At 45.1% G+C, this 57,671-nt stretch carries 44 protein-coding genes and 1 pseudogene; 24 read left to right on the top strand and 21 right to left on the bottom strand.

Features of this window, described 5'->3' with window-relative positions:
• Positions 1-265 precede the first annotated feature (265 nt).
• The 4 genes from nifJ (at position 266) to J7529_RS16615 (ending at position 9,449) form a co-directional block, all read left to right on the top strand.
• Positions 266-3,826, top strand: a complete 3,561-nt coding sequence (gene nifJ, locus J7529_RS16630; protein ID WP_318729915.1) for a pyruvate:ferredoxin (flavodoxin) oxidoreductase — start codon at positions 266-268, stop codon at positions 3,824-3,826.
• 94 nt (positions 3,827-3,920) lie between these two features.
• Positions 3,921-4,931, top strand: coding sequence for a dihydroorotate dehydrogenase-like protein (locus J7529_RS16625; RefSeq protein ID WP_318729914.1), 1,011 nt, complete (start codon positions 3,921-3,923; stop codon positions 4,929-4,931).
• Positions 4,932-5,104: 173 nt separating this feature from the next.
• Positions 5,105-6,409 carry a P-loop NTPase fold protein gene (locus J7529_RS16620; protein ID WP_318729913.1) on the top strand — a complete coding sequence of 435 codons (1,305 nt, stop codon included), beginning with the start codon at positions 5,105-5,107 and terminating at the stop codon, positions 6,407-6,409.
• Positions 6,396-9,449 carry a tetratricopeptide repeat protein gene (locus J7529_RS16615; protein ID WP_318729912.1) on the top strand — a complete coding sequence of 1,018 codons (3,054 nt, stop codon included), beginning with the start codon at positions 6,396-6,398 and terminating at the stop codon, positions 9,447-9,449. Before J7529_RS16620 ends, J7529_RS16615 begins: the two co-directional genes overlap by 14 nt.
• 10 nt (positions 9,450-9,459) lie before the next feature.
• On the opposite strand, the gene J7529_RS16610 is transcribed toward J7529_RS16615, so the two are convergent.
• From J7529_RS16610 to J7529_RS16590, 5 genes are all read right to left on the bottom strand, one after another.
• Positions 9,460-10,113: a DUF4033 domain-containing protein gene (locus tag J7529_RS16610; protein ID WP_318729911.1), complete on the bottom strand. Its 654-nt coding sequence runs from the start codon at positions 10,111-10,113 to the stop codon at positions 9,460-9,462.
• A 7-nt stretch (positions 10,114-10,120) separates the two neighbouring features.
• The gene (locus tag J7529_RS16605; protein WP_318729910.1) at positions 10,121-11,491 is read right to left on the bottom strand and encodes an aldehyde dehydrogenase; all 1,371 of its coding nucleotides are present in this window, start codon (positions 11,489-11,491) and stop codon (positions 10,121-10,123) included.
• Positions 11,492-11,525: 34 nt separating this feature from the next.
• Entirely contained in the window at positions 11,526-13,268 is a 1,743-nt protein-coding gene (locus J7529_RS16600) for a mechanosensitive ion channel family protein (RefSeq protein WP_318729909.1), read from the bottom strand.
• A gap of 656 nt (positions 13,269-13,924) precedes the next feature.
• Entirely contained in the window at positions 13,925-16,402 is a 2,478-nt protein-coding gene (locus J7529_RS16595; RefSeq protein WP_318729908.1) for an AAA-like domain-containing protein, read from the bottom strand.
• A 35-nt stretch (positions 16,403-16,437) separates the two neighbouring features.
• Entirely contained in the window at positions 16,438-18,267 is a 1,830-nt protein-coding gene (locus J7529_RS16590; RefSeq protein ID WP_318729907.1) for an AAA-like domain-containing protein, read from the bottom strand.
• A 607-nt stretch (positions 18,268-18,874) separates the two neighbouring features.
• Here J7529_RS16590 and J7529_RS16585 point away from each other — a divergent pair.
• Entirely contained in the window at positions 18,875-19,318 is a 444-nt protein-coding gene (locus tag J7529_RS16585; RefSeq protein WP_318729906.1) for a rhodanese-like domain-containing protein, read from the top strand.
• Positions 19,319-19,498: 180 nt separating this feature from the next.
• Here J7529_RS16585 and J7529_RS16580 read toward each other — a convergent pair whose 3' ends face one another.
• Together J7529_RS16580 and J7529_RS16575 are read right to left on the bottom strand one after the other, a co-directional pair.
• Positions 19,499-20,137 carry a PEP-CTERM sorting domain-containing protein gene (locus J7529_RS16580; RefSeq protein ID WP_318729905.1) on the bottom strand — a complete coding sequence of 213 codons (639 nt, stop codon included), beginning with the start codon at positions 20,135-20,137 and terminating at the stop codon, positions 19,499-19,501.
• 581 nt (positions 20,138-20,718) lie between these two features.
• Positions 20,719-21,234, bottom strand: a complete 516-nt coding sequence (locus J7529_RS16575) for a hypothetical protein (RefSeq protein ID WP_318729904.1) — start codon at positions 21,232-21,234, stop codon at positions 20,719-20,721.
• A 187-nt stretch (positions 21,235-21,421) separates the two neighbouring features.
• Here J7529_RS16575 and uvrB point away from each other — a divergent pair, with 187 nt between their 5' ends.
• Entirely contained in the window at positions 21,422-23,410 is a 1,989-nt protein-coding gene (uvrB, locus tag J7529_RS16570) for an excinuclease ABC subunit UvrB (protein ID WP_318729903.1), read from the top strand.
• 167 nt (positions 23,411-23,577) lie between these two features.
• On the opposite strand, the gene katG is transcribed toward uvrB, so the two are convergent.
• A complete protein-coding gene (gene katG, locus J7529_RS16565; protein WP_413038904.1) occupies positions 23,578-25,740 on the bottom strand; it encodes a catalase/peroxidase HPI in 2,163 nt (720 codons plus the stop codon).
• A gap of 126 nt (positions 25,741-25,866) precedes the next feature.
• On the opposite strand from katG, the gene J7529_RS16560 reads away from it, so the two are divergent.
• Positions 25,867-26,301 (top strand): PIN domain-containing protein, encoded by a 435-nt coding sequence (locus tag J7529_RS16560; protein ID WP_318729901.1) that lies wholly within the window; start codon positions 25,867-25,869, stop codon positions 26,299-26,301.
• 2 nt (positions 26,302-26,303) lie between these two features.
• Positions 26,304-26,654, top strand: coding sequence for a toxin-antitoxin system HicB family antitoxin (locus tag J7529_RS16555; RefSeq protein ID WP_318729900.1), 351 nt, complete (start codon positions 26,304-26,306; stop codon positions 26,652-26,654).
• A 52-nt stretch (positions 26,655-26,706) separates the two neighbouring features.
• Here J7529_RS16555 and J7529_RS16550 read toward each other — a convergent pair whose 3' ends face one another.
• The 4 genes from J7529_RS16550 to J7529_RS16535 form a co-directional block, all read right to left on the bottom strand.
• On the bottom strand, positions 26,707-27,048 hold the full coding sequence (locus J7529_RS16550; RefSeq protein WP_318729899.1) for a DUF2283 domain-containing protein: 342 nt from the start codon (positions 27,046-27,048) through the stop codon (positions 26,707-26,709).
• A gap of 94 nt (positions 27,049-27,142) precedes the next feature.
• Positions 27,143-27,472: a low molecular weight protein tyrosine phosphatase family protein gene (locus J7529_RS16545; RefSeq protein ID WP_390889993.1), complete on the bottom strand. Its 330-nt coding sequence runs from the start codon at positions 27,470-27,472 to the stop codon at positions 27,143-27,145.
• 216 nt (positions 27,473-27,688) lie between these two features.
• Entirely contained in the window at positions 27,689-28,717 is a 1,029-nt protein-coding gene (pyrC, locus tag J7529_RS16540) for a dihydroorotase (protein ID WP_318729897.1), read from the bottom strand.
• Between the two features lie 7 nt (positions 28,718-28,724).
• On the bottom strand, positions 28,725-29,357 hold the full coding sequence (locus J7529_RS16535) for a class I SAM-dependent methyltransferase (RefSeq protein WP_318729896.1): 633 nt from the start codon (positions 29,355-29,357) through the stop codon (positions 28,725-28,727).
• Positions 29,358-29,378: 21 nt separating this feature from the next.
• On the opposite strand from J7529_RS16535, the gene J7529_RS16530 reads away from it, so the two are divergent.
• Positions 29,379-29,645 carry a hypothetical protein gene (locus tag J7529_RS16530; protein ID WP_318729895.1) on the top strand — a complete coding sequence of 89 codons (267 nt, stop codon included), beginning with the start codon at positions 29,379-29,381 and terminating at the stop codon, positions 29,643-29,645.
• A gap of 205 nt (positions 29,646-29,850) precedes the next feature.
• Here the strand turns inward: J7529_RS16530 and J7529_RS16525 are convergent, their stop codons facing one another.
• From J7529_RS16525 to J7529_RS16505, 5 genes and pseudogenes are all read right to left on the bottom strand, one after another.
• Positions 29,851-31,173, bottom strand: a complete 1,323-nt coding sequence (locus tag J7529_RS16525; protein WP_318729894.1) for a hypothetical protein — start codon at positions 31,171-31,173, stop codon at positions 29,851-29,853.
• 39 nt (positions 31,174-31,212) lie between these two features.
• Entirely contained in the window at positions 31,213-31,965 is a 753-nt protein-coding gene (locus tag J7529_RS16520; RefSeq protein ID WP_318729893.1) for a DUF4336 domain-containing protein, read from the bottom strand.
• Between the two features lie 155 nt (positions 31,966-32,120).
• A complete protein-coding gene (locus J7529_RS16515) occupies positions 32,121-32,450 on the bottom strand; it encodes a low molecular weight protein tyrosine phosphatase family protein (RefSeq protein ID WP_413038903.1) in 330 nt (109 codons plus the stop codon).
• Positions 32,451-32,538: 88 nt separating this feature from the next.
• A pseudogene (locus J7529_RS16510) lies at positions 32,539-32,712 on the bottom strand (dihydroorotase); the annotation flags it as partial.
• 47 nt (positions 32,713-32,759) lie between these two features.
• Entirely contained in the window at positions 32,760-33,425 is a 666-nt protein-coding gene (locus J7529_RS16505; RefSeq protein ID WP_318729890.1) for a pyridoxamine 5'-phosphate oxidase family protein, read from the bottom strand.
• A 122-nt stretch (positions 33,426-33,547) separates the two neighbouring features.
• Between J7529_RS16505 and J7529_RS16500 the strand changes: the two genes are divergently transcribed.
• Positions 33,548-35,002, top strand: a complete 1,455-nt coding sequence (locus J7529_RS16500) for a PLP-dependent aminotransferase family protein (RefSeq protein WP_318729889.1) — start codon at positions 33,548-33,550, stop codon at positions 35,000-35,002.
• 141 nt (positions 35,003-35,143) lie between these two features.
• Here the strand turns inward: J7529_RS16500 and J7529_RS16495 are convergent, their stop codons facing one another.
• The gene (locus tag J7529_RS16495) at positions 35,144-36,328 is read right to left on the bottom strand and encodes a GNAT family N-acetyltransferase (protein ID WP_271939785.1); all 1,185 of its coding nucleotides are present in this window, start codon (positions 36,326-36,328) and stop codon (positions 35,144-35,146) included.
• Between the two features lie 98 nt (positions 36,329-36,426).
• Positions 36,427-37,122, bottom strand: coding sequence for a RibD family protein (locus tag J7529_RS16490; RefSeq protein ID WP_318729888.1), 696 nt, complete (start codon positions 37,120-37,122; stop codon positions 36,427-36,429).
• Positions 37,123-37,489: 367 nt separating this feature from the next.
• Between J7529_RS16490 and J7529_RS16485 the strand changes: the two genes are divergently transcribed.
• From J7529_RS16485 to J7529_RS16475, 3 genes are all read left to right on the top strand, one after another.
• Entirely contained in the window at positions 37,490-38,263 is a 774-nt protein-coding gene (locus J7529_RS16485; RefSeq protein ID WP_271939787.1) for an RNA polymerase sigma factor SigF, read from the top strand.
• Between the two features lie 214 nt (positions 38,264-38,477).
• Positions 38,478-39,350, top strand: a complete 873-nt coding sequence (locus tag J7529_RS16480; RefSeq protein ID WP_318729887.1) for a hypothetical protein — start codon at positions 38,478-38,480, stop codon at positions 39,348-39,350.
• A gap of 87 nt (positions 39,351-39,437) precedes the next feature.
• Positions 39,438-40,190, top strand: a complete 753-nt coding sequence (locus J7529_RS16475) for a hypothetical protein (RefSeq protein ID WP_318729886.1) — start codon at positions 39,438-39,440, stop codon at positions 40,188-40,190.
• A gap of 474 nt (positions 40,191-40,664) precedes the next feature.
• On the opposite strand, the gene J7529_RS16470 is transcribed toward J7529_RS16475, so the two are convergent.
• Positions 40,665-41,843 carry a homospermidine biosynthesis protein gene (locus tag J7529_RS16470; RefSeq protein WP_318729885.1) on the bottom strand — a complete coding sequence of 393 codons (1,179 nt, stop codon included), beginning with the start codon at positions 41,841-41,843 and terminating at the stop codon, positions 40,665-40,667.
• 850 nt (positions 41,844-42,693) lie between these two features.
• Positions 42,694-43,053, bottom strand: a complete 360-nt coding sequence (locus J7529_RS16465; protein WP_271939791.1) for a Dethiobiotin synthetase — start codon at positions 43,051-43,053, stop codon at positions 42,694-42,696.
• A gap of 122 nt (positions 43,054-43,175) precedes the next feature.
• On the opposite strand from J7529_RS16465, the gene J7529_RS16460 reads away from it, so the two are divergent.
• From J7529_RS16460 to J7529_RS16410, 11 genes are all read left to right on the top strand, one after another.
• Positions 43,176-44,321, top strand: coding sequence for a DegT/DnrJ/EryC1/StrS family aminotransferase (locus J7529_RS16460; protein ID WP_318729884.1), 1,146 nt, complete (start codon positions 43,176-43,178; stop codon positions 44,319-44,321).
• A gap of 43 nt (positions 44,322-44,364) precedes the next feature.
• The gene (gene crtB, locus J7529_RS16455) at positions 44,365-45,282 is read left to right on the top strand and encodes a cyanoexosortase B (RefSeq protein WP_318729883.1); all 918 of its coding nucleotides are present in this window, start codon (positions 44,365-44,367) and stop codon (positions 45,280-45,282) included.
• Positions 45,275-46,003 (top strand): cyanoexosortase B system-associated protein, encoded by a 729-nt coding sequence (locus tag J7529_RS16450; protein WP_318729882.1) that lies wholly within the window; start codon positions 45,275-45,277, stop codon positions 46,001-46,003. Before crtB ends, J7529_RS16450 begins: the two co-directional genes overlap by 8 nt.
• A gap of 7 nt (positions 46,004-46,010) precedes the next feature.
• A complete protein-coding gene (locus tag J7529_RS16445; RefSeq protein ID WP_318729881.1) occupies positions 46,011-47,324 on the top strand; it encodes a polysaccharide biosynthesis/export family protein in 1,314 nt (437 codons plus the stop codon).
• A gap of 75 nt (positions 47,325-47,399) precedes the next feature.
• A complete protein-coding gene (locus J7529_RS16440; protein WP_318729880.1) occupies positions 47,400-49,682 on the top strand; it encodes a polysaccharide biosynthesis tyrosine autokinase in 2,283 nt (760 codons plus the stop codon).
• 153 nt (positions 49,683-49,835) lie between these two features.
• Positions 49,836-50,864, top strand: coding sequence for a permease (locus J7529_RS16435; RefSeq protein WP_318729879.1), 1,029 nt, complete (start codon positions 49,836-49,838; stop codon positions 50,862-50,864).
• A gap of 9 nt (positions 50,865-50,873) precedes the next feature.
• Positions 50,874-51,656, top strand: coding sequence for a TIGR03943 family putative permease subunit (locus J7529_RS16430; RefSeq protein ID WP_318729878.1), 783 nt, complete (start codon positions 50,874-50,876; stop codon positions 51,654-51,656).
• Positions 51,657-51,675: 19 nt separating this feature from the next.
• Entirely contained in the window at positions 51,676-53,181 is a 1,506-nt protein-coding gene (locus tag J7529_RS16425) for a hypothetical protein (RefSeq protein ID WP_318729877.1), read from the top strand.
• Between the two features lie 135 nt (positions 53,182-53,316).
• The gene (locus J7529_RS16420; protein ID WP_318729876.1) at positions 53,317-55,068 is read left to right on the top strand and encodes a pentapeptide repeat-containing protein; all 1,752 of its coding nucleotides are present in this window, start codon (positions 53,317-53,319) and stop codon (positions 55,066-55,068) included.
• A gap of 151 nt (positions 55,069-55,219) precedes the next feature.
• Complete coding sequence (locus J7529_RS16415) at positions 55,220-55,678, top strand: hypothetical protein (RefSeq protein WP_271939801.1); 459 nt, start codon at positions 55,220-55,222, stop codon at positions 55,676-55,678.
• Positions 55,679-55,786: 108 nt separating this feature from the next.
• Positions 55,787-57,671, top strand: a 1,885-nt coding sequence (locus J7529_RS16410) for a hypothetical protein (protein WP_318729875.1), incomplete at its 3' end; no start/stop codon positions are given.

Here is a 57,671-nt window from a genome sequence, read left to right as displayed (position 1 = left end):
CTACATGATCGGATCGGAAAAGAATTGACTGGATTAGGAACCAAACAAATTACCCGAAAATAATCTCTGCACAATCCTAGGGTTTGCACCATTGAACTTCTCAGGAGAGTGCAAGTTTTCACCCCGATAAAATTCCGATCGAGAAAAACAATGAAATGGTTGTTTTGACTCTCGAAATTAGACCCCCAACCTAGGGAAAAAGGTCAACAGCCCCTGAGCTGTATCCATTCATCTTCAGTCGTAGACCGAAAGGACTTTCTTACCTATGAACACCAAAAACTATGCAACACTAGACGGCAACGAGGCAGTGGCCCGTGTTGCGTACAAACTCAACGAAGTCATTGCCATTTATCCCATTACTCCTTCCTCTCCGATGGGAGAATGGGCAGATGCCTGGATGTCGGAGGGGCGGCCGAACCTATGGGGAACCATACCCTCAGTGGTAGAAATGCAAAGTGAAGGAGGAGCCGCAGGAGCAGTCCATGGATCGCTACAGGGGGGGTCTTTAACAACGACCTTTACCGCATCTCAAGGATTGCTGCTCATGATTCCCAACCTCTACAAAATTGCTGGGGAACTGACGGCAGCCGTATTGCATGTGGCAGCTCGTTCGATCGCCGCTCAAGCTCTTTCAATTTTCGGGGATCATTCTGACGTAATGGCGACGCGTGCTACCGGTTGCGCTTTGCTGGCTTCGGCATCGATACAAGAAGCTCATGACTTAGCGCTGGTGGCTCAAGCGGCTTCCCTTAAGTCCCGTGTGCCCTTCATCCACTTCTTCGACGGTTTTCGGACTTCCCACGAAGTGCAAAAGATCGAACTGCTTGAAGAGAGCGTCCTGCGGGCAATTATTGACGATCGCACCGTCTACGACCATCGATCGCGCGGCCTAACCCCCGATCGCCCCGCTCTGCGCGGAACGGCTCAAAATCCCGATGTTTACTTCCAAGCTAGAGAAAGCGTCAACCCCTTCTATGATGTCTGCGCCGAAGAAGTGCAGAAAGCCATGGATCAGTTCGCTGAACTAACGGGACGCAGATATCAACCCTACGAATACCACGGCGCACCCGATGCCGAGCGCGTTATCATTCTCATGGGTTCCGGTTGTGAAACCGCTCATGAAACCATTGATTATCTGGTGGCTCAAGGGGAAAAAGTGGGCGTGCTGAAAGTTCGCATGTATCGTCCCTGGGATGCGAGTAAATTCATTAGCGCTCTTCCCGAAACCGTAAAGGCGATCGCCGTTTTAGACCGCACCAAAGAACCTGGCGCATCCGGCGAACCCCTCTACTTAGATGTGGTGACTGCCTTCTACGAAGCCACTTCGACTCCGCTCAGTGAACGGAGTGTGCCTAAAATTGTGGCTGGACGCTATGGCTTATCTTCCAAAGAATTTAACCCCGCCATGGTCAAGAGCGTCTTGGATAACCTCAGCCAAGAATCACCGAAAAACCACTTTACTGTCGGCATCAACGATGACTTGACCAACACCTCTCTAGAGTACGATCCGAGCTTCTCTATCGAACCCGATAGTGTTGTGCGGGCGATGTTCTACGGTTTGGGTTCCGATGGTACAGTTGGAGCCAATAAGAACTCAATTAAAATTATCGGCAACGATACCGATAACTATGCCCAAGGCTATTTTGTTTACGACTCCAAGAAATCTGGCGCGGTAACCGTCTCTCACCTGCGATTTGGCCCCGATCGCATTCGCAGCACCTATCTGATTACCCAAGCGAACTTTATTGGCTGTCACCAATGGACATTCTTAGAAAAACTTCAAGTGTTGGGATCGGCAGCACCCGGCGCAGTCTTCCTACTTAACAGTCCCTACGGTCCAGAAGAGGTCTGGGATAAACTCCCCTTGGAAATCCAAGAAGTGATCGTGCGCCAAGGTCTGAAGTTCTATGTGATTAACGCCAACCAGGTAGCACGGGAAACCGGGATGGGAAATCGGATCAATACGATTATGCAGACCTGTTTCTTTGCTTTGGCGGGAATTTTACCCAGGGATGAGGCGATCGCTCAAATTAAGAAGGCGATCGAAAAAACCTATGGTAAGAAAGGGGCAGAAATTGTCCAGTTGAATATCAAAGCCGTCGATCAAACCTTGGATAACCTCTATGAGGTCAACGTCGGCCAAGCCAATAGCAATCTGCATATTTTACCTGCCATTGGAGAGACTGCTCCCGAATTCGTGCGCGAAGTGGAAGGGGTAATGCTGGCACGGCAAGGAGATAGCCTACCCGTCAGTAAGCTCCCCTGTGATGGAACCTATCCCACCGGAACCTCGAAATGGGAAAAACGGAATGTGGCTCAAGAAATTCCGGTTTGGGACCCGGATGTTTGCGTGCAATGTGGCAAGTGTATTGCTGTTTGTCCCCACGCCACGATTCGCGGTAAAGCCTATGATGCCAGTGCTTTAGCCAATGCACCGGAAAGCTTCAAGTCCATTGATGTCAAAGATAAAGCCTTTGCCGGACAAAAATTCACTATTCAAGTCGCTCCCGAAGACTGTACTGGATGTGGCGTTTGTGTCGATATCTGCCCGGCGAAGAACAAATCCATGCCCTCGAAACGGGCGATTAACATGGAGTCTCAGTTACCTTTGCGGGAACAAGAGAGCCAAAATTGGGACTTCTTCCTCGGTTTGCCCAATCCCGATCGCGCGGCCTTAAACTTAGAACGGATTCGCCAACAGCAATGGCAAGAACCCCTGTTTGAGTTCTCTGGAGCCTGCGCCGGTTGTGGGGAAACGCCTTATATTAAACTAGCAACCCAGTTATTCGGCGATCGCATGGTCATTGCTAACGCCACCGGTTGTTCCTCTATCTATGGCGGTAACTTACCCACCACACCTTACAGTGTGAACAGCGAAGGACGGGGGCCCAGTTGGTCGAATAGCCTGTTTGAAGATAACGCCGAGTTTGGTTTAGGCTTCCAGTTGGCCATTTCCAAACATCAAGAATTTGCCTGCGAACTGGTGCAAAAATTAGCCGGTACCCTAGGGGATAACTTAGTTAGTCAAATCCTCAATAATGGCCAAAAAACCGAAGCGGATATCTACGAGCAACGGCAATATGTAGCTCAGGTGAAGGAAATCCTCGCCGGTAATACCGACCCAGACGCGCAGCAATTGCTCAGTTTAGCCGATTATTTGGTGAAAAAATCCATCTGGATCGTTGGCGGTGATGGTTGGGCTTACGACATTGGCTATGGTGGTTTAGACCATGTGCTGGCATCCGGCCGAAATGTGAATGTTCTGGTGATGGATACGGAAGTATACTCCAATACAGGTGGTCAATCGTCCAAAGCCACCCCCAGGGGAGCCGTCGCTAAATTCGCTGCTGGTGGTAAACCTGCACCCAAGAAAGATTTAGGTCTGATTGCCATGACCTACGGTAATATCTATGTGGGTTCCGTGGCTCTAGGGGCGCGAGATGAACATACCCTCAAGGTCTTCCTAGAAGCCGAAGCCTATGACGGCCCCTCCTTGATTATTGCGTACTCCCACTGTATTGCCCATGGTATTAATATGACCACTGGCATGAGCCATCAAAAGGCAATTGTGGAAAGTGGTCGCTGGTTGCTCTACCGCTACGATCCTAGACGCACGGAGGCAGGTGAAAATCCCCTACAGTTGGATTCGCGATCGCCCAAGAAAGGCGTTAAAGACTCCATGTACGCCGAAAACCGGTTCAAGATGTTGACCAAAACCAAACCAGAAGACGCAAGACGCTTGTTGAAAGAAGCGCAACAGGATGTCAATACCCGGTGGGACATGTATAAATATCTCGCCGAACGGAGTCTGAAGTCGGAAGAATAGCTTCCTTAGAGTAGGGGATGGGGAGATAGGGGAAGATTGCCCATTCCCTATTCCCTATTCCCCACCCGTTACCCATTACCCATTACCCGTTACCATGGATTTAACCACAACCTATTTAGGTCTCAATCTGCGATCGCCGATCGTTCCCAGTGCTGCCCTACCCCTCTCGGAAGATATCGACACCATTAAACGCCTCGAAGATGCCGGTGCTGCTGCCGTTGTCCTCCATTCCCTCTTTGAAGAACAACTCCTGCGAGAAAAATTTGAACTGCACCATCACCTCGAATATGGCACAGAAAGCTTTGCTGAAGCCCTATCCTATTTCCCAGAACCTGACGAGTTTCACGTCGGGCCAGAATTGTACTTAAAGCACATTCGCCAAGCCAAAGCAGCCGTCAATATTCCCATTATTGCCAGTCTCAATGGCTTTTCTTCTGGTGGATGGGTGGAATACGCCAAACTCATGCAAGACGAGGGTGCAGACGCGATCGAGTTAAACGTCTATTATGTCCCCACTGACTTTGACATGAGTGGCGCACAGGTGGAACAAAATTATATCGACACCTTAAGCGAAGTCAAAAAAGAAGTCACCATTCCCATTGCTCTCAAACTTAGCCCCTTTTTCAGCAACATGGCCAATATGGCCAAACGCTTTAGTGAAATCGGAGCAGATGGTTTAGTGCTATTTAACCGCTTCCTCCAACCAGACATTAACGCCGAAGATTTAGAGGTAGAAGTCGGTTCTGTCCTCAGCAGTACCCATGACTTGCGCTTACCCATGCGTTGGATTGCCATACTTTATGGTCGCATTGATTGCGACCTAGCTGCCACCAGTGGCGTACAACGGGGTCATGATGTGATTAAACTCTTGATGGCTGGCGCATCAGTCACCCAGGTTTGCTCTACCCTGCTCCGTCATGGAATTCACCAGATCCAAGTGATGGAAGAAGAAATTAACCATTGGATGGAAGAGCATGGCTATGAGTCCGTGAAGCAAATGCAGGGTTCTATGTCCCAACTCCATTGTGAAGATGAATCTGCCTATGAACGGGCCCAGTATATGCGGGCGATTACGTCTTATACTCCAACCCATAGCTTAGTCTAGTTCACAACTGAAGATAGACCGCAGGTAGGGGCGAAATAATTCTGTCTCTACCTGTATTAATAAATATACAAACAAGGATCTTCCATACTACTAAATCAAGAAATCCCACTTCCTACTCTCTACTCTACAGCTAGAATAATAGAGAAGCTTGTCACAGTGAGGAAAATTCCAGTATGTCTGATGATTCTCTATTAAAGATATTTCAAAAATCTTACCAAAATACAGATTTAACTCCTTTACGTGAATCTTCGGAATTAGAGGAGTTTTGGGTTGAGTATGGGAGCAATTCATTAGAAGAGTTAGTGCAATTAGTAGAGGACAATGGATCGCGGGATGCCAAGATTGTCTTCTCCGGGCATCGGGGTTGTGGTAAATCAACACTGTTAGCAGAATTTGGACGAAGAATTAGCGATCGCTACTTTGTGACATTTTTTTCAATTGCTGAGACAATTGAGATGTCTGACATTAATCATATCAATATCTTATTTGCGATCGCTGTCAATTTAATGCTGACCGCAGAGAAAGAGAGAGTTAATATCCCAAAATCTGTAAAGGACGAATTTTATAAGTGGTTTGCAGAGCGGACGGAAACTAGAGTTGAAACTCCTATAAATGCACAAATTTCCGTAGGATTTGCTTTACTGAATCTAATTACCGGAAGATTAAAAACCGAAGCATACATACGAAATGAACTAAAGCGGACATTTGAACGTAATATTACCGAATTAATTCAAAAGTTAAATGGAATTGCAGCCAGTATTCAAAAATCCAGCCAAAAAGAAATTATAGTAATCATTGATGACTTAGACAAACTAGATCTGGGAGTTGTTAGAGATGCTTTTCAAGAGCATATAAAAGCTTTATTTTTACCAGGATTTAATATTATTTATACCATCCCGATCTCTTCTTTACGGGATATTTCATTATCGGCAACTTTGCGTACAGAGGCTGACGATCAAATTGTTGTGATGCCAGTCTCAAAGCTTATCGCCAAAGAAGAGCGTCGTAAAGACACTCCAACTTATCAAGAACCGGCTATTGCCAATTTGTGTGAAATGTTGCACAAACGTATTCCAGAAGAAATTTTAGAGCCAGATATCGCCAAGGAAATGGTGATTTATAGTGGAGGAGTTGTGCGAGAATTGATGCGTCTGTGCAACCAATGCTGCCGAATTTGTTTGCGACAAATTCGACGTAATCCTGAACAAGAAGAATTGAGAGTTGATTCAGTTGTATTGGATGAAGCAATTAAAAAATTACGACAAGATTTTGAAATTACTTTAGGTAAACAAGAGTATGAAATCCTCAAAAAAACTTACGATAATTTTCTACCCGACGATCCTAAAGAAGAAGCATTCCTAGATTTACTTCATGGACTGGATATATTAGAATACAGAAATGACGAAGTTTGGTACGATGTCCATCCAATTGTGACCGATTTGTTGCAAATTAAAGGACAGATCGATGCCCATAGCTAACTCCTTTTATTGGACTGAGAAAAATGAGGAAGTATATGACGATCTGATAGTGGCAGTAGAAGCCAGCGATCAGGTATTAAGCTTACTGCTTGCAGTCTGTGATGACCCGCATTTTCGAGATGAGATTATTGAACGATATGAGGCAGAACTTCAGCCTAGAATTCACCCTTATCGAGTTCAACTGTCGAGAAAAGAACCGAGTTTACGAGAGGCAATTGCTCAGGCGCTGAATGAAGATGAGCTGTACTTACAGTCAGAGGGTAGAGCGGTAATTACGGTTACGGGAACTGATGCGCTGTTAGCGGATAGATTAGGAGCGGAACGTTCGGAGAAGGACATCTTTTTTGGTTACTTGCAGTGGACGCGGGAAGCCTTACGAGAGTATCCTTACCCGATTATCTTGTGGTTAACCAATCCATTACTTAAAGAACTGAGCCTTAGAGCGCCTGATTTTTGGAGTTGGCGTAAGGATGTATTGAGATTTCAGTCGGCGATCATCTTGGAGGCAACGATTCGTACTAGCTATCGAATTATTGCTAGTCTGGTGTTGGTTCCGCACAATCTGCCTCGGATGGGAGCTGGGCAGTTTGTGGGACGCGATCGGGAAATGGAGTGGTTACACGAGCAGTTCCAGAGTGGAGAACTGATGGGAATTACTGTTTTGACGGGGATGGGGGGAATTGGGAAGACAGAGCTGGCCTTGCAATATGCTCATGGCTTTTACCTTAAGGGAGCTTATCCAGGAGGTGTGTGCTGGTTGAACGCACGTGGTGTAGATGTTGGGATGCAGTTTCTGGGTTTTGCCAGCTCGAAACTAGGCTTGAATCCTCCAGAGTATTGGCATTTGGAAGAGCGGATTCGTTACTGTTGGCGGCACTGGAAACCTGAAGGTGAGGTGTTGGTAATCTTTGACGATGTACAAGACTATGAGACCATTCGGCCGGTTCTTCCTCCAGCAAAAGAGCAGTTTAAGGTGTTGATTACCACTCGCAACCAATCCTTAGGACAGTTATTTCGACAATTGGAGTTGGCAGGGTTGGAGGAAGAAGCAGCATTACAGTTATTGGGATCGCTTGTAGGACGGGAACGGATTTACCAGGAGTTGGAGGCAGCAAAGGCGTTGTGTGTGGAGGTAGGTTATTTACCCTTGGCGTTAGAGTTGTTGGCTCGTCATTTGGCGCACAAACAGGATTTATCTTTAGCGAACATGCAGCAACAGTTACAAAAAGAGGGGCTAGAAGTGCAAGCTTTAAAACGGGCTGAAGTTGGCATGACTGCCGAGCGATGGGTAAAAGCAGCGTTTGAGTTGAGTTGGCGGGAGTTAGGAGAGGAAGAGAAAGAGTTGGGGCGGTTGCTGAGTTTGTTTGCTCTAGCACCGATAACTTGGTCATGGGTGGAAACCATTTATTCAGAAGTAGATGAGAAAAAGTTAGAGGACTCGAGAGAAAGTCTGGAGAGGTTGAGCTTGCTACAACCCGTAGAAGAAGGGAGCTATCAACTACATCCATTGATTCGCGAGTTCTTTCGAGGGAAGTTGGTGGAGTCTAGCCAGGTAGAGGAGATGAAGCGAGAGATTTGTAGGGTGATGGTGGAGGTAGCGAGAACGATTCCCGAAACACTGACTCACCAGCAGATTATGGAAGTTGAGCCTGCCATACCTCATCTAGTGGAGATAGCAGAGCAGTTAACTGATGATTTAACTGATGATGAGTTGCCTTGGGTATTCGTCGGTTTAGCGAGATTTTATCTGGGACAGGAGCAGTATGGCCAAGCAGGGTATTGGTTTGAGCAATGTTTAGATATTATCGAATATCGTCTTGGTTCGGCCGATCCAAATGTGGCTACAAGCCTGAATAACCTAGCAGAACTATACCGTTCCCAAGGGAAATATTCAGAAGCCGAACCTCTCTATTTAAAAGCTTTGCAAATGAGAAAGGAGTTGCTCGGTTCAGTTCATCCGTCTGTTGCTATGAGTCTAAATAACCTGGCAGCACTGTATGAGTTTCAGGGAAGATATTCAGAAGCCGAACCTCTTCTAATGGATGCTTTACAGATATGGCAGGAAACATTTGGCTCAGATCATTCTAATGTGGCTGCAACCAAGAGTAATCTGGCCAATTTGTACCGTTATCAAGGGAAATATGAACAAGCCGAGCCTCTGTATTTAGACGCTTTACAGATGCATAAGAATTTGTTTGGCTCGGCTCATCCCTATATCGCTATTAGTCTGAATAATTTGGGAAACTTGTATTTAGACCAAAAGAGATTATCAAAAGCTGAAGCTCTCTATTTAGAAGCGTTGCAGATGTACAATGAGATGCTTGGCTCGAATCATCTCTATAGTGCTATGAGTAAGAGTAACTTGGCCAATTTGTACTTAAACCAAGGAAGAAACTCGGAGGCTGAATCTCTGTATTTAGAGGCTTTGCAAATATCTAGAGAAAAACTTGGTTCAGCTCATCCATTTGTGGCCGTGATTCTGAATAATCTGGCCAATTTGTACTATTCCCAAGGTAAGTATGCAGATGCTCAACTAATGTATATGGAAGCATTGGAGATTTTCATGGCCAAGCTGGGAGAAGACCATCCCAATACTCGGAAGCTTAAGCAAAACTATAATGAACGTTATCAAGGAGGTATTACTATGAGTGGAGAGCGCACTATTGGTATTGGTCGTGATGACTGGGAAACTAATATTAACACGCCTGAAATCACTGTTGTTGGGGATGCCGCAAAACAGGGGGAGCAGATAAATATAAATTATGGCCAAGATAAGGAGCTGGTGGAGGCTACCAGAGAGATTCAGGATTTGCTCAAACAATTGTCAGCATCGCATCCGGTTTCGACAACAATGGAACAGATGACAGTGGTAACAGAGGTCATTAAAGTAATTGAGAGTAATCCAACATTGAAGCAACGGACTATCAATGCCTTCAAGGTGGGATTGATGGAGACACTAAAGCAGTTTCCTGGAGGTGCAATTCTGGTTGGGGCGATTGAAGGTTGGATACAGCAGAATGAGCTAGATAATGTTGGATAGAGTTATCCTGTTAGTCGCGCACGCGAGGACAGGGTTCAGGCTTCACGGAGGCGATCGCACAATGATCTTTTAAGCAAGATTGCTCAAAGGCGGCTTCTTGTTCTAAAGGTTGGGGATATTGTCCAAATACCATTTCACAACTGAAATCTTCAAAGTTGGGAGTCATGGTTAAGGGAATGCCAAATTGCTGGGTAAAAAAGTCTTGAGTCGGGAGTTTGCACATATTAATGCACATTCCCACACATCCGCTTTGTTCTAAATAGCGGCACTTTTTAATCTGAACTGCGCTTTTTTGTTGCCGAACCGTTTGATTTTCATTCTTTATTTCTACCGTCTTCGTTTCACACGGACCAACTAACCATTCAAATAGGAGCGTTGCAAACCAGGCATTGGCTTCACACACCCATTGGGTAGGGGAGGTCAATGTCCGGATAAGGGTTAAAATGGGAGCAGGAATCAGGGAATTTAAGACCTTTTTCACCAATTGTTGTTGTTCTAAGGAATTGCGTCCCTGCATGATTTTCTGGGATACATCAACAAAGCCTTCATAGCCTGTTTTTGAGCTACCTTTACCCACCACAGCAGCCATTTTGCGGGTAAACAGGGCAATAAACAGGCGATCGCACAGATTATCGTGGTAAGAGGTAGGTTCAGGCACAGTCATGATGCGGTTAATATCTCAGGAGTCTTTTCAACAGTTGGAGCTTGTTGCCATAGGGGGGATATCGCAAGTTGAGATCCAGCCAAAACCAGCGTCTTAAGACACTTTTGTAATGGCTAAAGGTTTGAAAGCTGGCCAATCCATGATAGCGGCCCATGCCACTTTGTCCAACTCCTCCGAAGGGCAGTTGGGGAATGTTGAACTGTAAAACTGTATCGTTGAGAGCGACAGTTCCCGATGAAACCTGTTGTAGCACTTGGCGCTGAACTCGGGAGCGTTTGGAGAAGAGATAGAGGGCGAGGGGTTTGGGACGTTGATTGATTTCGGCGATCGCCTCCTCAATCTCACCATAGTCTAAAATCGGTAAAATGGGCCCAAAAATCTCCTCTTGCATTACCAAGGAATCCCAGGTTATTCCATCAATTAAAGTGGGGGCAATATAGCGAGTTTTGGGATTCGTTTTCCCCCCACACAGAATATTCCCTTCTTGCAGTAATCCCTGGAGATAGTTAAACTGTTTGTCATTCACAATGCGGGCATAATCTGGACTTTCTTCCGGGTTTTCACCATAGAAAGCTTTAACTTCAGCCAGCATCGCTTGAATGAGATCGGCTTTCACCTTTCGATTCACCAGCACATAATCTGGAGCAATACAAATTTGCCCTGCATTGAAAAATTTACCCCAAATAATTCGCCTGGCAGTACAAGTTAAATCACAATCTCGATCGACAATACAGGGGTTTTTTCCTCCCAACTCTAACGTCACGGGCGTTAAGTATTTCGCCGCTGCTTCCATGACTACTTTCCCCACTCTGGCACTACCCGTAAATAAAATATAATCAAAGTTCTGGGCTAAGAGTTCTTGACTGACTTCGGCGTTGCCTTCGAGTACAGCAATATAGTTGGGATCGAAATTTTCAGTAATGATTTCTGCTAAAATATGGGAAGTATTGGGAGCAATCTCCGAGGGCTTAATTACAGCACAATTTCCCGCTGCTATTGCTCCCACAAGGGGCGTTATCGCTAAATTAAACGGATAATTCCAAGCAGAGATAATCAGCACTACGCCCAAGGGTTCCGGATAAATTTCTCCAACAGAAGGCCACATCACGAAGGGAGTGAAGGTGCGTTTCGGTTTTACCCATTGGTTTAAGTGCTTTAAGGCATAATCAATTTCGGCGATCGGGCTAAATTCATAATAACCCTCTAATTTAGGTTTATTTAAATCCTCCTTCAATCCAGCCAAGATTTTGGATTTATTTTCCTCAATGACCGACCTTAGCTTTTTAAGCTGAGATTTTCTAAATTTTAACTCTCTGGTTTGTCCAGACCGGAAAAATTCTCTCTGTTGAGCAATCAATTGTTCGCCGTTCATTTTCATAAGCTATGATTAAAATCTTGATATTTTTCTTATATTATCCTCCTTCACATTCTAGATCATTTTGCGATTTCCATAAAATAGAAGAATCCATAGCATCCTTGCTCTCTAATTCTCGGCGATAGGTCATTCCTTGTTGCAGCATCCCCAATTCTAAACCCTGCCGATCAAAGGCTTTTTTGACTCGACGAAGATATTCTCGAATTACATAGCGATAGACTCCCGGTTTGGTTTCAAAGCGCACTCCTATTCGAGTTCCTCCGGCATCGATGGAATCCACACCGCGCACTTCCGCTTCAATAATTTGCTCGTTCCAATCTGGATCGTGCCAAAGTTCTTGAGCTAAATCCTCCAGCAGTTTTAAGGCATAATCAACATCGGTTTGATAACCCACATAAATCAATATTTTTTTTCTCGCCCAATCTTTAGATGAATTTTGTACCACTCGAATTTCACTATTGGGAATGGTGATTAAACGACCTTCTTTCGTCCGCAGGCTAGTAATCCGTAAATTCAGAGTTTCAACTCGACCAAAAAATTCATTAATCGAAATGAAGTCACCGATTGCATACTGGTCTTCAAATAAAATCAGGCATCCATTGATGGTATCTTTTATCAAGGCTTGAGAACCAAAGGAAATGGCAAACCCAATAATTCCTGCACCTCCTAAGATAGGGGCTAAGGGAACTCCCAAGGTGTCTAGGATTAATAAGCTACCTAAACCTAAGAGGAACAAAGCGATCGCGCCTTTGACAATGGGGGCAAAACTATTCACCCTTGCAGACATACGATAAGAGTCTTCCTCTGAAGTAGATTGACTTTCAATTAGGATTTTAGAGAGATGATTTAAGCCAAGAAAAGAGCTTTCAATAGCCATATGGGTAGCGAGAACAAAAAAGATCAATAAGACCGGTAAATCAAAGAGCCAATTTCCCAAGGGACGCGTCAAGGGGAAGCGCCATAAAACCAGCGATAAAGACCCTAGCCAAATCAGTAATTGTAGCCAATGTAAAACTTGAGTTTGTAACCGAAAGATTTCTTTTTGTTCTTTTTGGTTAAGATCTCGATCTAGAGTGGATAATCGAGGGTCTAGATTAGGATCTTCTAGGGGCAGTTCTCGAGCGGCTGCTCTTTGCTGATTTTGAGTATTTTTTTTGAATCTAAACTTGATTAATCTTTCTACATACAGTAAAACCACACTGACCCAAATTGTAGCGCCTACAATGACTATAGAAATCTTGATTTGGCGGTGTATATAGGTCGGCTTTAGTTCTTCATAGCCTTTAATTAGGATTTGTTTTAATCTTTCAACAGCATTAGGAGTTAAGCGAGAAATCGGTTGTCCATACAATTGGCTATCTGTCTCTGTGATCTCCATAATGAGTATCGGTTGAAGCTGAGGAGGATCGGAAGCAATTAAAACGGTATATCCTTCGTATTCTTTGGCTCTAATGCTTAAAGTTTCGGGGTTAAATCCGGTGGTAATAGCTTGCTTGAGTCTACTTTCAATCTGAATAATGCGCTGCTGTAAAGGTGTTTGGTGTTGGCGAGTTGTTTGGGCTAGAGAAGGACGAGCAGAAACATCAAAAAGCTTACGTCCATTGAGGGTGATTGTACCATAGACTAATTGGGAGCTGTCAGCAGTGGTTTGAGATTCTTGAGCGCCGCCAAAAACAGGAGGAAGTTGTGCTGATACAGCAGTCGAAAGGTTAGGGAAAAATATCGTTAGCATAGCGATCGCCATACCAACCCAGATGAATCGACTATATCGTTTTAGCATATCTCACCACAAAGATAGCGATCGCCTGTCAGTTTACCATTCAAGCGATCGCTGTTCTGTTATCCTTCATCGCTAAGAGTCCTTTCAAGCCTGGGGATGTCCCTCCTGATGACTCCTGTCCCAGCATCGCTCCAGAAGGATTAATTGATAGCGATACCAAAATTGCTGGGGACTCCAGATCGTGGGAGACTCTGGGTTAAACAAGGGTTGCTGAAGATAAGCCCATAATGGGAGCCAAAAGGTGTAATAGTTAAACTTCATGGTTATCTAAACGGTTAAGATGGTGAGATTTACAATGACAGTCCACCTAGATGGCAGGTGAGTCAGGATTGAGCCGTTATATCCCTTCCTTTCTCTACTGTGCCAAACTCATCGGCAGACTTGCTGAAATGTTGCATTCTTTGACAAAACTTGACATTTAACTTAAAACTCCACCGATCAAGTTCAGAAGAGGCGAACCGGTTCCCCAAACAGAAATGGGGTTAAATCCAATTCTCCTGGAGTCACCACCTACAAAAGGATATAGTCGGACACTGGCTCAGAAAAGTTCCCATAACGCTCCATCCGATAGATGCAGAGGCAGCTATCTTGCGAATTTCCCCCACTCTATATGCCTAGCCTGCACAGCTCACTTTTTTAGCAAATCTTAAATCAAGCTATTTGAGATAGTTTTGAATAGAGGGGACATCGAGGGTTTCATTATTAATCACCAACGCGATATTGATATTTTCCAGGAAATTAACAAACCATTGAATTTGATCCAGAGGCTTAGACTCATAATAATTGAACCACTGAAACAATTGTCGTCCCAAATCAGATTGGCTTTGTCCAGAAATTAAAACAATTTTCAGCAACAAAGCACTAGTCTTGAGTTCCCCTAAGCTCGCAATTAAATTAATAAAAATATAGTGATTTGGATCGTTGGGACTCTCAATCAAAAACTTCAAGAGTCTCTCGCAAGTTTGATTGAGCAAGAGTGAATTAAAGCCTTCATTGTCTTGTTCAGGTAACAAGCTTTTGAGTTGTCTTCTTAACTTAAAATCAAACTGCTGAGACCGAAAATCAGCATCAATTGCGGCAATAATATACTGATAAAAATCATCCTTAAATTCTTGATAAGATTCAACTTGTTCTGTGTGTTCTAGGAATGCTTTAGCTAAATCTTTATAGCTAGAATTCCCTTCCACTTTTCCTGTAAACTGTTTAATCGCTAAATATAAATCATGGTCACTGAGTAAAGTGGGATTAGCAAAAGGTTTTTGACTGGCTACACCTGATGTCTTTTTGATTAAGTATTTGGCATATTGGGATAGACTAAGTTCAAATTCCCATTGCCGTTCTGCTTGAATTTCTTGCAATAGTTGTTGGTGTTCTCTTGAGCTACTAGAAGACACGAAGGAATAGCGGTAGAGATAAGGGTATCGATGAATTTGGGTTTTGAGTGGAGAAGTTAAAATGGGCGATATTTTTGATTTGGAATCCGATTTATTTTGAATTAAAATACGCAGAAATTGATAATCTTCAGTTTCCTCAAACTCTTTAACGGTTGCATGAATGATCGGCTCAACAAAAAGCTTGTTGATCATTTTGTATTCATGACTTTTGCAAAACTGATCGACCATCTTTTTGAGTTGGTCAACATATCTAGGCAAAGGAGAAGAATAAGAATATTGAGTTTCTCTTTGCTTATTAAACAGGGCAATTAATCCAACAATGGCAATTTTTGATGCAGCGCGCATTTGCCAGTGATTGATTAAAATATAAAAACAGCGATTCAAGATTTTGTTAAACTGATGTTGTTCAGGAACTTGAATAACTAGCCGTCGAATAACCGCACTGATTTCAATATCTGGATATCCAATAACTTCAATCAACAATTTATGAACTCTTTGAATCATCACAGCCGGAGGTTCTTCCTGTACCCAATACAGAAGGTGATCGTAAAGAGTTTGTTCATCTGACAAACATTTCTTGGTCAATGATTTAACCGATTTATCCGGACTATAGCCTAGACAACTCTCCAGCCATCTAAAGTTAAAAGTATCGGCATAAATTTGGTTATAAACTCTGAGGATAGGACGGGCATAGTGATGACCAAATGGTAATTTTATCGCTAAACCACTCAACCGTAGTTCAGTTTGCTGTGGACTCTCTTCTGATGGAATTTCACCTTGTTTTAAAATTTGCCAATATAGCTCTAATAAAGACTTTCGATTAGGACTTTCAAGGAGACGATCGCGAATAGATCTGAGGTGCTCTGGTTCATCTTGAGCTTCCCAATTGTGAAGAATTTTTCTATACACCAACTGATGCACTGTTTTCCGTTCTTGATTGAGAGAAATAAAGTCATCCCCATTAGCGACTAAATGGCATAATTTTTGAGTTAAAAATGGCTTCCCTCCTGTCCAATCTAAAATGGATTTGAGAACCGTTTTCGGGTCTCTTGCTTTCATAACCAACCCTTCTGCCAACCCTAAACAATCTTGAAATTGAAATCCAGTGAGCTGAATTTCTAGACCCATATCAAAAGGGCTGATTTCAGGTTGAGAAGTGAGTTCTGATGGACTGGCAACACCCAACAAAACCCAAGTGAGGCGGTGATAGTCTGGATTTTGTTTTCGATTTTGATAGCAAGATCGAATTAAGCCAAAGAATTCATCAATTGGGAATTTTAAGCCCAAAACACTATCAATTTCATCGACAAAAATGACGATATTATGGGGAATATGATATAAAATGACTTCAGTTAACAATAGACGCAGCCGCTCGACGGGAGGAAAAGAGAGGCGATCGCGCCACCATCTGGGTAAATTTACTTTATCGACTAAATTAAAGCTACTTAACACCGAATAGGCAAAGGCAGCATACCATTCTTCTGTGGTGATATTGCAGCTAAAAATAGCAGTTAAATCGACTACCCCACAAACAATTCCCCGGTTTCTGAGTAGCTCAATGGTGCGGACTCGTAAAGAGGATTTTCCCATTTGCCGGGAGTTGAGAACATAGCAAAATTCTCCGGCTAGAACCCCGCGAAATAAATCAGCATCGGCTTGACGAACCACATAAGTTGGAGAATTCAGGGGTAAGCTACCACCAAATTGATATTCATACATTTTTGTAAATGTGTTATTCATGACTCCCCTAGATAAACGCACCACACTGAAAAAAATCAAGAGAGCTGGACTCGAAAATATTGACGATATAAATTACATCTAGGGATGACATTGTGACCTTGTAAATGGATTAACCCCATGCTGTGTAACTTAAATGCTTGGATGGATTCGAGTTGCATTTCTTGGGGACTAGTTACTACTTTTTTGAGGGCTTCTTTTAGAACAGAATGGTGATGTAAATTCCATAAGTGTCGCCTTAAATGATCGCTATATAAGCCTGCATCAGTAGCCGCTGTTTCTAAAACTGTTTTTAAGGTTATTTCGTGGCGAGCAATATGGTAGAGTGCTAACCGGACTAAATAGGGGTGTCCTCCTACCATAGACATGAGTTGATTGACTTCTGAAATTGTCCAATCTAAGCCATGACGATGAGCGAGTTCGAGAATTTTCTCAGGAGGAAATTCGGGGAGTTCAATAGGTAAGCCGACATTAAAGGGGGATTGGTTAATACTCATGGGAACATAGACTTCTGTAGAATGGACAACGACTAAGCGTAGTTGTTTCCAAATCTCTCGGTTTTTCCCTTCTTCATGCCAGGCTCGCAGGAGGCTAAAAAAGTCTGAGGCAATGTCAGGAAAAGAGAAAACTACATCGACTTCATCTAATCCTAAAACTAGGGGAGATTCGCAGTAGGGGAGAATATAGTTCTCAAAGTAGGATTTGCAGGCCACTTTGGCTCCAAAAATGCTGTTCCAATGCTCTTCAAAGTTAACCGGGAGGTTGATTTGCAGGCTAATATTGGCACAAAACCATTTGAGGAACAGTTCAAGATCGGTGAAGACTTTGCTGTCGGCAAGTTGAAAACTGAGGGGAACGGTGGCATAGTCAACGGTGCAGGCATGGTGTAAGATTCGAGCCATAAGGGACGTTTTGCCCATTTGTCGAGGTGCTTTGATGCGAATTAAGGCTCCGGGTTTTTCGATCGCCTCATAACATCGCGTTTCAATTCTGGGCCGTTCGATATAAAATGCGGAGGCCAGCTCTACTTGTCCCCTGGGTATTTCGGGTTCGGCAATGGGTTGGGGGGGAGATTTGGGTAAGATAGCATAGGATTGATTGGTGGGTTGCTCTGGGGGAGAGAGTTCGTTCATCTGCTGACGATCGCCCTCAGCCAACAGTTGCAATAGGGTTTTAATTAACTTGGGGGTATCATCTGGCGATCGCCATCTTAACCTCGGTAAGTCCTGTAAATATCCCCGCAAGTCGTGGTTGAGCAAGCTAAATGAATTCTTGATTTCTAACGGAATAATATGAGGAAGTCCTTGTTGACGAGACTCCTGTAAAGACTTGACAATTCGCACCTCTTCGGTAATCATTTCACTCACCGCAGAAAGAGGCGAAAGCAATAGTAAAACCTCTTCACAGGTATTCAATTCTCGGTAAATTTGTTGCAAGCCATTTTTGGCCATCCGCAGGCAATTATCGGCTAAAGTCACCGTATAACCGGAGTTTCTCAGGGTTTCGTAGAGTTGGGAAATCAGGCTTAAAGGCGGATCGGTGGGACTTTGATAGTAACTGAGCAGGATATGATGTTTTTGGGGTTGGGGTTCCCGGTTGGTTTTCAGCGCTTCCCCAATTAACTCTGGACGATATTTGGCGATCAGGGCAACTAATTCCCCACGACGGGAATATCCCGCTTCTTGCGGATCGACATCTCCCAAAAACGCATCACAGATATGTTGGATATGTTTGCGTACCGTCACCGGTTGAATATAAAGCTGTTCGGCGATCGCCGTATCTTCTTCACCGGCTAACACTTTCAGCAGCACTTCTTGTCGCCTAGGGGTAAGATTAGCAAAGGATTGGATAAACTGAATCTGGTTCATCAGATTACACAAAGAAACAACACATCGGGGATGAGACGGTGGCACCAAGAAAACCCGAATCTTCTTCTATTGTTTATTAATATCGTCAGAACTGCCACTGAGGATAATTGTGTATGGAAACACCACATCACAGAGCAATGGGTGAAAATTATCGCTTCTGTGAATCTTGCTTACACAAAACCCCCTCATCTCCCTAACGTCAGTCATAGTAGAAACATCAGAGTAATCATTGTCCTGTTTGGTCTGACCTTCGGGTTTGCCTATCCTTGAGACGAATCTTTATGAGTTGCTTGAACCTAGGGTGAGTTGAGTTTTTATATAGCGCTCGACTCCTCAGAGATAGTAAGGCTTTGAGGATCTCTGCTCCTTTGATGCTAAGTCGTGTTCCAAACTGATGTGCAGGCTACTTGATTGCAGTCTGCACTATTTTTTTTAAAGGACGCTACACGCTGGTAATGGGTAATAGGTGCTAGGTTTCTGCAATTGACAGCGTTATAGTGGAGATCGAGCTGATCGATGACAGCGCTTTGTGATGTTATAGAAGATCGAAACAATCATATACCACAACCCTATTCCCTATTCCCTAGCGCGAAGCGCTATATCTCTTATGCAAACGAAACGCTGGATTGTAGTTCTATCGAGTTTATATTTAAGTGCTGCGATCGCCGGTTGCGCTCTTCCGGGTAATAGCCAAGAAGCGATCGCCGAAATTAGTGTGACTCAAGTCAGACAACTCGCGGCTGACAAGCCCGGAACTTTAGCCGAACAAGCTCTATTTATTGATGTGCGCACCCCTCAAGAATATGCCCGAGATCGCATTGCAGAGAGTCCTTTAATTCCCCTAGCAGAAATTGAATCAGGAGAAGCGATTGAAAAAATTCGTCAATTAGCCGGCGATCGTCTAGTTATCCTCTATTGCTTCTCTGGAGTTCGCTCCGGTATCGCCCAACAGATCCTAGAACAAGCCGGTATTGAAACCGTAAGTCTAGAAGGAGGCATTCAAGCCTGGCGGAAAACCATTCCTGCAACCACAGAAGCCAACCTCTTTTAATCGGCAGTAGGCAGTCGGCAGTCGGCAGTAGAAAAACCTCTCCCATTCCCCATTCCCAAGGGCTAAAAAATAGGGGGTGAGATTCACCCCCTCATCCGATCTACAAATTTTACTGAAAGCACTCAACGCATCTATTGTTAATCAGGAGAAATTTTTTAAGAACTCAACTACCCCAGAATGTTATTTACTGGCTCTTCTCTTCATACCGAACAGTCCAGCAGCTAGCAAACCTAAAGCAGCAGCAGCACTAGGTTCAGGAACATCAGCCGGAGGATTGTATGATTCTTCCCCATTGCCGAATGCCCATAAGGTGGAATGGGAGAGCGCTTGTGCATTGCCTCGTCCATTCGTGGATACACCATTAGTTGTAAATGTTCCAGAGAGGAAACCATCTGCATCCAAAAGGCTTTGGCTAATATTCTCAAACAGGAAAACACTGTATTTGTTAGAAGCTTTGAGGCTCAAGGCAAAGGTTGTGGTTCCATCCGCTCCGAAGTCTAGTAAGTCACCATCAACACTCCAAGCACCACTCGTCGAACCGTTAGCTGCTGTGACAGCATCGTTACCATCATCAGACTTACCAGCCTCTGACCAGTTAGTGGTTAAATCGGAGAATAAGCCACCATTGAGATCTCCAATTAGAGTTGACCTAGCTCCGGTATCATTACCTGAACCTTCTTCGCAAGCACTGAAGGAGATTCCTGCCACAGTAACGGTTGAGTCATTACAGTCGATCGCGTGAGCATCAACAGCAGAGAAGCCAACGAACGTAGTAGCCAGTAGTGTAGAACCAATTAAGGTAGAGATAGCAGATTTCATTATTACATAACTCCTAGAACTTAACAGTTGGCATCAGCAGATCATTGTGCTGTCCTTGCCTCCTGATATTCCTATGATAGGCAAGCAATAGAGGAGTGTCCACAGAAAAAACCACATTTTACTGACTCTTCATGTTAGAGCATTTTTTTATGATTTTGAGGTTGATTTTCCGTAGTTTACGGATACCTTGAAAGGCTGAAATTCTGGTTTTCTGGGGACTATGGGCAAAGAATTGCTGATTTTTACGGAATTTATCGTCAGCATCTCCAGTTTAGGAAAAGATCCACTATTTTGGACTCCGTATCTATTTCTGCGTTTCTGCGGATAATCGAAATCAAACATCCGTATTTCTGCATGGAGATCGGGCCAGAGTCTTACTTACTGGCTCTTCTGTTGCTCGTGAACAATTTGATTAAGGTTATGATAGAGCTATATGAAGTTTTGATGAAGATCGAGGTGCTTACGATCCCTTATCATTACCCATAACCAGTGCAAAGCGCTATACACAAAAAAACCTGGGCAGTATAACTGACTCAGGTTTGTGCTTTTAGACTAACAGATGGCTGGTTATGCGGAAATGTTTAGTCAAGATATCCCATTAAATCGGGCCCATCGATATTATTATCTGCAACCGGGCGATTTCCCATGACCGTGATGGTTTGGCTAATTTTTAAATCCGTGGTAGATACGGGACGATTCCCAGATGTGGCGAAGGTTTCCTTAATCTTCAGTCCACTGGAGATGACGGGACGAGTACCAGCAGAGGATAGGGTACTGTTCACTTGCAGATGACTCGCTTCAATGGGTCGATTCCCCGGAAGGGGCCCCACTTGGAGAGCATTACTAATTTTCAGATCGGTTGTCCCCACCGGACGGTTTCCGGGTAAAGGTGACAAACGAGTCGCTTGCTCGCTAATGGTAGCTGTTGCTTCTGGCTTAGAGCCAAGTTTCAGGGGTTGAGTCATCGGAGTTTTTTCCTTATCTTGAGATGTCACAGGTTTGGGAGTCTCAGCGGCACTGGATGAAGCCGGTTTGGGGGATTGGTCTGGAGTTGCACTGCTGCTGGTCGTTGTACCGTTATTGGTTTTATCGCTCATAACCCATTGCCTTTTTACCGCTCACAGAGGTTTGTCTATATAGGGGCAAATGATAGACGTAAGAAACTTTAAAAAAAGTTTAAACTCTTTCTAGTTTACGAAAGACTGTGCAAAAACACAAAAATCTGTAAATAAATGTAATCATAGATTAAGCTGGTTGTTTTGGTTTCTTAATCGGTATCATTAAATGGACGGATTTAAGCTAGATGCACCTTTTGAGCCAACGGGAGATCAACCCCAGGCGATCGCCCAATTAACCCAAACCCTAAACGGCCGACATCGCTATCAAACCCTTTTGGGAGCTACGGGAACGGGAAAAACCTATACCATTGCCCAGGCGATCGCTAAAGTCGGCAAACCGACGTTGGTTTTAGCCCATAACAAAACCCTAGCGGCCCAACTTTGCCATGAATTGCGTCAGTTTTTTCCCCACAATCCTGTGGAATATTTTATCAGTTATTACGATTATTATCAACCGGAAGCCTATCTTCCCTTAAGCGATACCTACATTGAAAAAAGCGCCGCCATCAATGAAGAAATTGACATGCTCCGCCATTCGGCAACCCGCTCTTTATTTGAGCATCGATATGTAATTGTTGTCGCTTCTATTAGCTGTATTTATGGTTTGGGAATGCCAACCGAATACCTCAAAGCAGCCATTCCCCTAGAAATTGGACAAGAAATCGATCAACGGCAACTGTTACGGGAACTCGCCACAATTCAATATACCCGCAATGATACCCAACTAAGTCGCGGAAATTTTCGGGTGAAAGGCGATATTTTAGAAATTGCCCCAGCCTATGAAGACCGAATTATTCGGGTTGAGTTTTTCGGCGATGAAATCGATCGCATCTACTATATCGATCCGACTACCGGAAATGCCTTGGAGTCGTGCAATAGTCTGAGTATTTATCCCGCTCGTCACTTTGTCACCCCCAAGGAGCAAGTTGACATCGCTTGCGAACACATTAGGGTGGAATTAAAAGAGCGCGTTCAACACTTAGAAACCGCTGGGAAATTAGTGGAAGCCCAACGCTTAGATCAGCGCACCCGTTATGATGTGGAGTTATTACAAGAAGTCGGCTATTGTAATGGAGTGGAAAACTATTCCCGCTATTTAGCCAATCGGCAACCAGGAGAACCCCCAGAGTGTTTAGTCGATTATTTCCCAGAAGATTGGCTCTTGGTGATTGATGAATCCCATGTCACCGTGCCCCAAATCAGAGCCATGTATAACGGCGATCGCGCGCGAAAAATGGTATTAATCGATCATGGTTTTCGCCTCCCTAGTGCCGCTGATAATCGCCCCCTGAAAGCGGAAGAGTTCTGGCAAAAAGTCAATCAATGTGTCTTTGTTTCCGCCACTCCCGGAGATTGGGAATTAGACCTATCGGAAGACCGAATTATTGAGCAGATTATTCGCCCTACAGGAGTAATTGATCCAGAAGTTTTAGTTCGTCCCATAGAAGGACAAATTGATGATTTGCTTGGTGAAATTAAAGCACGAGTTAAGCGCAAAGAACGGGTGTTAGTAACGACGTTAACCAAACGGATGGCGGAGGATTTAACCACCTATTTACAAGAGCGCTCTATTGAGGTGCGCTATCTGCATTCCGAGATTCAAGCCATTGAGCGGATTGAAATTTTACAAGACTTACGGGAAGGGAAATTTGATGTTTTAATTGGGGTGAATTTATTGCGAGAAGGTTTGGATTTACCGGAAGTGTCCCTAGTCGCTATTTTGGATGCCGATAAAGAAGGCTTTCTACGGGCCTATCGTTCCCTGATTCAAACCATCGGTCGGGCGGCGCGTCACGTAAATGGACAAGCAATTTTATACGCCGATCGCCTGACAGACAGTATGGAAAAGGCGATCGCCGAAACCGAACGTCGTCGCGGCATTCAAATGGCCCACAATCGACTCCATGGCATTACCCCCAAACCGATCAAAAAATCTGCCGACAACAGCATCCTGGCGTTTCTAGACATCTCTCGTCGCCTCAATGCCCAGGGGGTAGACCCCGGTCAAGTTGCTCAAGATGCAGTCCCGTTAGAAGAGATTCCAGAACTGATTGTGCAATTAGAAACGGAGATGAAACACGCTGCCCAGAACTTAGAGTTTGAAAAAGCAGCCCAATTGCGCGATCGGATTAAATCCTTACAAATTAACCATTAAAAAGCCATATCAAGTTGCGATCATTAGATAACGTCAGTTTTGGTTAAGGGCATTTTGTGGCTGATTTGATGAAGGAGAGGAAGTACAGCCAAGAACAGAAATAAGGGTTTCAGCTTATCCAAAACTGACGATCTTTACATAAACAGCCTGGGAAGGCATCCTGAGAGTTAGGCTAATTCAAAGCGGTCAGCATTCATGACCTTTGTCCAAGCTGCCACGAAGTCTTGCACGAACTTGGCTTTGTTGTCATCCTGGGCATAAACTTCGGTATAGGAACGAAGGATTGAGTTGGAGCCGAAGACCAGATCCACTCGTGTCGCTGTCCATTTCACCTGGTCAGTCTTGCGATCGCAGATTTCATACAGGTTCTGACCAACCGGCTTCCACAGGTAGTTCATGTCCGTTAGGTTCGCGAAAAAGTCGTTGGTTAATACGCCTTCGCGATCCGTGAACACACCGTGCTTAGTACCACCATAGTTGGTTCCCAGTACGCGCAGACCGCCAACCAGCACCACCATCTCAGGAGCAGTTAAACCTAACAGTTGGGTGCGATCGAGCATCAACTCTTCGGCGCTGACAGCATAGTCCTGCTTGAGCCAGTTACGGTAACCGTCATGGAGCGGTTCTAGCACCGCAAACGATTCGGTATCGGTCATCTCCTCCGTTGCGTCGCCACGACCTGGGGAGAAAGGAACCGTAACCTCAAAACCAGCAGCCTTGGCCGCCTGTTCGATACCCATGTTACCGGCGAGGACGATGACATCGGCAACACTGGCACCCGTATCGGCCGCGATGCGTTCCAGGACAGCCAGCACTTTAGCCAAACGCACCGGTTCATTGCCTTCCCAATCCTTCTGCGGGGCCAGACGAATCCTTGCTCCGTTAGCCCCCCCGCGCTTGTCCGATCCCCGGAAGGTTCGGGCGCTATCCCAGGCAGTAGAGACCATTTCGCTAATGCTCAGACCACTGGCGGCAATTCTGTCTTTGACTGCCTGAACATCGTAGTCAGTGTTTCCGGCAGGAATCGGGTCTTGCCAGATTAAGTCCTCTTGCGGCACATCAGGGCCGATGTAACGAGTTTTTGGCCCCAGATCGCGGTGGGTCAGTTTGAACCATGCCCGTGCAAAGACTTCAGAGAAGTATTCGGGGTCGCGGTAAAACCGTTCAGAAATCTGCCGATATTCAGGGTCCATCTTCATGGCCATATCAGCATCGGTCATGACTAGGTTGCGGCGAATGGTGGGGTCTTCGACATCAACGGGTTTGTCTTCTTCCTTGGTGTTGATGGGTTCCCACTGCCACGCACCTGCCGGACTTTTCTTCAGTTCCCAGTCATAATTGAGTAGCATCTGGAAATAGCCGTTATCCCACTGGGTAGGATAGGTCGTCCAGGCTCCTTCAATGCCACTGGTTACAGCATGGCGACCCATACCACCATTGGTCTTGTTGACCCAACCCAAGCCCTGTTCTTCGATATCGGCGGCTTCGGGTTCTCCGCCAAGCGAGGCAGCATCACCGTTACCGTGGCATTTGCCTACGGTGTGACCACCAGCAGTAAGGGCGACAGTTTCCTCGTCGTTCATGGCCATGCGACCAAAGGTCACGCGCACATCATGGGCGGTTTTGAGAGGATCGGGATTGCCGTCTACGCCTTCAGGGTTGACATAGATCAGTCCCATCATCACGGCAGCCAGGGGATTGGCGAGATCGCGATCGCCGGAATAGCGACTCTGGGGATTGTTGCTGGGGGCGAGCCATTCCTTCTCTGCACCCCAGTAGATATCTTTTTCCGGATGCCAGATATCTTCGCGTCCAAAGGCAAAGCCGAAGGTTTTTAGCCCCATGGATTCATAGGCAATGGTGCCTGCGTAAGCAATTAGATCTGCCCAACTGAGCTGGTTACCATACTTCTTCTTGATTGGCCAAAGCAGACGACGTGCCTTGTCCAGGTTAGTGTTATCCGGCCAGGAGTTGAGAGGTGCAAATCGCTGATTACCGGTACCTGCACCACCGCGACCATCGGCAATACGATAGGTACCCGCTGCGTGCCAGGTCATGCGGATCATCAGCCCACCATAGTGTCCCCAGTCTGCTGGCCACCAGTCCTGGCTGTCGGTCATCAAGGCATGTAGATCTTGTTTGAGCGCAGCTACGTTCAGTTTCTTCACTTCTTGCCGATAGTTAAAGTCTACCCCCATGGGATTGGTTTTGCGATCGTGCTGGCTCAAAATATCGAGATTGAGGGCCTTGGGCCACCATTCTACGTTGGCCACGCTAGTTGTCGTCATCCCCCCGTGTACCACCGGACATTTACCACTGGTGGTTGTCACATTGTCATTCATTATTCTGTTTCCTTGTGTGGCTTACAATATATATATTATCTTCAATCAGAATATATATTATCTTCAATCAGATATTCATAATACCTCTGTTGTATAAGGCCCTATAATAACCTTATGTTTACTGTACCTCTATTTCGTGTTGTCGTTGATACGAATGTTGTGTTTGAGGGCTTAACCAAACAGGGTAGTGCTGCTGGCTTTGTCATTGATGCATGGTTAGCTGACTTAATCCAGGTTCATATCTCTAATGCACTTGCTTATGAGTATGAAGATGTTTTATCGCGTAAACTTTCAGCCGCGCGTTGGCAGGAATTACAACCTGTTTTAGGTACTCTGTTGAATTATTCTCAATTCACGAAAATTTATTATTCGTGGCGACCCACTTCACCAGACGCAGGAGATGATCTTGTAATTGATTGTGCAATGAATGCAAATGCAATGATTGCAACCTCCAATCTCCGTGACTTTAGGAGTGCAAGAGAGTCTTTAGGTTTACAAGTTATAACTCCTGCACAATTAGTTGCCCAATTAGCACTTGAAGGAAGTTAATAATGAGCCAATTAACACTACAATTACCAGAAACACTCCACCAACAGTTAACTCACTTGGCGGAGAATGAAGGTGTTTCTTTAAATCAATATATAGTTTATGCACTAACGCGCCAAGTGACTATGGCGTACACAGTTCAATCGCTACCTATTGAGGAAGTTGACCAACAACAGGAAGATTTTCATGCTTTACTCAAAAACGTAGGGCAAGCATCCTTAAGCGAGGCTAAATCCATTTTGGATCGGCGAGAAGTGGTGGAGCCAGAAGCAGAATTAAGTCCTGACATTATTGCCCGTTTTCAGCAGCGTATTCGTGAGACTTCCAATGACACAACAAACCAAATGTTACAGTGAATTAGTAGTTAATAATGTCCCCGCCTTGAAATTCGCGCCATTCTGTTTCTTGTTAGTAATGTTCCACCATTGCCTCAGCTTGTTTTGCTACAATCCGACGGCGTTCTGCTAAAGGCAACTGCATAAAAGCATAGCGATCGCTTAACGAGAGAGGTTCTGCTTCTTCTCTAACTGGGCTTTTTCTCGCTTCACTCTGGGGTGAAATTACAGAATATTCAACGATTTGAGGATTCTCCACTTGCTCTCGAGCATTCAAAATTTCTATCGTTACCAGATTGCCATGCTTATCATAATTGAGAATTGTATCGGGTTGTTCTCGATCACTTTTTTCTACGGCACTGTCTTGGAAAAATACTTTTAAAACATCTGCTTCTGGGTTATAGCTTATTTTCATAATTAAAAGTCTTATACTACGGACTAACTAAACATTTATACTTATTATAAGTTCTATTGCCCTACTTTAGCTGTGTCACGGCACTACTGCCTGATCAAAAGGTTCCCAGCAGAGGTAGAACTTTTCTCTTCAATAATTCTATTAAAGCAGGTTCCATATATTCGTAGTCATCAGCAATATCCAAGCAGACTACTCGTTTATTCTTGAGCCATGGCTGAAATTTTTTTGAGAGTTTTTTGCGATGAGACTGCTCCATAACAAAAATCATATCGGCCCACTCGATCTCTTCAGTACCGAGAGAAATTTCAGCTCCTCGATCTATTCCGGCTGAATCGACCTCCAATCCTTCGTACTCAGCGAATATTGCTTCGGCTGTAGGACTGCGGAGCTGATTTTTACTGCAAACAAAAAGTAATTTCACGATCGACACCATTTGAGCGAGAGCAAAATGTAATTCTAACGAAGTTCCTAGAAACCGGGTTTCTTCAAATCTTGGATAAGCAAGAAAGTCTATGGCAGAAACCCGGTTTCTTTAAATCAATAATTGCATAAAAGCACGGCGATCGCTTAACGAGAGAGGCTCTATTTCTCCTCTAACTGGGCTTTTTCTCGCTTCACTCTGGAGCGAAAATATACACCATCAAACCATCTGCCAGGTCATCTCCTGTCCTGCACGTAAAGGTACTAGCCCAGATTCGGTAAAGGGGACTTCATCGGGGATGCACCAGGTGGTCTTGGTTAAGGTAACCTGTTCGGTATTGCGCGGGAGTTGATAAAAATCTGGCCCGTAGAAACTGGCAAATGCTTCGAGCTTGTCCAGGGCATTCACACTCTCAAACGCTTCTGCGTATAATTCGAGGGCGTGGAGGGCGGAAAAACAACCAGCGCAGCCACAGGCGCTTTCTTTACTGGTGCGGGTATGGGGGGCGCTATCTGTGCCGAGGAAAAATTTAGGATTGCCGGATGTAGCTGCTTTTAGAAGAGCTTGGCGATGGATTTCTCGTTTCAAGATAGGTAGGCAATAAAAGTGGGGATTAATACCGCCTTTGAAGATGCGATTGCGGTTAAATAAGAGATGTTGGGGAGTCAGGGTTGCGCCGATATTGTCCGCTTCTAGGACATATTCGACGGCATCTGAGGTGGTGATGTGTTCTAGGACGACGCGAAGTTGGGGAAATCGCTGTTTGAGGGGAATTAAATGTCGCTCGATAAAGACTTTTTCGCGATCGAATACATCCACGTCTGGATCGGTGACTTCTCCATGGAGCAAGAGGGGCAAGTCTACTTGTTGCATGGTCTCAAAGAGGCGATCGCACTTCCGAATATCTGTAACCCCGAATTCTGAATTGGTTGTTGCACCAGAGGGGTAATATTTGACTGCTTTCACAAACCCGGAGTCCTTCGCTTTGATAATCTCTTCTGGGCTAGTATTATCCGTGAGGTAGAGTGTCATTAATGGCTCAAACTCTTTGCCTGGGGGAATGGCAGCGAGAATACGATCGCGATAAGCGGCAGCATCGGAGAGCGATCGCACTGGGGGCTTCAAATTAGGCATAATAATCGCGCGGGCAAACTGTCGCACCGTATGCGGTAAAACAGCTTTTAGCGCTTCACCATCCCGCAGATGGAGATGCCAATCATCAGGTCGAGTTAAGGTAAGCTGTTGCATCAGGTTCTTAAGTTCTCCTCATCTGGTTTTTGCCAACGATGAAAACTGCTTTATCTTTGGCTGGTTGCCATTGGTAATCAATGGTAAATCCGGCATCAGTCAAGCTATCGATTAAATTTTGTACCGTAAAAACTTTGACCAAAGGGAAAAAGCCCAATCTTCTGCCAATGGGAGCAATTAACTTAAACCAGGGCATCCCATCCCCCAAACAGGCCGTACTAGTGACAAAAAGTCCCCCAGGCTTGAGCATCTCGTAGACCTGGGCAATCGTTGCTTCTTTATCTTCTAAGAGGTGCAAAATACTTAAACCTAAGACCATATCTAGGGTTTGTGGGGGAATATTTAACTCATCAATGCTTGCCTGTTCAAACGTGACATTGGTAATGTTTTGATGGGTGGCTTTTTCTTGGGCGATCGCAATCATCTGAGCTGAAAAGTCAATAGCACAAATATGTTTAACGTAGGGCGCATGCAGCAAAGCCGTTGAACCTGTACCACAGCCAATTTCCAGCACTTCCATATCGGGCCGAAAATAGTCGCGGGTGACTTGCAGTTTCTTCTGGTAGGATGCTTCATCGGCGATCGGTTGTTGGGCATAACCCTGGGCGATTTTGTCCCAAAATTTGCTTGATTGTGCCATGCTAAATCTCTTCTGTATGGGATGATTTTACGCAACCGGAACGCCCAAAAAACCTTAAGACATTATGAATTTTCACAGGCACAATCAGCGATCGCCCTCTGGCGAGGTTTAGGCTGGTCGGTGTGGCTGGTGTTTAGTGGGATTATCGGACTACAATTTTTACCGTATACGATGTGGCGATCGCAGTTTATCCTCCAGCCTGAAGATGCCCAAACCTTGAACGGACTGTTGGGGACTGAGGCCTTGCTCCTGGGGATATTTGCGCTGTTGCTGTGGGTTAAGAAGTAGGGCGATCGCGCATTGGAAGAGAACAATCAAAGTTATGCTATCGATCCAGAATTATACTATTCAGGAGATTAAAACCATGACTTACGCCCAAAAGATCGCCCATATTTTCCATATGGCTACTCTACTCAACCCCGATGAAAGAACATCAAACCATTTTCTATGTTATCTCCTGCAATAAGAGTCGATAATCTTTAATATTTAACAACTAAAGATCTCCCCAGTCTTTGACAACAAGTATCAAGCATGATGTGGCAACAATAGCATAAACAGTATGCTGGTAGTTCTCGTTTCTATCTCCATCATTGAGTTCATAGGCACTTATGGGATAACCTGATGGGTTGAGTTTCGCCGAGATAGAATTCAAAAAGATATGGATCTGTTCCTTCTTGATGTTCCAGAACCTCTGCTCAAACCAGATAGCTAGTCCCTCAATACTTTCAAAGCGATGTCTGTATGAAGCCGAATAACGAGTAACTTTATCCGAAGAAGCCCTCACTTCATCAGAGTATTCGCCGTCTTCCTCCTCAAGAGTTAGACTGTACTCCAGATTATAATACTGGCTTAAGTAATCGTGGGCGAAATAGAATAAAAATTTCCATCGAATATGGGTTATATTATCGATACTAAAAGAGTCCTCTGGCAGTTTAGAAAAGAAATAAACCTTTCTCCGAGAATCTCCGCCTAATACATTCTCAAATCCAGATTCTATCTCGTACTCTCGTACAAGACATAGGTTCCCTAGTAATGCAATTCGATCGGGATCGTTTTCTTCTATATTTCCGAACTGTTCTCGACAGAATTTTTCTTTAGAAACCATGGTCATTAAATCTTTATAAGCTATTACCATGTCAGACAAATCGTCAAAGATATAATCAGCACACCATTGGAGTGCGAATCGGATTAATTTTTCTAACTCAAAAATTCGGGCTAAGTAAATTGTATAAGAAGGTTGAGCCTCTATTTCTAAAGCCTGAGTCCACTCCTCTGATGTACTACAACAAATACTAGAACCAAATTGATCGAGGAACCAAGGATTGTAGGGTTGATATGAGTCAATGTGCTGCAGGGAGATCATCTCTATCTTTCCTGTATTCTTGCCAATATTGCTGAAATGAACTACTTCCGTGCCGGTATTACGATCCCATGCGACTCCCCAAATGGGATTCTCATAGTCAGCATCTCTTCTATTAAACACAGCGCGCAACGGTAAAATGTGGCGATCGCGATCCAATATGTCAAAATCAAACCAGTAATATCTGCCCCTATCTGTCCAATATGCCTCTGCGCGACAAATGTCATCATCAGCATTGTCTAGATCCAACTCAGGTACCTTGGGATAGTCAATATACTTATCATTGCTCAGAATAGCAACTAAGTTCACTAGAGCGTACCTTTCCTCTGGATTGGTAATGCCATGTTTTTTGAAACCCTCACGGAAGGAGTAGTAAGGTAACAGCTGTAACAGAGTCTCCTTAAATGTAATTCCATTTCTAAATGGAATTACATTTGCTATATAATCTGGCCACATATCACATCAAGCCTGTTGAATCAGTTGTCTGAAAGTTAATCAATCAAGCCAGCGAAAAGCACGGTGCAACTCAGCCAAAGCATTATTCTCATACCAACGGCCGTGAGCGATGATAATTTTTTCCGGGTGCCACTGAACCATTTGCTTGAAGCAGCTACGGCACTGGTCTTTTTGTCCCCAAGATGTAATTCGCAAATCCAATGCGGTTTTGCCGTCAGGATCGGCAACACCAATTAATTTAATGAGCAACCCAAACCACTTATTCACTTTATTGAGTTCAAAGTTTTCAATCAGATCGGTAAGAATGAGAGTCGAATTTTTGGGGTGAAAAAATACCACTTCCTCCATAAATCGAATGCCGCGAAAGAATAATTGGTCTAAATCTGCGGCCCACTCAAGTGGCGGTTCATTGTCCAAGTCGGCATTAAAACTAACTTCAATTTTCTGCTGTGCTGCCTGATCGCGTACACCTGGGGATGCCCATGCGATCGCCTCTGGATAAGCTTTAGCCCAGGAAGCAATATAAGTATAGTGAATTTTGTTGGGTGAAATGAGGTGGCGCACTGAGCCAAGGGAGTCAATTTGAGCTTTGAGTTCTGGAGTCAATTCTGTGGGTGAATGGCACCATAGCTCGCTGTTGCTCAACCGCACGATGGTCATGCGGGTTGGAAAAGGAATCTTTCCCCCATACAGTGACATCCGTACAATTGGGCCATCAACAATCCAAATATCTTCACCAATCTGTTTCAGGGTGTTAATCGGTTCGTATAGTGCGATCGCATCTTGTCCCATGGCTACCCCTTTTTTGTCGCTTTCCGAGATGAGTGAGGAATCTTTGTCATTCCAGCCTCATTATAGCCAGCGATCGCCAACTGGGTATTCCAACCTGCCACTATAAATTGATTCAACGGACTTGATATCACAGGCAACAACGCAAGGCTTCCTCCTCAAAAAGTTCCCAGCAGAGGTAGAACTTTCCTCTTCAATAATTCTACTAACGCTGGCTCCATATATTCGTACTCATCAGCAATATCCAAGCAGACTACTCGTTTATTCTTGAGCCACGGCTGGAATTTTTTTGAGAGTTTTCTGCGATGAGACTGCTCCATCACAAAAATCATATCGGCCCACTCGATCTCTTCAGTACCCAGAATGATTTCAGCTCCTCGATCTATTCCTGCTGAATCGACCTCTAATCCTTTGTACTCGGCGAATATTGCTTCGGCTGTAGGACTGCGTAGCTGATTTTTACTGCAAACGAAAAGTAATTTCACAATTGACACCGAGCAAGTTTATCTCGATTGGATTAGCGATATCTCAGGCAACATGGCACTAAAACCGATATTACGGAACTAATGTACTACATCAAACCATTTGCCAGGTCATTTCCTGCCCTGCGCGTAAAGGAACTAAGCCAGATTTGGTACAGGGCACTTCATCGGGCATTCTCCAGGTCGTTTTGGTTAAGGTCATCTGTTCAGTATTGCGCGGGAGTTGATAGAAATCTGGCCCGTAGAAACTGGCAAATGCTTCGAGTTTATACGCTATTGCTCCGCAATAGCGCACCAAAACAGGGCAATCTAAAGTTATACTCCTCGATGATAATTCAACACATTCTCAGGGACGACAATATCCGATCGCAGTTGAGAATCGGGAATAGGAACGCCAGGGGTAAGTTTTAGGGGTAATTGTCCGGCCCAGATCGGTAGCTCATAGTCGGCAGCATCATCCTTGGGATCGCCACTGCGGACTTTGGCAGAGCCTTCTTCAATGGGGAAAGCCAATACCGTTGTTGCCTTCATTTCAGCAGGTGTCGGTTGGCGGGCTTGTTCCCATTGTCCGGGGACAATATGTTCGGATAGCACCTTGAGAGCGTGCAGTTTTTCCTGCTCATCGTCAACCAATGTGGCACGACCAAACAACATCACCGAGCGATAATTCATGGAATGGTGAAAGAGCGATCGCGCAATAACAATGCCGTCCAATATCGTGGCACTGACGCAAATCTCAATGCCCTGCTCTAAATTCTTGAGCATTCGACTGGCTACAGCTCCGTGGATATAGAGGAGATCGCCATCTCGTCCATAGCTCATCGGAATCACAAAGGGTTGATCCTGGGCAATAAAACCAACGTGAATGACCAGTGCTTCATCCAAAATTTGCTCGATTGTAGCGCGATCGTAGCATCCCCGTTTGGGATTACGTTTCACGGCAGAGCGATCGGTCACTTGCAGCGGTTTTGTAGTGGACATAGGTAGATCTCCAGATTGATTGGATGCTGATGAGGATTAAGATAGAGCCTAAATTGGTCTCGAACAATAGCCAATTTATGGTTTTTAGATCAGTCCAATTTTTTGAGTTCAATCGATCTACTATGGATTTAGTTCTGTCCCTCGATCGCACCTCTGCCATTCCCTTATATCAGCAACTTGCGGAAGAATTACGCCGTGCTATCTTGCAGCAACGCCTTCAGCCCAACCAAAAATTACCCCCCTCTCGACAATTAGCTCAGTCCCTGAATATCTCGCGAGTCACTGTAACCGAGAGCTACGATCAACTGGCAAGCGAGGGATACTTAGAGACCCGTCGAGGATCGGGCACATTTGTTTGCGCTCAACTCCCCGAAGCCTATTTACACGCCAACTCTGTGGAGCAGGGGGCATCTGAATCATCCGATCTCACGCGACTATCTCGATTCGCCACACATCTACTAGCAGGACGATCGCTCGAAGGCCCCGATCCTCAATACCGGATTAGCTTTCGCTATGGCAATCCGGCTGCGGATTTGTTTCCCATGGATCTGTGGCGGCGACTCTTAGCCCGCCATTGCCGCACCTCCTCAACCCTGATGGATTACAGTTCTGATGCAGCGGGATATATGCCCCTCAGACAGGCGATCGCCAATTATTTGGGGCGTTCTCGCGCGGTTCGATGCACTCCCGAACAGGTCATGATGGTTAACGGGTCTCAACAAGCTCTCGATTTAATTGCCCGCCTCACCCTCGATCCGGGAGATTGGGTGGCAATCGAAGATCCGGGTTACTTGGGGGCGCGGTATTGCTTTACAGGACAAGGGGCGAACCTGCAACCGATTCCTGTGGATGCTGAAGGGTTGCAGGTCGATCTACTGGATCGCGATCGCCATCGGTTCAAATTTGTCTATGTCACTCCGTCCCATCAATTTCCTACTGGGGCAACTCTCTCGCTTTCTCGACGACTCGCTCTGCTGCAATGGGCGCAACAAACCGAAACCCTCATCCTCGAAGATGACTATGATGGTGAATATCGTTATGGCGATCGCCCCATTCCTGCCTTGCAAGGACTCGATCGCCACAACACCGTCATTTATGTGGGGACTTTTTCCAAAATTCTCTTTCCCTCGTTACGCCTGGGTTATCTGGTCGTGCCAACGGCTTGGATACCCCTGGTGAGTCGGGCGAAATGGTTATGCGATCGCCATTGTTCGATGCTAGACCAATATGCCCTCACCGATTTCTTTACCGAAGGTCACTTTGAACGACACATCAGACGAATGCGACATCTTTACGATCAGCGTCGCCAAGTATTGGTACAAGCGTTGAACAAGACTTTTGGAAGCAGAGTAACGATTTTGGGAGAGAATGCGGGGATTCATTTAATGGCGAAATTAGAAACCGATTGGCCGGACGATCTCATCATTCAACGGGCAGCAAGTGTCGATATCGGCTTGATCAGCGCCCAAGGTTATTATTTAGCTGCTCCTAACTCAGGAGAGTTTATTTTTGGTTACTCTCAGCTTAATGAAATTCAGATCGAAGAGGGGATTCGGGCGATCGGTCAAGTTCTATAGCCGTCAAGACATTACAGCACTTTTCTCTTCTATGAGATCCATGAATGACTGTTTTTAACGATCGCTAAAATAGCGAAAAGCTCCATCAAGTCTGTTGTTTACTCCCCCTATCCACCCATAACGGCACTTTGCATTCTATCCTTAATACGGATGTTGAACCCAGTCTTGAGTCTGATTAAACGGTAACTCTTCATTAATCGCATCAATTTGTAATTGCTCGGCTTCATTGATTTGATCGATGTGGGTTTTCATGATTTGCATTAATCGTTGATTGTAAAATCGATGCAGGCTATGGTGAGGAGTCGCGGGGAAGCCGCGCCGCTTCTTGTGTCGTCCTCCAGCACCGGGATCGAAGCGTTGAATGCCGTTGGCGATCGCCCATTCAATGGGTGTATAATAACAAGCATTAAAGTGCAGACAATCCAATTCTTCAAAACTGCCCCAATAGCGTCCATAAAGTTGATCGGCTTTAGTGACACAAAAAGACATCCCCACCGGTTTGCGATCGTTCCCCTCTCGATAAGCAGCACTTAATACCAGGCGATGGCGATAACGATCGTAAAGGCGCTCAAAAAAAGTCTTGGTTAAATATTTGCTCCCCCACCAGCCAAATTGATCGCAGTGATGGCTATAAAAATGGTACATATCCGAGAGCAGATTATGGGTAATCTCTTCTCCATTGTGGACTTTCATGGTTAATTGGGCTTTTTGAATGGCTTTACGCTCGCGTTTAATGTTGCGCCGTTGATTGGCATTAAACATGCCCAAATAATCATCAAACGTCTGGAAGCCTTGATTATGCCAAATACTGCTATGGTGCAACCAGCCAGAAAAGCCATATTTTTGAATCATCGGTTTCCATTTGGGGTCAACATAGAGGAAGTTACAGCCGGAAATATCGTGGCGATCGCAAAATTGATCAATGGCAGCGACCATAATCTCCGTTAAGCTCTCCTCATCCTCGGTAGGATCGACCAAAAACCGATAGCCCAATGCGGGTGTAAACGGACTCATCCCCAACAACTTCGGATAATATTCAATTCCCAGACGATAAGCGAGATCTGCCCATTGGTGATCGAAGACGAACTCACCATAGCTGTGACCTTTAACATATAAGGGAGCCGCAGCGACCAGAGTGCGATCGTGCCACACGGTTAAATGACAAGGTTGCCAACCCGCTTGCGCCGTAGCACTCCCCGACGCTTCCATATTATGCAACCATTCCCACTCTAAAAACGGTGTTTTCAACGGTTGCGCCAAAACATCCCATTCCTGTTGAGGCACTTCAGAAATTTGTGAAATCCAGCGAATTGAATATTGACGCATGAGACAACTCAATCATTAATCATTAATAGTTAAACAATTAAACAATTAGGGTAATCGACTATCCGCCCCATCCTCTCCTATTACCCATTACCTATTACCTAATTTAATTGATAGTGTAAAAACACCTCTTGTCCTACAGGGTGAGCCGAGAGGAGAGTTAGGGATTTGGGTACACTTAAGCCTAACCCATCTACCGGAGTAGGGGCGGTTGCGCCACCTAAAAGGACTGGGCATACGGTTAACCATAATTCATCAATCCAATCTCCCGCGAGTAAACTTGCGACTAGCGCTCCTCCTCCGAGGATAGCCAAGCGCTTGAGTTGCAATTGGGCGAACTGGACAAAAATCCCATTCCAATAAAAGCCCCCTTCATGGGTAGGAGCGGTGAGAATGCGGTCAAATTGTGGCGCTAATTCGGGTTGATTTTGCCAGGGAATGGCTCCCTCTGGGGTGGTGAGCAGCCATCGGGGAACGGATTGTTGAAAAAAGCGATAGGAAGCATCAAGATTGCCAGTTTGAGACACTACAATTTGTACGGGTTGGGGCGGCTCTTGCTGTTGCTGGCGTTGCTGTAGAAGTTGGGGATCGGAAATACTTAAAGTTGTGCCATAGGCACGTAGGGTTCCTGCACCGAATAAGACAGCATCCACTTTGGCAATTTGTTGTTCGAGATGGGCTTTATCCGCCGTAGAACCAAATCGGGCAGGAGAACGGTCTATATTGGAGATTTTGCCATCGGCACTCATGGCAAGAATAGCTGTAATGTGGGGGCGATCGACCGCAAAACCCGTCATAGTATAGTCATAGTATAGGAGTAAGAGCTTTCAGAAAGTATACAATATGTTGCTTAATGTTGCTCTACAGAAAAATTTTCTTGCCTCCAAGGGAAGATGCTTGATAGGCTAGGAATGGGAAAGTTAAATTCAGGGATTAAGCTTCTTATCCCTCAATTCCCATATCAGAAGCAGGGTGCAAATGATCGCGAGTAATCCTTAACCTCAAGATTGTGATGAAGAACACAGTTAGGTCTATGGTGAAATCATAGCCTAAATAACAAAAATCTTTAGAATATACAGTGAGTGCTATATTAATCGTATTTTAGGATGACCTCGTAAATTAATGTTCTAACTTTCAACCATCTACCAAAACCCAACTCAGATTATGGCAACTCCAGCTTCCCAAGATATAAAATATGAGAATATTGATGCCCTCTCAGCTTATCAACAAAATCCTTCGCTAGAATTGCGGAATAAAATTGTCAAATCGAATATTGGTTTAGTTAGGAAAGAAGCCCATCACTGGATGCACCAATGCAGTGAAGGATACGATGATTTACTTCAAGTTGGGTGTATTGGTCTCATTCGAGCTATAGAACGATTTGAACTGGGCAAAGGCCATGCTTTTAGTTCTTTCGCAATTCCTTACATTCGGGGTGAAATCCAACATTATTTGCGCGATCGCAGCAATACTGTCCGTATTCCTCGGCGCTGGTTAACGATACAGCGCCAAGCTGAAAGTACGATTCGGGATTTACAAATTAAACTCAACCGCTATCCCAAAGATCTAGAAATCGCTGAAGCTATGGGCTTATCGGTAGCAGAATGGCACGACGTGAAACTCGCCTCTAAAAATCGCTCACTACTCAGTCTAGATGCCCCCGTCACAGATGAAGGCGAACAAGCCACCAGTTTAGGGGAACTGGTTCCCGACCATCGCTATCGCAGTTTCCAGTTAGCCATGGAAGACCAAATCCGTCTCCAACAAGCCCTAGTCAACTTGGAAGATCGTACCCGCAAAGTCTTGGAATTTGTCTTTCTCTACGACCTCACCCAAAAAGAAACGGCTGAACGGATGGGTATTAGCGCCGTTACTGTCTCTCGCCAGGTCAAAAAAGGTCTAGAGCGGTTGAAAAAAGTGATGATGACAGAGATCTGAGTCTGTTGCCCCTATTGCCCAGTCTCTTGATGGGGAGATGGGGAGATAGGGGGATGGGGAGACGCTCCAGACACGGGGACGCGGAGAAACTCCTTGTTGCCTATTCCCTAATTCCCTAGATCTTGGTCATTAACCAAAAATCAGCCTAAAATAGCAGTACCATTAACCCAGTTGCTCAATCGTCAGCTAATCGTGCTAATCGTGGGGGGTTTCCATGCGTCCATCATTCTTAGTCCTATTCCTTAGTGTCTTAACCCTAGGCTTATCCAGTTGTGGTTTAATTGGAGGTGGTGGAGACGAACCTGCCGCAGAAGCCCCCCCACCAGAACCCGTAGCGGCTGTACCCCAAACCACTCCCCCTGAAGGAACTGACCCTGAAGGAACTGAAGGCGAAGCTCCGGCAGAAGTGTTTCCAGAAGAAGAGGAACCGGAAGCGCAAGAACCGCCCGCCCCACCTCCCCCCCAATCGACTCTAGAACAATCCACCAATGTTGAAGATCGAGTACAGTCTGTGAGCAATACAACAGGGCAAAAAGATCCCTTTAATCCTCCGGGCATTATTATTACCGGAGGCTCAGAAAATGGTGGAGCAGACAATGGCGGTCCAGCAGGGGGTATACCGCCCATTATCGTCGAAGCTTCCCCGCCGCCTACACCTCCTACACCTCCTAATAATGCTGGTGGAGTCTCAGATAATGAAGCAGTAGCACCAGCAATTCCTACAATTACGCCTCTATCGATACCAGAACTGCCGGAACTGGAACCGCCCCCAAATTTAGGGATCGATCCGAGGTTTCAACCCGTACCTGCTGCCCCAGCAGGGCCAATGGGGCCACCGCCTCCGAATACGGCTAGAGCGGTGGAAGTGTCGGCTGTGGTACAAGTGGGACAGGTGGTGAAGGCCATTGTTAAATCTCCTGGTGAAGACACCCGTTATGTAGGAGTAGGGGATTATATCGGCGGTGGTTCGGTGTATGTGAAAAATATTGATGTCTATACTCCGGCCGAACCGGTGGTCGTTTTAGAAGAGAATGGGCAAGAAGTGACCCGTGCAGTGGGGGCTGCTCCCTTACCCCCGGAGATATAATGGCTCATCAATTGGTCGCTATTATTTTAGACTGGAAGTAAGATTATGAGGGTACTGGTGAACACTAATCAATCCTGCCTAAAGCTTATGGTGAGATCCTTACAAACCTGGGGATATTCTTGTTTAGCTGCATTAAGTTTGAGTGGTTTAAGTATGACACTGATGATCGAGGGGGCGATCGCCCAATCGGGAGGAGATTCTCTTGGCACACCAGACGAAGAGCTAACGCCCTCTTGTCTTCCTCGAGTGGCCAATGGGATAGCAAAATGTAATTATCCCAATGGAGATAATTATCAGGGGGAACTTCAGGGAGGATTACCTAATGGTCAAGGGGTTTATGTCCATGCAGAAGGCGATCGCTATCAAGGCGGCTTTCTCAACGGTAAACCCCACGGTCGAGGAGTCTTTATTAAAGCTGATGATGCCCGTCTAGAAGGAGTGTTTGAAAACGGAATTTTAAAGAATGGCCGCGCTGTATTTCCTGATGGCAAATACTATGAGGGAACCTTTGGATTAGTCACGAATCTCAGTACCAATGTAACCAGCAGTCAGCCTGAAGGCAGAGGACGGTTTGTTTATCCCGATCAAAGTCGCTATGAAGGAGAATTTTTTGCGGGTGAACCCTTTGGTCAAGGTGCACTCATTCGTCCGGATGGAACCCGTTGTCAAGGTCGTTTTTTTAATGAAGCATTAGATGCTAATGTGCAATGTGTCTTTCCCGATGGTACAAGATATGAAGGAGAATTAAGGGGCGGTATTCCCCATGGTCAAGGTGTCCTTATTTCTCCTAATGGTCAGCGAACCTCTGGACGCTTCCGCGATGGTGAGTTCGTGAATTAATCTTGAGATCATGAAAAATCGTTTCCCCAGAAGTATTGAATGTTAGCGTAGTATCGAAAAAAAGAGGATAGGGTACGGGATGCTATCCTCAAAAATAGAAACAATCAATCCAATAGTAATATTATTTCCCAAAAGTGTTGAATATTAGGATCAAATACCGTATTTTATTCTCAAGCTTTCGAGTTTCTTTACGAATATAGCGTTTCTATGAGGTACAGCTTGAAACCTTAGAACCTAAGCCATACAAGCTATTCCCTATTCCCTATTCCCTAGCGCGAAGCGCTACATATTGACTCATTACGTTTGTGATACAGGTACATTACTTGGGACAACAGGATAGAGACTAAGTTTTAAATATTTTAGCGATCGCACTGTGCAAAAGTCACAGAAGCGGGGCATCGAGCTAAAAAAATCCTTCTCCAGAAAATAGAGAAGGATTAAGGTGAAGAAAAGGTTATTCTTCAAATGGTGACGTTATTTACGGATAGGAGTGCCGCACGGATAAGTAGAAACCGGAGCAGCAGCACTCATTTCTTTCGGTTGAGCCACTACAGGAGCCTTTTGTTGAGCTTGATACTCTGCCTTCAAATGGTCTAATAACTCCTGACGGCGATCGTATAGCCGTTTCAGGGGACGGGGTGTAGACTTTTTGCTCACATAAGAGCTAATCAAGGGTAGGGCGATCGTGCTATCGGTATAGCAAACAATACTATTGGGCAATTCATTTGGGTCTACTTTCCCCCAACTCACAGCTTCTGAAGGAGTTGCCCCCGATAATCCTCCAGTATCGGGGCGAGCGTCGGTAATCTGGATAAAATAATCATGACCTCGCTCTTCTAAACCTAAAACCTCATGAATCTGGGGTTGAGTTTGCAACAGGAAGTTTTTCGGCGAACCTCCACCAATCATCAACGCCGCACTTCTCCCCATCACATCGGGAATACCAGAATTCCGAGCACCATAGACAATGGCTGCGGTTTCATTGACATCAATGGCTGGATCAAGCATTAACTCCGATCCCTCTAACGCTAAGGCAGCCACATTCATACCGATGGAACTATCTCCAGGAGAAGATGTATAGATGGGAACGCCACATTCATAGGCTGTGGAGAGTAAGCAAGGATTTTCAATGCCTAAACGTTGTTCAATTTCCCAGATATATCGACCCAAATGATAGTGAAATTCAGCCGTTCCCATCCTTTTTTGGAATTCTGGCGCTTTCAAAGTTTGGCGGATAAAGGCATCGGTCTCTAACAGCACATCGTAGTCGAATACAATGTCATAAATGCGGATATGTCCCTCGTCTCGCAATTTCACATCATCTAAGAAGGGACTGCCTGCATACAGACTCATTCCCAAACCATAATGCAGATCGTGATATAAATTAGCTCCCGTGCTAATCATCCAATCAATATAGCCTTGTTGCATCAGAGGTGCTAAGATGCCCACCCCAAATCCGGCTGGAGTCATGGCTCCAGAGAGACTTACACCGACGGTGACTCCCGGCTGCATAACTTTCTGGGTGAGCAAGTGGCAAATTTCCCGCAGTCGAGCTGAATTGTAGGCGGTAAAGTAGCCATCAATCAGATCGACTACACTAATTTCTGTGGGTAAAGGAGCAGGTGCAATTTTGTTTTTGAGTAAGCGAGACATGATGAATTCTCCGATTTTCTAATCTGCTTGATTGGGATACCGATTCTCTATCGTTCTTTGAGCCAGGGATCGAGAATTTCCAGGAAAAATAGACCCCAATTCTGGAGTTTTTATCCCTTCCAGTTTTTTGTAATCATGGGAAAATATCCTCAAAAACCATGTCTAGAAAACTATTTCTAGCGAGCTTTGGGTTTATATCCCTGGATTTTTAGAGATCGTTAAAGCTTATTAGGGTTAGATTTCTGAGCAGCTAAATCACTGTCTATTTACCTTGGGGTTTTCTTTCCCAGGGATTATGTTCAAGACTTACAGTCCTTCTGCTATGAGGAACGCACTCAAAGGCTCCAAGCGTGAATACTACAAGCGTTTGCCTAGGGTGTTTATGTCCGCAAAGCGGAATATGCTGTATTTAGCTGATTGACCGGCCCAGTTTGCCAACTTCAGTTGAGGGTAGGGCAAACCTAACAGTTACAGACCGGTCAGATCGGACTAGGGGGTTCACAGCCATCCACCCAGGAGATCGTGGGGTCAGACTTACGTCTACGCTTGAGTTTCATTTCCAGATACCACAAGCCTTGCCAGGGGTATCCAGTCAAGGGAGGATAGTTCAATTTTCTTCTTAGCACCTATTAGAGACCACCTATTTCAACTATAGCAGAAGTTTAAGAAAACTGTATTTTTTTGAATTCAGCGATCTAGATTGCCATTAAGGGAATATCCTAGGAGTCTATTCAAGGTTTAAAGACTGCTACAGGTTCTTATGATTTTTACTAAGATTTGGTCAAAATCAGGTTAACAAAAGGCAAATTTTTTTCAGGATCAATTTCATCCGAACAATCGGGAATAGCTGTTATTGTCCAGGACGAAGGGCGATCGCCTGCTGGGGGGCGAAAATTTTCCCCACGGCGATCGCGATCCGGGTCAGATCCTGGTCTAACAAGGGCGGCCAAATGAGACCGGACTGTTTATGTTGCACAAAAGCCTGGCGACTTTCCATCGCTAACCGATGCAGGGCACATACCAAGTGCCGCTCTAATAACTGCTGCTCCTGGGATTGTTCCGCAATAATACTGAGTGCTAATAGTAAAGACGTAACTTGCCCCGGAACGGGTGGCTCTCCCGCTTGCAGGCGTAGCAAAAATGCATCAGGATTTTCGCCAGTGGGTAACCCTTGGGCGATCGCAAACTCACAAGCTGTCTTATAGTCCATCTAATACTCTCCCAAAAACGATAAATTTTGATATCAGCACATTACAAACTCCAGTAATTTGCCACTTTCTATCCCTTAATGCCAAACTCGGAAAAGATTAAACCTGTGATTGTCATTAGCGAATGAACCCATCGTCTGCAACCATTCCCTTTGTGGATCTCTCGATCCAACACCAACCTCTGAAAACCCAGTTTGATGAAGCCATGTTAGCTGTTCTGCGGCAAGGCGACTTTATCTTGGGTCAAGCTGTCAAAGACTTTGAAGTCGCATTTGCTCAAAAATCGGGAGTTCAGTATGGTATTGGAGTCGCTTGTGGAACCGATGCGATCGCCCTTGGCTTAAAAGCCTGTGGCATTCAACCTGGAGACGAAATTATCTTACCAGCCAACACCTTCATCGCCACCCTCATCGGTGTTCTACACTCAGGAGCAACCCCCATTTTAGCCAACTGCGATCCAAAGAGTGCCCTAATTGATCTGCAAGCAGCCGAAAAGCTAGTTAGTCCCAAAACTAAAGCCATTCTCCCCGTTCATCTCTATGGTCAAATGGTCTCCCCCAGAGCCATCCTAGACTTTGCCCAAACCCATAATCTGTTTATCTTTGAAGATGCTGCCCAAGCACATTTGGCCCATCGAGAAGGGTATACGGCAGGTTCTGTAGGCAAAGCGGCTGCCTATAGCTTTTATCCAAGTAAAAATCTTGGCGCATTTGGAGATGGAGGCATGGTCTTAACCAACGATCCAGAGGTGGACAGCAACATGAAAACGCTAAGAAATTACGGCGCGCCGCGCAAATATTACCACACCGAACTGGGAACTAATAGCCGTTTAGATACCCTCCAGGCCGCTATTCTGAACGTGAAGTTACCCCACTTGCTCACCTGGAACCAACAGCGCAACCAAGCCGCACAACAATACGATCGCCTCTTCGCTCCCTTGGCTGCATCCGGTATTGTCCCGATCTCCAACTTCAGTGGTACCGGCCATGTTTATCACCTCTATGTGATTCGCCTCTTAGAAAGCTGTCCCCTAAGCCGAGATACGCTACAAGAAAAACTCAAACTTGCTAACATTCAAACCGGTATCCACTATCCAGTTCCCTGCCATCTACAGCCGGCTTATGCCCATCTAGGTTATCATGCGGAAGACTTTCCTGAAGCCGAACAACTGTGTGAGTCGATCCTCTCCCTACCCATGTTTCCAGGGATTACTTTAGAGCAAATCGAGCGAGTTGTTGAGGCGATCTCCTTAGCAGTTAAGAACAACTAAATAAAACTCCCTATTCCCTAAAAAAACACTCCCTAAAAACACTATGACTCAACCATCTTCCTTTCCCAGTTCCATACCCAAATCTTGGCTCAATTATGCTCTCCTAGCCCTGTTCATCCTTCTTTATGCCCCCTTGCTCTTCCATTGGTATGATGGCTGGATCAATAAAAGTATCAGTATTGAACACGAATACTTTAGCCATGGGTTAATTGGCTTACCCTTTGCCGTCTATATTGCCTTCTGGGAAAAACGCCAGCAATGGACACAACTGCCTGACGACTTCCATCCCCTAGGCGGTTTTTTCCTCGGACTCGGTGGAGTTTTCTATATGACTGGACTCCCCGATATTGTTAATCTCTCCTTTCCCCTGATGCTCGTTGGGATTTGTTTATGGTTAAAGGGTATTCCAGGTCTGAAATTACAAGCTTTTCCCCTTATTTTAGTCGTTCTAGCCACTCCCACAGAAATTCCTTATTTAATCGAGCCTTATATTCTCCCCTTACAAAGTTTTATTTCTACCATGGCAGGATTTATCCTCTCTGGTATTGTGGGAATGGATGTTACCGTAAACGGGATTTATCTCTCCACCGGGGGAAGACTCGTAGAAGTTGCCCCCCACTGTGCGGGATTGAAAATGCTCTTTACCAGTCTTTATGTAGCGTTAATGCTTCTTTACTGGACGGGTGCGATCGCCTCTCGACGTAAAATTATCTCCTTATTGGCCGGGTCAATTGCTATTAGTGTAGTAGCCAATATTATCCGCAATAGCCTACTCACCTACTTTCATGGCACAGGCAATGACCCAGTATTCCATTGGTTACATGAAAGTTGGGGTGGAGATTTATATTCCGCAGGTATGTTAGGTTTGGTGGTGCTTCTGTTGAATTGGATCAATCGTGACGACTATTTAGAGTTAGAAGAGTCTGATGAAACCCTTGAATCCCTTAACTCCGATGAATGATCAGCCGCCCCCCCAAACGGAAAAACAGTCTTTGCTCCTATGGGTATTGCTCGGCTTTATGGTGGTCATTTTGGCCGTAGGTACGATTCCGGGATACTTCAACGGATCGTGGCAATGGCAGGCTCCTCCCAAAGTAGTGGCCTTAAAACAGTTGCGACAAGTCCGCAAAAATGGGTTAACTCTCTCAGGTTGGGAAACCCTTGAGCAGAGGGAACTGGGTTTAGGAGGTCATAAATGGTCTTATCAACAACTTCAAGGAAATTGGGAAGAACCGGTCATTCTGTTGTTTTTAATTCAAAATTCAGACCTAGACCAACCCAGGGTGGAATGGGTGGATGTGAATGGGTTTGTGCAACAGGTTTTCAGAGACTGGAAAACTGATTCTTATCAAATGAAGACATGGGAAGTCAATACAGAGTCTGATCGAGGAGTGAGAGTGCGATCGCGGTTTTTTCGCGGCTGGAATCCCACACAAACTTATGCTCTGGTGCAATGGTACGCTTGGCCGAATGGGGGAGATCCAGCCCCAGTCAATTGGTTTATAGCCGATCGCCTAGCCCAAACCCAAGGCGATCGCGCTCCTTGGATGGCCGTTTGTCTAATGATTCCCATTGAAGCCCTAGGAGATATAGAAGAAGCAGAGAACATTACCCATTCCTTGGTACAAACGATCCAAACCACTCTAATGGAAACCGTCTTTAGTCAAGCCCCTATACAATAAACTTCCTATGGCTCCCTCACGGCATTTTAACATTACCATTAGTTTGACATTAGGTGTGGGGTTGTTTTTGACTTCTCAGGCCAACGGACAACTCCCTCCTATTGATGTGGAGCAACCGGCTTCTGTCGATCAACTCCTCGAAGACGCACGAGAGAGATTGAGAAACCAAGGGGAAATTCTGGAACTCGATAATCAATTACCCACGGCTCCCCCTCCAAAATTTGATGTATATCGCCTAGGCTCTGGAGATTCGATTACAGTTAATGTGACTAATTTTCCCGATCTGAATTTTCAAGCTCTACTGGATTTAGAAGGGAATATTATTGTCCCCTTAATGGGACGATTGACCCTCAAAGGCTTAACTCTAGAAGAAGTCGAGGAGAAATTACGCTTTGGGTTAAATCAATTTGTGGTTGAACCTGATGTCTTGGTTACTCTAGGCAATCGTAGACCCGTTGAAGCGATTATTACCGGTGAAGTCTTGCGACCAGGAACCTATCCTCTACCTTCTGCCCCCCTTCCTTTAGTCGCTGATGCTCTGGTAGCGGCTGGAGGATCTACTCAGTCGGCTGACTTGCGTAACATTATTATTCGTCGAACTTTGCTAGATGGTTCAGTCCTAGAAGCTTCTGTAGATTTACTCACTCCCCTTAAATATGGGCAGCGAATCCAGGATCTGCGGCTTGAAGATGGGGATATCATTATTGTGCCTAAAATTGATTTTAATGATATCGACTACGATCATCAGTTAGCGGCAGAATCCAATTTATCCCAACCCACGATTGCTATTGATGTTGTGCGCTATACAACCAATAATGTGGGGTCAATTACATTACCGAATGGCAGTACCTTTGCTGATGCGATTACGGCGATCGGCCCCAATTTTGAACAAGCTAAATTGAGTAAAGTGGGGTTAATTCGCTTTGACCAAGAACAGGGACGAGTGGTAACCAAAGTTATTAATGCTCGCAGTGTCATATTAGGAGATGTTTCCCAAAATATTCGCTTGCTAGATAATGACATTATCGTAGTCAATCGCAACTTATTATCGAGACTGAGCGTAACTCTAACTCGAATTACCCGACCGTTTCAAGATGTCCTCACCTTTCTTCTGTTTTGGCGGCAATTCCGAGATAACGTCACCAATGTCTTTAGAGTTGATACCAACCTGAATAATCGCTCTCCCTCTCCTGCCCGCACTCCTACTCCCACACCAACACCTGGAACTACTCCCACACCAACACCGGGGACTACCCCTTCAGCTACTCCAGCACCTTCACCCGCACCAGCGCCTGCCCCAGCCCCCTCTCCAAGCCAGTAAATCCCTTTTCTTCAAGCTGGCTTAGGTTAAAGTAGAAATGAGGGACTTGTATTTGTAAGTAGCCTGGATAGAACTATGACTTCACCGCTGATCAAAAAATATAAAATCGCCTTTGGAAAATATTGGTTAACTATTCCCATTGGCCTGATGATAGGGGCACTTGGGGGTGGAGGATTTGCGGTGCTTCAACCTCCACAAGGACTTCCCAGTTATAGATTTCAATCTGTCTTGCAAATTACTACTCCTCCCATAACGATTTCGGAAACCGGAACAGCTATCCAGGCCCAAAGTGAACAGCTCGAAGAAAATGCCCAAGAGTTACTCCTAACGAATGAGGTCTTACAAACAGTTGCCGAGCATCCCAAAATCCAGATTGACCCTAGGGATTTACGGAACGGATCTTCAATTAGATATAACAGGAAAACCCCATCCTTTTTATATGTATATGTGACCTGGGATAATAGATCTCAGGGTAAACAAATCACTGAATTGTTAGTGCAGGAAGTAATTCAGCAAAGCCGTCGCCTTAATACCAGTCGCTTGCGAGCAATTATTGAAACCCTAAATGAGCGCTTACCCAAGGTAGTAGAAGAGCTACGCAAGGCGGAAAATGAGCTAGAAGTGTTTATTCGGCAAACGGAGTTTGCTGAAATAAAACGGACTCAACTGCCGGGATCAATTACGCAAAATGAGCAGCAGCAGCGACAGTTAGAATTGCAAATCGAGACCGTGACTACCCAAATGGCGAGTCTGCAACAGCAGTTGGGTTTAAATCCCGATCAAGCCTATGCTTCAGCCGCCTTAAGTGCCGATCCGATTATTGGCCGGTTGCGCACTCAGCTCTATGAGTTAGAGTCTCAAGAATTATTGCTCAGTCAAACCCTGCGCCCGGATAATCCACAGATGGTCGAGTTAAGGCGACAATTGGCATCAACGGAAAATTTGTTAACGGTGCGAGCGGCTGAGGTAGTTGGAGGGGACGGATTGGCTGCACCATTGAGAAGTGGTGAGCAAATTCGTAAGGATAGTAGCCTCGATCCGGCTAGGCAGGCGATCGCCCAAGAATTGGTGAGACTCAAAACCCAGAAAGAAACCGTAGAAAAAGAATTGGCAGTGGCTAAAACCATTGCCACAGAATTGATCCAGGAATATGCTGGATTGCCCAACACGCAAGCAGAACGGGCGAGATTAGAACAACAGGTGATCTTGACCAAACAGTTTTATGACACGATTCAAGCCAAACTGATTGATGCTCAAACGGCTGAAGCGGAAACTGTGGGCAATTTAAATATTGCTCAACCTCCCAGACTAGGCGAAAAGATTACCCCTCCAGCCCCTTTACCCATTATGCTGCTCCTACCAGCAGGGGCAGTCGGGGGTATGATTTTGGGTGCAGGAGCCATCTTTGGCTTGGGTATGGTTTTAGCCAGCACTATGCAAACGCTGGAAGATATTCAAGCCTTTGTTACCGAGCGAGAAGTGCAAATTTTGGGGATTTTACCCTTTGTGGAAGAATGGGATGGTTCTGGGGGAGAAGTTCCCATGATGCTCTCTCGCCATTCCCCCTATTTGGATAGTTATGAACGGTTCCGCTCTACCCTGCGGCAAGTGGAAGAAAAACCGAAAGTAGTGTTAGTCACCAGTTGCGATCGCCAGGAAGGAAAAAGTGTGACCGCCTACAATTTGGCGATCGCCTCCGCTAGAGCCGGAAAACGTACCCTCCTCATCGAAGCCGACTTACGCAACCCGTCCAATGCCGAAATCCTCAAAATTGTTCCCGATTCCAACTCCACCCTTGAACCTCTGCGCTACTATAGCCAAATTAGTGACTGTATTCGCCTGGTTCCCAATATTGAAAACCTCTACATGGTTCCCAGTTTTGGCCCCTATGAATATGCAGCCGCTGTGGTGGAATCAGCAGAAATGCGTCTTCTCCTCGAAGATGCCCGTAAACGGTTTGACTTTGTCGTCGTTGATGCTTCTGCCCTCAACCTCTGTAACGATCCTCTAATTCTAGAGCGCTATACCGATGGCATAATCCTCGTCACCCGTGCCGGTTATACCGTCAGTAACGATTTAGCCGACAAAATTGACCTCCTAGAAGATTCGGAAGACTACCGTTTATTGGGCGTTGTCATTAATGCAGAGGAAATGAATATTCAGCCCCTTCCTCCACCTCCAATCATCGAAACGCCTGACCTCAATAAAGAGGCTGACTCTGAACCGATCCTCAATGGTTATAAGGGAAGTTATCGCTCTTATAATAATGGTCATAACGGCCATAACGGTCGTAACGGTCATAATGGTAATGGCAAGACTCCCACATCACGACCTGGAGAAAAAAGCACAAAACCATAACCTCACCGAACCGGATGCAGGAACTCATTGGAGAAAGGATCAACAGGGGTTTGATATTCTATGAAGAATTTTCAGATACAATAACTGGGCAAACCCTTTCCTCCCATTTGATCCTGAAGGAGCGCTCTTCACCCATTTGAACCTTTGAACCCAATGACTCAGTTCAAAACTGCCTTTACGATTTTTTTAAGCCTCATTGTTGAAGCTTTTCCTTTTCTCTTACTGGGAGTCATCCTCTCTAGTGCGCTCCTGTTTTTTGTCGATGAGCGCAAACTGCTACAATTGATTCCCAAACAACCCTTACTCGGAGCGTTAGCAGGAAGTGCGATTGGCTTTCTGTTTCCGGTATGTGAATGTGGTAATGTACCCGTTGCTCGCCGATTCTTGCTTCAGGGCTTTCCCCCTTCAGTGGCAGTAGGCTTTTTGCTGGCTGCACCGACCATTAATCCGGTGGTGATTTGGTCAACTTGGACCGCCTTTCGAGACCAACCGGAGTTGGTCGTATTTCGGGTCATCTTTTCGTTGATCATTGCGACAGGAATTGCTTGGATCTTCAGTTCACAAGCTGATTTACGCCCTTTGTTGCAGCCGGGTATGGTGCGTTTAATGCCGGCTTGCGATCTTAAAGGCTCTGACTGGGATGAACAAAAAGATGAATCCTTGTCCCTCTTGGCATCGGGAACCTATATTATTGGCGAGCAAGGCAAACGGCTAAAGCTGGATGAGTCGAGTTGGGAAATGACCCAATTATCTCAGGATTTAGTCAAGCAGCCTTGGTCTTATCGCTGGCACTTGTTTATGGATAATGCTCTACAGGAATTACGGGAGCTGGGGGGAGTATTAGTGATTGGCAGTGCGATCGCCGCTTTGATTCAAGTAGGAATGCCTCGCGATCTCATCCTAGCGGTAGGTACCGGCCCTGTAACCTCAATTGTTGCCATGATGATTTTAGGGGCAGTGGTCTCGATTTGTTCTACCGTTGATGCCTTTTTTGCCCTCTCCTTTGCCTCCACATTTACCAGCGCTTCATTATTAGCTTTTCTGGTCTTTGGACCGATGATTGATATCAAAAGTGTAGGCTTGATGTTATCGATGTTCAAACCCAGGGCGATTATCTATTTATTGGTTTTAGCAGCCCAGTTAACTTTTGTGTTGACCTTTCTCTATCACATGGTTGATTAATTTTCAAGAATGATGAATCAATTCCGTTTGCCTCAGCGTTGGCTTCCCACCTTAGATGTGGTCACCACCGGATTATGGGGATTTTTATTAATCAAATTATGGATCAGTGGAGAATTGAATTTACTGATTCACCCAGCCTACCATTGGCTGATCATTATTGCTGGAGTCTGTTTACTTGGACTCAGTGGAGTGAAGGGATGGCAACTGTGGAAGCATTACCAAAAAAGTTTGGTTGACCGTCCTCGAAATGCCGCCAATGTGAGAGAGCATGTGAGCTTATTACCCCAGAGCTTAAGCTGCTATCTGTTATTACTTACCGCCATTGTTGGTCTAACGGTTAGACCTCAAGCGTTTACTTCAGAAACGGCTTTGAAGCGGGGAGTTAATGATTTTATCCCGATTACTGAAATCACACCTCAGTCATTTACAAATGTGACTAAACCAGAGGAGAGATCTTTGGTGGAATGGGTGAGAACATTGAATGTGTATCCTGAACCCGATGCCTATACAGGGCAAAACGTGCAGGTGAGTGGATTTGTGATTCACCCTCCAGATTTTCCGCCGGAATATGGATTAGTTTCTCGATTTATTATTACGTGTTGCGCCGCAGATGCTTATCCTATTGGTTTACCGGTCAAGTTTCCAGAATCTCGCGAAACCTATGCTCAAGATAGTTGGGTGGAAATTAAGGGAGCAATGGCGACTGAAGTTTTGAATGATAATCGCAAGTTGGTGATTGTGGCTCAGGAGGTACAGCCAATTCCAGAACCAAAAAATCCTTATAACTATTAATTAAGACATTGATGAAAGAATGAATATTCCCAACTATTTAATGGATTTTTACGTTGATAAAATCCAGCCAAAAGTCAAGGATTGGCAACCGCTCGATCGAGTTGTAGTCAGTGTAGTCAGTGTTCTTTTTGTCGTCATGTTGCTTTTGATTATTACAGGCAGCAATGCTGCTCCTAGAGTGAGAGCTTTCACGTGGAATGATCAAGTCATTACAGCAAAAGACAAGGCATTTATCCTGCAATTTAGCCATCCCATGGATCGGGAAAGCGTAGAGAATAATCTTAAAATCGAACCTTCGTTATCGGGTAAAACGAGTTGGGCGGGTCGGCGGATGGCTTATACATTAAATAAACCTGCGCCCTATGGCACTCAATTCAAGATACAAATTGAAGGGGCAAAAGATCAATATTCTGATGTGAGAAAAGGGACCATAATTCAACCCTTTGTTGGTGAATTTAGAACTCGCGATCGCGTGTTTGTCTATATTGGCAATGAAAATGAAGAGTCTGGGCGCTTAATTCTGTATAACCTGACTCAGAATCATCTAGAGATTCTCACTCCTCCTAATCTAGTCGTGATGGACTTTAAGCCTTATCCCGATCGCCATCGCATCCTATTTTCCGCGCGAGATACTGAAGAAGCGGCTGATGAAATTATTGAGCAAAAACTCTATACAACTACTACAGGCTTAAAATCTGAGGAAAATGCGGGTATTGTGGATGAAGTTTTAGACAACGAAACCCATCAAAACCTGGCCTTTGATCTGTCTCCTGACGGTAAAACGATTGTGGTACAACGGGTGAATCGTGAAGATCCGAGCGACTTTGGACTATGGCTGATTCCAGAACAAGGAGACCCCTATCCCCTTGAAAATCAACCGGGAGGAGAGTTTTTAATTACTCCCGATTCCCAGGCGATTGCCCTGCTCCAAGGAGAAGGGGTTGCTCTCCTTCCCCTCTATCCGGATCAATCTGAATCGACGAACCAACCGTTAAATTTTCTGCCTAAATTTGGTCAAGTTCTCAGTTTTGCGCCAGATGGTTCAGCCGCTACAATGATCAAATTTAATCCCGATTATACGCGATCGCTCTATCTAATTACCAACCAAGGAACTGAAAAAGAACTGCTCAAAACCAATGGCTCAATTCGAGAATGCGAATTTGACCCTACCCAAACCACACTCTACTGTCTACTCTCCAAACTATTACCTGGAGAACTCTACCAAGAACTGCCCTATATTACTGCCATTAATCTAGAAACCACTGAGCAAATTCCCTTAATTGGTCTACCGAATCAACGGGACATCCAGATGAGTTTATCCCCTGATGGAGTGGCTCTTCTATTCGATCATAATCAAGCTGATATCCTAGAAGAATCACCTCCGCCTACCCCAGATAACTCACAGAGCAATAACAGTAATCTTTGGATATTACCGATTATCGATGCTCAAAAACTAATGGAAGACCCCCAAATTAAGCCTGAAGTTCTGCCCTTAAAAGGCTTCTATCCCCAATGGTTACCTTAAGAGACTGATCCAATTGGGTTCTAATTTCCTCCTATGGTAAACCGGTTGAAAGTACACTAAGGGGGATTGGAGTAAAAGCTCCGGTCAATTCTAACCCGATTGTACTCCAGTTCAGGGAACCCATCACCAGTTTTCATGGAAACACAAGAGCTACTCAATCGCTATCGACAAGGAGAACGGGATTTTGCCCATGTAGATCTCAGTGGAGCTAACCTCAGTGGCATGAATCTGCGTCAAATTGATTTGACTGGAGCAGATTTAACCGGAGCCAATTTAACTTGGATATCCCTTAACGAAGCTAATCTTACCGGTGCTTGTTTTCGACATGCTGACTTAAGTAATGCCGTTTTAACCAGTAGTCAGTTAAAGGGTTGTAATTGCAGTGGCGCTAATTTAACAAAGGCAGATTTACGGTTATCTCGAATGCAAGAGGCAGAACTCAATTGGGCAATCCTCACAGAAGCAGATTTAACGAGCGCAGATTTACAAAATTCCACCCTAGATCAAATTAATCTAGAGCGGGCAAAAATGACGAGTGTCAATTTAAGTAAAACTGAGCTAATGGAAGCGAATCTTCGTTATGCGAATTTAACGGGGGCGAATTTAACGGGGGCGAATTTACGGGAGAGTCACTTAGAGGAAGCGAATTTACGCAATGCCATTTTAGTTGAGGTGAATTTAACGGAGGCGAATTTACTTAACTGTTGTTTGCGATCGACTAATTTAACTGGGGCGGATTTACATCGAGTGATTCTGACGGGGGCAGATTTAAGCGATGCCATTTTGGATCAAGCAGATTTGAGTCGGGCAGATTTAGCAGGAGCTTATTTGCTGAAAACAAGTTTCAAGAATGCCCATTTATTACGGACTAATTTAGAAGATGTTTATTTATTACAGGGTAATTTGAGTCATGCCAATTTACGCGGCTCTAATCTCAGAAGGGCGGATTTAAGTGGCTCTTATTTGAGTGATGCCAATTTGGGTGAAACTGATATGACGGATACGTTGTTACTAGAAACTCGATTAATCCGGACGATTTTAGATGGTGCAAATTTAAACGGTGCTTGTATTCAAAATTGGAAAATTGAGGGCGTTGATTTATCTAAGGTTGTTTGTCATTATTTGTGGAGACGGTTTAATTTTACGACCAAAAGTCCAGCTAGTCGCTATCCAGTCGATCGCAACTTTGAGCCGGGAGAACTGGGTCAAGAATATCAAGAAAGTAGCACCACGATTGAAGTATGGTTTAGTGAACCGCCCAATTGGGAGGTTTTGATCCTAACTTTGGCGGAGTTGCAACAGGAGAATTTGGAGTTGCACTTAACGATTGAGTCCTATGTGCCGATGGATCATCAGTATTTGCTGCGATTATTGGCCAATCATGTGGTCAATGCCAAAATTATTTCTGAACAAATCCTAAATTTATATCCAGAAGTTAAAGAACGGTTTACGTTGTGTCGCCATCAATTGTTGGCGATGCTTAAGCATCCGAATTTACCGGTGTCTCGGCCAGTTGTGAATCAGAGTCCGCCCCCACCCCCTCCTCCTAAGCCGATGGCCGATCGCCAGCAGCAGTTGTATCAGGAAACCTCGAAGCAAATTAAGTCCATCCTGTTTTCACAAATGCCGGAGCAGTTTGTGGATAATATCCAGCGGCTATTGAATTATTTGAAACAGGAAGGGATTGCCCTGGAGCAGCTCCAAAAAAAGGTGATTGTGTCAGCTATTGTGCAACGATCGCAGCAAGATGAAGCCTTTCGAGAGAGTTTGATTCAATGGGAAAAGAAGGCTTCTCCAGAAATGCGGGTTTCCATGATGGGGAAGTCGGTACGGGTGGCGATCGCGATTTTGTGGAAAAAGCAGAAACAAGACAATTCCTCCGAGTAGAAAGGCATCAAGGCGATCGCTCGATCGCCCCTCTATTCCCTGCCGATTGACGAGCCACCCCCTTGATCATTGATACTCAATCGCGGATAATTATTATAAAGCGGGCTAAAAAGCCTAATCAGAGACACAAAATCGATAGGGGGATTGAGTCATGGCAGCCAGTGATGACTTCAAAGCCGCGCTCAAAGCCGGAAAGATCAAAGATGCTCTACAAATCGCTCTGAGCGAAGCGATCGAACTCGATATTAAAACCTGGGTTGCCGATGGCGTTCACTATGAACGTACTGCTCAATCTCATCCCACTGACTCAACTACTCCAGAACCTTCAACATCGGGTTATCGGATGCGTACTCGCATTAATATTGTTGAAGGCAAAATCGATACAGAAGTCGGGAGCCACTTTGTGGGTAATGGTCCTTATACCGAGCTAAAAGACTTTCACATGAGTCAAATAGACGAAAGCCGGGATATTCTGGAACAAAACTTAGATAATCTAGAGCAACTCTTTGCTATCTTGGCAGCAAGCATGAAGAAAATCTCTTCTGCTCAAGCCGCCCAACTCTCTAGCTCGAAATCATCTAACCTACTCAAGGGTCAGATGGATTCGTAAGAAGGGTATCAAACCTGTGCAAATTCAGATAGCATAGACAGAGGTTCAGGTTTGCTCAAGTGGGGTCGAGTATCGGCTTCCGGCATCGATTAACGAGGAACTATCATCATGGCAGCCACTGACGACTTTCGGGAAGCGATTAAAGCTGGGGAACTCCTTGAGGCTTTGAAAACCGCCTTAAGTGAATCAATAGAACTGGAAATCACTACGTGGATATCCTTAGCCGATCCTTATGGTGCCAACCCAGATGAGCAACCCGAAGCCCAGCCCGGTTATCGGATGCATAGCCGAATTAATATCGTTGATGGTGAAATCGATACAGAAGTCGGTAGCCATTTTGTTGGGAATGGGCCGTTTACGGAATTACGAGAATTCCATATTAATCAGATTCGCTCCAGTCGGCAAATTATTAAACGCAATCTCAACAGTATTCAAAAACTCTTTGGCTTGTGGGCGGAGATGCAACAACAAGAGTTTGAGACGGTGGTTACTCATCTCGAAAGCGTAGCGGCTCAAGACACAGAGAGTAGTTCTTCCTCTTTAGAAGAAGTGGCAGAAGTGGAGTGGGAGGTAGCAGTCCCTCCAGTGGCAGAAACAGTAGAGGAAACCATCCAGGAAAAAGGCGATCGCCACCCAGAAACCTCCCCACCTCCATTAGAAGAACTAGAAGATGACTTTTTTGACTCCTTCGATACCCAGCCCACGGAAACCAAGCCCCAACCTCCCTCAGACCCCCTGGATGATATTTTTGGGGAAAATGAACCCGAATCGCCATCAGAGAGCCAAAAACAAACGGATCTCAGCCTAGAAACCATTGCTGCTGCTGCCGGATTTACAGCCGCCGCCGTTGCTATCACCTCATCCGCAGAAGCCTCTGAACCCGAAGAGCCACTCGCGCCAAAACCGCCCAATGAAGAGAGTAATCTTCTAGACATCGAATCTGAAGAACCTCTAGACGATGAAGAACAGGAGATCATGAGTGCCTTTGATGCCACCTACTCAGATTCTGTTGTATCAAATCTAGAAACAACTGAAGAAATCATTGATGCTGGGGCGATCGAAGAGCCTCCCTTAATTCCCATTGAAGACTCTCCCGAAATTCCCGAACTCGACACAGACTTATCCACTCCAACCCTAGATTCCGAAGAATCAGCAACCGATTCATCTTTCTCCAGTTTTGATACCGAAGAAGATGAAATTATGGCAGCCTTTGATTCTGACATAGATACTCAAGAATTAAGTACAGAAACTAACGACACAGTAGAAGAATCCGCTAATCTAACTCACTCAGAATTAGAAACTTTTCCAGTTATTGATGCAATACCATCAGAAATGGAAAGTTCCGATCTACCTATCTCGGAAATATCTGAAATCACTGAGTCCAACGATCAAAATTTCATCGGTATATTGGACGCAGATTCCGAAGGTACTGATTCTTCAAGCAATTTAGGACTAACCGGCCTGCAAGAATCCTCTGTTGAAAGTTTAGAACAACCCGAAGAAAGCTTATCGAATTTTGAATTTTCTGACGAAGATAATATTATGGCAGAATTTGATGCTCAATATGGAGCATCAATAGAAATCCCCACTGAATCTGCTGATGAAACCCCTTCTGAAGAATCCTTAGAAGAAGCGATTCTAGAAGAAATAGTTACTGAAAGCCAAGACCAAGAACAAGAGGAACCCTTTCCTACCTCAGAGGAATCATCCATAGGGAACGAAGAATTAGTGGAAACAGAAGAGATTTCAGAAACTCCTGCATTAGAGGAGTTTTTAGAAATGGAAGAAGCTCCTTTGGCTAGTTTAGAAACGGAAGAACGGGTGGAAACGGAAGACAATCCATTTGCCAGTTCAGAGACAGAAGAACTGTGGGAGACAGAACAAACTTCAGAGGCTTCCCTATTGGAGGAATCTTTAGAAACGGAAGAACGGGTGGAAGTGGAAGAAGATCCATTCGCGAGTTCAGAAACAGAAGAATTGTGGGAAACAGAAG

Source organism: Roseofilum sp. Guam (assembly GCF_017746735.1).
Classification (GTDB): Bacteria; Cyanobacteriota; Cyanobacteriia; order Cyanobacteriales; family Desertifilaceae; genus Roseofilum; species Roseofilum reptotaenium.
This window is presented reverse-complemented; position numbering and strand designations above follow the sequence as displayed.

Excerpts from the sequence above, each read along its gene's own strand:
- J7529_RS16490 (WP_318729888.1), bottom strand. The coding sequence starts at position 37,122 with ATGACGGGTTTTGCGGTCGATCGCCCCCACATTACAGCTATTCTTGCC.
- J7529_RS16550 (WP_318729899.1), bottom strand. The coding sequence starts at position 27,048 with ATGAAAATAAGCTATAACCCAGAAGCAGATGTTTTAAAAGTATTTTTC.
- J7529_RS16465 (WP_271939791.1), bottom strand. The coding sequence starts at position 43,053 with ATGGACTATAAGACAGCTTGTGAGTTTGCGATCGCCCAAGGGTTACCC.
- J7529_RS16590 (WP_318729907.1), bottom strand. The coding sequence starts at position 18,267 with ATGAACCAGATTCAGTTTATCCAATCCTTTGCTAATCTTACCCCTAGG.
- crtB (WP_318729883.1), top strand. The coding sequence starts at position 44,365 with ATGACTCAACCATCTTCCTTTCCCAGTTCCATACCCAAATCTTGGCTC.
- nifJ (WP_318729915.1), top strand. The coding sequence starts at position 266 with ATGAACACCAAAAACTATGCAACACTAGACGGCAACGAGGCAGTGGCC.
- J7529_RS16425 (WP_318729877.1), top strand. The coding sequence starts at position 51,676 with ATGAATATTCCCAACTATTTAATGGATTTTTACGTTGATAAAATCCAG.
- J7529_RS16435 (WP_318729879.1), top strand. The coding sequence starts at position 49,836 with ATGACTCAGTTCAAAACTGCCTTTACGATTTTTTTAAGCCTCATTGTT.
- J7529_RS16480 (WP_318729887.1), top strand. The coding sequence starts at position 38,478 with ATGCGTCCATCATTCTTAGTCCTATTCCTTAGTGTCTTAACCCTAGGC.
- J7529_RS16430 (WP_318729878.1), top strand. The coding sequence starts at position 50,874 with ATGATGAATCAATTCCGTTTGCCTCAGCGTTGGCTTCCCACCTTAGAT.
- J7529_RS16440 (WP_318729880.1), top strand. The coding sequence starts at position 47,400 with ATGACTTCACCGCTGATCAAAAAATATAAAATCGCCTTTGGAAAATAT.
- J7529_RS16495 (WP_271939785.1), bottom strand. The coding sequence starts at position 36,328 with ATGCGTCAATATTCAATTCGCTGGATTTCACAAATTTCTGAAGTGCCT.
- J7529_RS16485 (WP_271939787.1), top strand. The coding sequence starts at position 37,490 with ATGGCAACTCCAGCTTCCCAAGATATAAAATATGAGAATATTGATGCC.
- J7529_RS16520 (WP_318729893.1), bottom strand. The coding sequence starts at position 31,965 with ATGGGACAAGATGCGATCGCACTATACGAACCGATTAACACCCTGAAA.
- J7529_RS16595 (WP_318729908.1), bottom strand. The coding sequence starts at position 16,402 with ATGAATAACACATTTACAAAAATGTATGAATATCAATTTGGTGGTAGC.
- J7529_RS16500 (WP_318729889.1), top strand. The coding sequence starts at position 33,548 with ATGGATTTAGTTCTGTCCCTCGATCGCACCTCTGCCATTCCCTTATAT.
- J7529_RS16475 (WP_318729886.1), top strand. The coding sequence starts at position 39,438 with ATGGTGAGATCCTTACAAACCTGGGGATATTCTTGTTTAGCTGCATTA.
- J7529_RS16615 (WP_318729912.1), top strand. The coding sequence starts at position 6,396 with ATGCCCATAGCTAACTCCTTTTATTGGACTGAGAAAAATGAGGAAGTA.
- uvrB (WP_318729903.1), top strand. The coding sequence starts at position 21,422 with ATGGACGGATTTAAGCTAGATGCACCTTTTGAGCCAACGGGAGATCAA.
- J7529_RS16420 (WP_318729876.1), top strand. The coding sequence starts at position 53,317 with ATGGAAACACAAGAGCTACTCAATCGCTATCGACAAGGAGAACGGGAT.
- J7529_RS16415 (WP_271939801.1), top strand. The coding sequence starts at position 55,220 with ATGGCAGCCAGTGATGACTTCAAAGCCGCGCTCAAAGCCGGAAAGATC.
- J7529_RS16450 (WP_318729882.1), top strand. The coding sequence starts at position 45,275 with ATGAATGATCAGCCGCCCCCCCAAACGGAAAAACAGTCTTTGCTCCTA.
- J7529_RS16505 (WP_318729890.1), bottom strand. The coding sequence starts at position 33,425 with ATGTCCACTACAAAACCGCTGCAAGTGACCGATCGCTCTGCCGTGAAA.
- J7529_RS16610 (WP_318729911.1), bottom strand. The coding sequence starts at position 10,113 with ATGACTGTGCCTGAACCTACCTCTTACCACGATAATCTGTGCGATCGC.
- J7529_RS16530 (WP_318729895.1), top strand. The coding sequence starts at position 29,379 with ATGATTTTACGCAACCGGAACGCCCAAAAAACCTTAAGACATTATGAA.
- J7529_RS16535 (WP_318729896.1), bottom strand. The coding sequence starts at position 29,357 with ATGGCACAATCAAGCAAATTTTGGGACAAAATCGCCCAGGGTTATGCC.
- J7529_RS16620 (WP_318729913.1), top strand. The coding sequence starts at position 5,105 with ATGTCTGATGATTCTCTATTAAAGATATTTCAAAAATCTTACCAAAAT.
- J7529_RS16580 (WP_318729905.1), bottom strand. The coding sequence starts at position 20,137 with ATGAAATCTGCTATCTCTACCTTAATTGGTTCTACACTACTGGCTACT.
- J7529_RS16585 (WP_318729906.1), top strand. The coding sequence starts at position 18,875 with ATGCAAACGAAACGCTGGATTGTAGTTCTATCGAGTTTATATTTAAGT.
- J7529_RS16470 (WP_318729885.1), bottom strand. The coding sequence starts at position 41,843 with ATGTCTCGCTTACTCAAAAACAAAATTGCACCTGCTCCTTTACCCACA.
- J7529_RS16575 (WP_318729904.1), bottom strand. The coding sequence starts at position 21,234 with ATGAGCGATAAAACCAATAACGGTACAACGACCAGCAGCAGTGCAACT.
- J7529_RS16625 (WP_318729914.1), top strand. The coding sequence starts at position 3,921 with ATGGATTTAACCACAACCTATTTAGGTCTCAATCTGCGATCGCCGATC.
- J7529_RS16445 (WP_318729881.1), top strand. The coding sequence starts at position 46,011 with ATGGCTCCCTCACGGCATTTTAACATTACCATTAGTTTGACATTAGGT.
- J7529_RS16560 (WP_318729901.1), top strand. The coding sequence starts at position 25,867 with ATGTTTACTGTACCTCTATTTCGTGTTGTCGTTGATACGAATGTTGTG.
- J7529_RS16460 (WP_318729884.1), top strand. The coding sequence starts at position 43,176 with ATGAACCCATCGTCTGCAACCATTCCCTTTGTGGATCTCTCGATCCAA.
- J7529_RS16525 (WP_318729894.1), bottom strand. The coding sequence starts at position 31,173 with ATGTGGCCAGATTATATAGCAAATGTAATTCCATTTAGAAATGGAATT.
- J7529_RS16555 (WP_318729900.1), top strand. The coding sequence starts at position 26,304 with ATGAGCCAATTAACACTACAATTACCAGAAACACTCCACCAACAGTTA.
- J7529_RS16600 (WP_318729909.1), bottom strand. The coding sequence starts at position 13,268 with ATGCTAAAACGATATAGTCGATTCATCTGGGTTGGTATGGCGATCGCT.
- J7529_RS16605 (WP_318729910.1), bottom strand. The coding sequence starts at position 11,491 with ATGAAAATGAACGGCGAACAATTGATTGCTCAACAGAGAGAATTTTTC.
- pyrC (WP_318729897.1), bottom strand. The coding sequence starts at position 28,717 with ATGCAACAGCTTACCTTAACTCGACCTGATGATTGGCATCTCCATCTG.